Source organism: Merdimmobilis hominis (assembly GCF_900104615.1).
GTDB classification, from domain to species: domain Bacteria; phylum Bacillota; class Clostridia; order Oscillospirales; family Ruminococcaceae; genus Merdimmobilis; species Merdimmobilis hominis.
The window spans coordinates 2261791-2319461 of sequence record NZ_LT629939.1 but is presented as its reverse complement, the minus strand read 5'-3'; the positions used below and the strand labels follow the sequence as shown (position 1 = coordinate 2319461).

The 57671-nt window shown below is 54.2% G+C and carries 52 protein-coding genes, 1 tRNA gene, 1 pseudogene and 2 riboswitches (1 of these 56 running past the window's edge); of the genes and pseudogenes, 28 read left to right on the top strand and 26 right to left on the bottom strand.

The window, feature by feature from the left end:
• Window positions 1-136, top strand: partial view of a recombinase family protein gene (locus BQ5353_RS11110; protein WP_071428245.1) — the final stretch only. Its footprint begins 1901 nt before the window's first position; the window shows 136 of its 2037 coding nt (coding positions 1902-2037); the start codon falls outside the window, past its left edge; it ends in the stop codon at window positions 134-136.
• Window positions 137-180: 44 nt separating this feature from the next.
• Here BQ5353_RS11110 and BQ5353_RS11105 read toward each other — a convergent pair whose 3' ends face one another.
• The 8 genes from BQ5353_RS11105 to BQ5353_RS11070 all read right to left on the bottom strand — a co-directional run bounded on the left by BQ5353_RS11105 (window position 181) and on the right by BQ5353_RS11070 (window position 7423).
• Complete coding sequence (locus BQ5353_RS11105) at window positions 181-1449, bottom strand: hypothetical protein (RefSeq protein WP_071428244.1); 1269 nt, start codon at window positions 1447-1449, stop codon at window positions 181-183.
• A gap of 93 nt (window positions 1450-1542) precedes the next feature.
• A complete protein-coding gene (locus BQ5353_RS11100) occupies window positions 1543-3153 on the bottom strand; it encodes a recombinase family protein (RefSeq protein WP_054332544.1) in 1611 nt (536 codons plus the stop codon).
• Window positions 3154-3264: 111 nt separating this feature from the next.
• Window positions 3265-3453: a transposon-encoded TnpW family protein gene (locus BQ5353_RS11095; protein ID WP_002569233.1), complete on the bottom strand. Its 189-nt coding sequence runs from the start codon at window positions 3451-3453 to the stop codon at window positions 3265-3267.
• A complete protein-coding gene (locus tag BQ5353_RS11090) occupies window positions 3450-4304 on the bottom strand; it encodes an ATP-binding protein (RefSeq protein WP_071428243.1) in 855 nt (284 codons plus the stop codon). Before BQ5353_RS11090 ends, BQ5353_RS11095 begins: the two co-directional genes overlap by 4 nt.
• Window positions 4301-5044: a phage replisome organizer N-terminal domain-containing protein gene (locus tag BQ5353_RS11085; RefSeq protein WP_071428242.1), complete on the bottom strand. Its 744-nt coding sequence runs from the start codon at window positions 5042-5044 to the stop codon at window positions 4301-4303. Before BQ5353_RS11085 ends, BQ5353_RS11090 begins: the two co-directional genes overlap by 4 nt.
• Entirely contained in the window at window positions 5034-5246 is a 213-nt protein-coding gene (locus tag BQ5353_RS11080; RefSeq protein ID WP_005927784.1) for a hypothetical protein, read from the bottom strand. Before BQ5353_RS11080 ends, BQ5353_RS11085 begins: the two co-directional genes overlap by 11 nt.
• 184 nt (window positions 5247-5430) lie before the next feature.
• Window positions 5431-7053, bottom strand: coding sequence for a relaxase/mobilization nuclease domain-containing protein (locus BQ5353_RS11075; RefSeq protein ID WP_054332546.1), 1623 nt, complete (start codon window positions 7051-7053; stop codon window positions 5431-5433).
• Entirely contained in the window at window positions 7025-7423 is a 399-nt protein-coding gene (locus tag BQ5353_RS11070) for a plasmid mobilization protein (RefSeq protein ID WP_054332547.1), read from the bottom strand. Before BQ5353_RS11070 ends, BQ5353_RS11075 begins: the two co-directional genes overlap by 29 nt.
• A gap of 1039 nt (window positions 7424-8462) precedes the next feature.
• Between BQ5353_RS11070 and BQ5353_RS12820 the strand changes: the two genes are divergently transcribed.
• Window positions 8463-9338, top strand: a complete 876-nt coding sequence (locus tag BQ5353_RS12820; RefSeq protein WP_143117229.1) for a hypothetical protein — start codon at window positions 8463-8465, stop codon at window positions 9336-9338.
• Window positions 9339-9370: 32 nt separating this feature from the next.
• Here the strand turns inward: BQ5353_RS12820 and BQ5353_RS11060 are convergent, their stop codons facing one another.
• The 7 genes and pseudogenes from BQ5353_RS11060 to BQ5353_RS11035 all read right to left on the bottom strand — a co-directional run bounded on the left by BQ5353_RS11060 (window position 9371) and on the right by BQ5353_RS11035 (window position 20096).
• Window positions 9371-9853, bottom strand: coding sequence for a hypothetical protein (locus BQ5353_RS11060; protein ID WP_071428240.1), 483 nt, complete (start codon window positions 9851-9853; stop codon window positions 9371-9373).
• A 131-nt stretch (window positions 9854-9984) separates the two neighbouring features.
• Window positions 9985-13329, bottom strand: a complete 3345-nt coding sequence (locus BQ5353_RS12815; protein ID WP_204211312.1) for an LPD23 domain-containing protein — start codon at window positions 13327-13329, stop codon at window positions 9985-9987.
• A 1699-nt stretch (window positions 13330-15028) separates the two neighbouring features.
• Window positions 15029-15163: pseudogene (locus tag BQ5353_RS13525) on the bottom strand (LPD23 domain-containing protein); the annotation flags it as partial.
• Between the two features lie 1133 nt (window positions 15164-16296).
• Window positions 16297-17673, bottom strand: coding sequence for a vWA domain-containing protein (locus BQ5353_RS11050; protein ID WP_054332362.1), 1377 nt, complete (start codon window positions 17671-17673; stop codon window positions 16297-16299).
• 391 nt (window positions 17674-18064) lie between these two features.
• Entirely contained in the window at window positions 18065-18316 is a 252-nt protein-coding gene (locus BQ5353_RS11045) for a hypothetical protein (RefSeq protein WP_054332361.1), read from the bottom strand.
• Window positions 18316-19593 carry a DNA polymerase IV gene (gene dinB, locus BQ5353_RS11040; protein WP_407657177.1) on the bottom strand — a complete coding sequence of 426 codons (1278 nt, stop codon included), beginning with the start codon at window positions 19591-19593 and terminating at the stop codon, window positions 18316-18318. Before dinB ends, BQ5353_RS11045 begins: the two co-directional genes overlap by 1 nt.
• Window positions 19594-19730: 137 nt before the next feature.
• Window positions 19731-20096, bottom strand: a complete 366-nt coding sequence (locus BQ5353_RS11035; protein WP_054332360.1) for a winged helix-turn-helix transcriptional regulator — start codon at window positions 20094-20096, stop codon at window positions 19731-19733.
• 143 nt (window positions 20097-20239) lie between these two features.
• Here BQ5353_RS11035 and BQ5353_RS11030 point away from each other — a divergent pair, with 143 nt between their 5' ends.
• From BQ5353_RS11030 to BQ5353_RS11010, 5 genes are all read left to right on the top strand, one after another.
• Window positions 20240-20602 carry a hypothetical protein gene (locus BQ5353_RS11030; RefSeq protein WP_054332359.1) on the top strand — a complete coding sequence of 121 codons (363 nt, stop codon included), beginning with the start codon at window positions 20240-20242 and terminating at the stop codon, window positions 20600-20602.
• A 347-nt stretch (window positions 20603-20949) separates the two neighbouring features.
• Window positions 20950-22338 (top strand): amidohydrolase, encoded by a 1389-nt coding sequence (locus BQ5353_RS11025; RefSeq protein WP_071428238.1) that lies wholly within the window; start codon window positions 20950-20952, stop codon window positions 22336-22338.
• Between the two features lie 202 nt (window positions 22339-22540).
• The gene (locus BQ5353_RS11020; protein ID WP_083386481.1) at window positions 22541-23164 is read left to right on the top strand and encodes an undecaprenyl diphosphate synthase family protein; all 624 of its coding nucleotides are present in this window, start codon (window positions 22541-22543) and stop codon (window positions 23162-23164) included.
• 219 nt (window positions 23165-23383) lie between these two features.
• Window positions 23384-23725, top strand: a complete 342-nt coding sequence (locus BQ5353_RS11015) for a sporulation initiation factor Spo0A C-terminal domain-containing protein (RefSeq protein ID WP_054332351.1) — start codon at window positions 23384-23386, stop codon at window positions 23723-23725.
• Between the two features lie 156 nt (window positions 23726-23881).
• Window positions 23882-24382: a GNAT family N-acetyltransferase gene (locus tag BQ5353_RS11010; RefSeq protein WP_054332350.1), complete on the top strand. Its 501-nt coding sequence runs from the start codon at window positions 23882-23884 to the stop codon at window positions 24380-24382.
• Window positions 24383-24582: 200 nt separating this feature from the next.
• Here BQ5353_RS11010 and BQ5353_RS11005 read toward each other — a convergent pair whose 3' ends face one another.
• Window positions 24583-25350 (bottom strand): GH25 family lysozyme, encoded by a 768-nt coding sequence (locus BQ5353_RS11005; protein WP_054332349.1) that lies wholly within the window; start codon window positions 25348-25350, stop codon window positions 24583-24585.
• A gap of 77 nt (window positions 25351-25427) precedes the next feature.
• Between BQ5353_RS11005 and BQ5353_RS13100 the strand changes: the two genes are divergently transcribed.
• The 3 genes from BQ5353_RS13100 (at window position 25428) to BQ5353_RS10995 (ending at window position 28654) form a co-directional block, all read left to right on the top strand.
• A complete protein-coding gene (locus BQ5353_RS13100) occupies window positions 25428-25604 on the top strand; it encodes a YdeI/OmpD-associated family protein (protein WP_143117225.1) in 177 nt (58 codons plus the stop codon).
• 397 nt (window positions 25605-26001) lie between these two features.
• Window positions 26002-27036 (top strand): DUF4397 domain-containing protein, encoded by a 1035-nt coding sequence (locus BQ5353_RS11000; RefSeq protein WP_054332348.1) that lies wholly within the window; start codon window positions 26002-26004, stop codon window positions 27034-27036.
• 253 nt (window positions 27037-27289) lie between these two features.
• Window positions 27290-28654, top strand: a complete 1365-nt coding sequence (locus tag BQ5353_RS10995) for an amidohydrolase (protein WP_204211311.1) — start codon at window positions 27290-27292, stop codon at window positions 28652-28654.
• Window positions 28655-28667: 13 nt separating this feature from the next.
• Here the strand turns inward: BQ5353_RS10995 and BQ5353_RS12805 are convergent, their stop codons facing one another.
• Complete coding sequence (locus BQ5353_RS12805; protein ID WP_153801637.1) at window positions 28668-28838, bottom strand: hypothetical protein; 171 nt, start codon at window positions 28836-28838, stop codon at window positions 28668-28670.
• Between the two features lie 159 nt (window positions 28839-28997).
• Between BQ5353_RS12805 and BQ5353_RS10990 the strand changes: the two genes are divergently transcribed.
• From BQ5353_RS10990 to BQ5353_RS10960, 5 genes are all read left to right on the top strand, one after another.
• Complete coding sequence (locus tag BQ5353_RS10990; RefSeq protein WP_054332347.1) at window positions 28998-29915, top strand: magnesium transporter CorA family protein; 918 nt, start codon at window positions 28998-29000, stop codon at window positions 29913-29915.
• 122 nt (window positions 29916-30037) lie between these two features.
• A riboswitch (Lysine riboswitch) is annotated at window positions 30038-30207 on the top strand.
• 111 nt (window positions 30208-30318) lie between these two features.
• The gene (locus tag BQ5353_RS10985) at window positions 30319-31716 is read left to right on the top strand and encodes an APC family permease (RefSeq protein WP_082398698.1); all 1398 of its coding nucleotides are present in this window, start codon (window positions 30319-30321) and stop codon (window positions 31714-31716) included.
• A gap of 94 nt (window positions 31717-31810) precedes the next feature.
• A complete protein-coding gene (locus BQ5353_RS10980; protein ID WP_054332346.1) occupies window positions 31811-33415 on the top strand; it encodes an amidohydrolase in 1605 nt (534 codons plus the stop codon).
• A gap of 276 nt (window positions 33416-33691) precedes the next feature.
• Window positions 33692-33767: transfer RNA gene (locus BQ5353_RS10975), tRNA-Ala, on the top strand.
• A 1114-nt stretch (window positions 33768-34881) separates the two neighbouring features.
• A complete protein-coding gene (locus BQ5353_RS10960) occupies window positions 34882-35580 on the top strand; it encodes a flavodoxin (RefSeq protein ID WP_071428236.1) in 699 nt (232 codons plus the stop codon).
• Window positions 35581-35810: 230 nt separating this feature from the next.
• On the opposite strand, the gene BQ5353_RS13095 is transcribed toward BQ5353_RS10960, so the two are convergent.
• Window positions 35811-36044, bottom strand: a complete 234-nt coding sequence (locus BQ5353_RS13095) for a hypothetical protein (protein WP_162273136.1) — start codon at window positions 36042-36044, stop codon at window positions 35811-35813.
• Between the two features lie 83 nt (window positions 36045-36127).
• Here BQ5353_RS13095 and BQ5353_RS10955 point away from each other — a divergent pair, with 83 nt between their 5' ends.
• On the top strand, window positions 36128-36331 hold the full coding sequence (locus BQ5353_RS10955; RefSeq protein WP_054332343.1) for a hypothetical protein: 204 nt from the start codon (window positions 36128-36130) through the stop codon (window positions 36329-36331).
• A gap of 231 nt (window positions 36332-36562) precedes the next feature.
• On the opposite strand, the gene BQ5353_RS10950 is transcribed toward BQ5353_RS10955, so the two are convergent.
• From BQ5353_RS10950 to yedE, 7 genes are all read right to left on the bottom strand, one after another.
• Window positions 36563-37576, bottom strand: a complete 1014-nt coding sequence (locus tag BQ5353_RS10950; RefSeq protein ID WP_071428235.1) for a permease — start codon at window positions 37574-37576, stop codon at window positions 36563-36565.
• A 97-nt stretch (window positions 37577-37673) separates the two neighbouring features.
• Window positions 37674-37907, bottom strand: coding sequence for a thioredoxin family protein (locus BQ5353_RS10945; protein WP_054332342.1), 234 nt, complete (start codon window positions 37905-37907; stop codon window positions 37674-37676).
• 12 nt (window positions 37908-37919) lie between these two features.
• Window positions 37920-39176 carry a metalloregulator ArsR/SmtB family transcription factor gene (locus tag BQ5353_RS10940; RefSeq protein WP_437127361.1) on the bottom strand — a complete coding sequence of 419 codons (1257 nt, stop codon included), beginning with the start codon at window positions 39174-39176 and terminating at the stop codon, window positions 37920-37922.
• Window positions 39177-39763: 587 nt separating this feature from the next.
• Window positions 39764-40819, bottom strand: coding sequence for an NAD(P)H-dependent flavin oxidoreductase (locus tag BQ5353_RS10930; RefSeq protein WP_054332340.1), 1056 nt, complete (start codon window positions 40817-40819; stop codon window positions 39764-39766).
• A gap of 160 nt (window positions 40820-40979) precedes the next feature.
• Window positions 40980-41222 (bottom strand): putative Se/S carrier protein, encoded by a 243-nt coding sequence (locus tag BQ5353_RS10925; RefSeq protein WP_054332339.1) that lies wholly within the window; start codon window positions 41220-41222, stop codon window positions 40980-40982.
• A 10-nt stretch (window positions 41223-41232) separates the two neighbouring features.
• Window positions 41233-41442, bottom strand: a complete 210-nt coding sequence (locus tag BQ5353_RS10920) for a sulfurtransferase TusA family protein (protein ID WP_054332338.1) — start codon at window positions 41440-41442, stop codon at window positions 41233-41235.
• 6 nt (window positions 41443-41448) lie between these two features.
• Window positions 41449-42534, bottom strand: coding sequence for a YedE family putative selenium transporter (gene yedE, locus BQ5353_RS10915; RefSeq protein ID WP_071428233.1), 1086 nt, complete (start codon window positions 42532-42534; stop codon window positions 41449-41451).
• Window positions 42535-42769: 235 nt separating this feature from the next.
• Between yedE and BQ5353_RS10910 the strand changes: the two genes are divergently transcribed.
• From BQ5353_RS10910 to BQ5353_RS10855, 10 genes are all read left to right on the top strand, one after another.
• Window positions 42770-43924 carry an aminotransferase class V-fold PLP-dependent enzyme gene (locus BQ5353_RS10910; protein WP_054332337.1) on the top strand — a complete coding sequence of 385 codons (1155 nt, stop codon included), beginning with the start codon at window positions 42770-42772 and terminating at the stop codon, window positions 43922-43924.
• A 148-nt stretch (window positions 43925-44072) separates the two neighbouring features.
• Window positions 44073-44172, top strand: a riboswitch (glycine riboswitch).
• A 162-nt stretch (window positions 44173-44334) separates the two neighbouring features.
• Window positions 44335-44718: a GrdX family protein gene (locus tag BQ5353_RS10905; RefSeq protein WP_054332336.1), complete on the top strand. Its 384-nt coding sequence runs from the start codon at window positions 44335-44337 to the stop codon at window positions 44716-44718.
• A gap of 48 nt (window positions 44719-44766) precedes the next feature.
• Window positions 44767-46050, top strand: coding sequence for a glycine/sarcosine/betaine reductase component B subunit (locus BQ5353_RS10900; protein WP_054332335.1), 1284 nt, complete (start codon window positions 44767-44769; stop codon window positions 46048-46050).
• 22 nt (window positions 46051-46072) lie between these two features.
• On the top strand, window positions 46073-47383 hold the full coding sequence (grdB, locus tag BQ5353_RS10895; RefSeq protein ID WP_082398697.1) for a glycine reductase complex selenoprotein B: 1311 nt from the start codon (window positions 46073-46075) through the stop codon (window positions 47381-47383).
• 11 nt (window positions 47384-47394) lie between these two features.
• The gene (gene trxB, locus BQ5353_RS10885) at window positions 47395-48327 is read left to right on the top strand and encodes a thioredoxin-disulfide reductase (protein WP_054332332.1); all 933 of its coding nucleotides are present in this window, start codon (window positions 47395-47397) and stop codon (window positions 48325-48327) included.
• Between the two features lie 36 nt (window positions 48328-48363).
• Window positions 48364-48684 (top strand): thioredoxin TrxA, encoded by a 321-nt coding sequence (gene trxA / locus BQ5353_RS10880; protein WP_054332331.1) that lies wholly within the window; start codon window positions 48364-48366, stop codon window positions 48682-48684.
• An 84-nt stretch (window positions 48685-48768) separates the two neighbouring features.
• Window positions 48769-49239 carry a glycine/sarcosine/betaine reductase complex selenoprotein A gene (gene grdA, locus BQ5353_RS10870; protein ID WP_082398696.1) on the top strand — a complete coding sequence of 157 codons (471 nt, stop codon included), beginning with the start codon at window positions 48769-48771 and terminating at the stop codon, window positions 49237-49239.
• A gap of 184 nt (window positions 49240-49423) precedes the next feature.
• Window positions 49424-50962, top strand: coding sequence for a glycine/sarcosine/betaine reductase complex component C subunit beta (gene grdC / locus BQ5353_RS10865; protein ID WP_054332329.1), 1539 nt, complete (start codon window positions 49424-49426; stop codon window positions 50960-50962).
• A 12-nt stretch (window positions 50963-50974) separates the two neighbouring features.
• On the top strand, window positions 50975-52126 hold the full coding sequence (gene grdD, locus BQ5353_RS10860) for a glycine/sarcosine/betaine reductase complex component C subunit alpha (RefSeq protein ID WP_054332328.1): 1152 nt from the start codon (window positions 50975-50977) through the stop codon (window positions 52124-52126).
• Window positions 52127-52230: 104 nt separating this feature from the next.
• Entirely contained in the window at window positions 52231-52677 is a 447-nt protein-coding gene (locus tag BQ5353_RS10855) for a GNAT family N-acetyltransferase (RefSeq protein WP_071428231.1), read from the top strand.
• 61 nt (window positions 52678-52738) lie between these two features.
• On the opposite strand, the gene BQ5353_RS10850 is transcribed toward BQ5353_RS10855, so the two are convergent.
• On the bottom strand, window positions 52739-53959 hold the full coding sequence (locus BQ5353_RS10850; protein ID WP_054332327.1) for a DUF401 family protein: 1221 nt from the start codon (window positions 53957-53959) through the stop codon (window positions 52739-52741).
• Window positions 53960-54248: 289 nt separating this feature from the next.
• Between BQ5353_RS10850 and selA the strand changes: the two genes are divergently transcribed.
• Together selA and selB are read left to right on the top strand one after the other, a co-directional pair.
• Window positions 54249-55640 (top strand): L-seryl-tRNA(Sec) selenium transferase, encoded by a 1392-nt coding sequence (gene selA, locus BQ5353_RS10845; protein WP_071428230.1) that lies wholly within the window; start codon window positions 54249-54251, stop codon window positions 55638-55640.
• Between the two features lie 23 nt (window positions 55641-55663).
• Window positions 55664-57571, top strand: a complete 1908-nt coding sequence (gene selB / locus BQ5353_RS10840; protein WP_071428229.1) for a selenocysteine-specific translation elongation factor — start codon at window positions 55664-55666, stop codon at window positions 57569-57571.
• Window positions 57572-57671: the final 100 nt, after the last annotated feature.

Genomic DNA, 57671 nt, shown 5'->3' with positions numbered 1-57671 from the left:
CTTACAGGAAAGTCCTTGCTATCACGCCCCTATCTGTGACCGGCTCGAGGGATTCCGAACGGTAAGCACATGTTCGCTGGATGAGGCCAAAAGGCTTGGCCTGTCCCCCTGCCTTTTCTGTATTGAAACCGAATAAACAATACCCCGCCCTTCCGATTGTGGAGAGGCGGGGCTTTTTTGTTATTGATAGGGGTTTTGCTTGGCGGTGGAAAAGGCGCTGAACAGGCTCGCTTTCTGGGATTTTCGCAGGTCGCTTCGGGAATCCAGGTAAGCCTTGGCCTCGTCCTTGGTGACGCTGCCGTTGCCGTTTTGGTCGGCTGCCTGTTTGGCCAGCAGATATTCCCCATAGGCGATGCCCGCCTGTTTGCAGGTCTCCACCGCTTTGGCCGTGGCTCTGTCGTACTGGTAACTGCGTACCGCCTTTTTCCGGCCCAGCTCGTCGGCCAGGCCATAGGCTTTCTCCACCATGGCCGCCTTCTCCCGGTCGGAGAGCTTCTTCCATTCCCGGCTGCCCAGGAAATCCTCCAGGATCTGGTGGGACTGCTGCCCCCGCTCCCGGGTGTAAGCGGTGTACTCCTTGGCGGAGAAGTCGTGGCGCTTGCCATCCCTCTGGATATACTTCTGAGGGGAGGCGTTGGGGATTACCCCGTTGTCCCCCAGCTTGTGGTAGAGGCGAAGCACCTCTTTGTCCACCTTGTCCTGTTTGGACTTGGAATAATAGCCGGGAGAAACCAGGTTCTCAATGACCCGCTCCCCCAAGGGGGCCTTCTGCTCCCGGCCCCAGACGTCCAGCTTGGGCTCGATGTACTTGCTCCCCCCGGGGATTCCCTTTTGTAAAACAGTCGACCGGAAGGCCGCCTGCAAATCGCCGGGAACCAGGCTGTTTTTGTCTTTGTAATAGGTGTTGCGCTGGGTGCCGTCCAGGATGCGGTTGACCCGCCCAAAGGCGGTGGGGAACGCCTGGCCGAAGTAGCTCTCCGCCGCCGAGACGGCGAAGGCCTGGATGGCATTGCCCCCGTTGTTCTGGGCGTAACTGGCCGACTGGATGGCCCGGTCCAGGCCGGAGAGCATGGACATCTCCACCATGGGGTTGGTCAGGGACAGAACTGCCTCCCAGGCTGCTTCCGGGCCCAGGGAACCCTGTTCCAGCTCCTGCTGCAAAGCGACGCCGGTGAAAAACGGCAAGCTGGTGGGGGCCAGCCAGTCCAATGTATAGGTGGCATCCCCCAGCCTGAGGGCGTAAGGCTGCCAGCCGGAGACCTGCCGGTCGTAGGCCTCCTTCTTTTTGTCCTCCTCCGCCCCGCCGGTAAAGAGCCCCAGCTTGGAGAGGAAGAACCCCAAAGCCATAATGCCGGAACCGGTGAGGCCGCTGGCCAGCTGGTCCAGGGCGTGGGCGGCATCCACCTTGCCGGTGCGGACCGCCTGATTTAGGTTATAGACCCCGGCCAAGATTACTTATGTGCGATAAAGAAGTAATAGAAGTGTAAAAAATTTTGCCGTTCCTATCCGGCACTTGCGCATTGTGTCGGATAGGGCGGGCGGTTATTCGGGCAAGTCCACCTTGCCAACAAAAGAATAATAAATCTCAATGTCCTGTCTGCGGGTCTTGTTCTCGTCATAGCTACACTCATGCACAACGATTTTCTCTACAAACTCCCGCAGCAGAGTAGGGGTAAGTTCTTCAAAGCTGGTATGCCGCCGGACAACATTCATAAACTTTTCTGCGTTCACGGTGGCTTCCTGTGCTTTGGAAAGCTCCGCTTGGATAGCAGCGGCTCTTTCTTTCAGTTCCCGTTGTTCTGCTTCATAGTCTGCCGACAGTTCTGTAAAACGCTCGTCTGATATGCGCCCGGTCACGCTGTCCTCATACAGCCGCTTGAAGATAGCGGATAGCTCGGCTATGCGTTTCTCGGCGGCTTCCAGTTCCTTTTTCTTGGCGGCGTTCTTGCGTTTGCCCCCGTCCTCGTTCTGCTCAATCAAGAGCTTCATAAACCGGGCTTCATGCTTTGCCGCATAGCTTGTCACTTTCCGCAGATTGGAGAGTACACCAGCGGTCAAGAGGTCGGTGCGGATAAAGTGCGCCGTACAGTCATGGGTGCGTTTCTTGTAGTTGCCGCAGATATAACAGTCCTGCTTGCGCTTGTCCGTCTGGTATCGCTGCTGATACATGACACTGCCGCAGTCCGCACAGAACAGTATGCCGGAGAACAAGCCCACTTCATCATAGCGGTTGGGGCGTTTACGCTGCTTGCGTAGCTCCTGCACCCGTTCCCATGTTTGGGTGTCTACGATAGGCTCGTGGTGGTTCTCGAAAATCACTTGCTTTTCCGGGGGATTTTCTACGCTGTGCTTGACTTTGTAAGAGAGCTTTTCTGTCTTGAAATTTACCAGACAGCCTGTGTATTCCCGGTTTTCAAGGATATGCACTACGGTATTGGTCGCCCACTTGCACTCATAGCCGGGGTGGTAGCGGCGGGTGCTGCCCGTCCTGCGGTATTCCAGCGTCCCCGGCGTGGGGATTTGCTGCTCTGTGAGCATACGGGCTATCTTGGTCGGACCGTTCCCGGCAAGGCAGAGGTTGTATATCTGCTTGACTACGGGTGCGGCTTCCTCGTCAATAATAAAATTTTCGTCCTCGTCCATGAGGTAGCCATACACAGGCTTGCTTGTGATGGGCTTGCCACTCATGCCTTTTGAGCGTTTTACTGCTTTGATTTTCTTGCTCGTATCTCTCACCAGCCATTCGTTAAAGATATTCCGCAGCGGGGCAAAATCATTGTCGCCCTGTGCGCTGTCCACTCCGTCATTGATAGCGATGAAGCGGATACCTTTCTGTGGGAAAATCATTTCCGTGTACATTCCCACTTGCAGGTAGTTTCGCCCTAACCTCGACATATCCTTTACGATAACTGTCCCGACTTTTCCGGCTTCAATGTCCGCAAGCATGGCTTGAAAACCGGGTCTTTGAAAGTTCGCACCAGAATAACCGTCGTCCGTGTACCAGCGCAGATTGGAAAAGCCGTTCTGCTTTGCATAGGTTTCAAGGATACGCTTCTGGTTGGAAATGGAATTGCTCTCGCCTTGCAGCTCGTCCTCATGGGAAAGTCTTGGGTAAAGGGCGGTAATTGGTTGTTGGTTGGTCTGTCTTAACATAAAATCCTCCGTTTCCGACAGCCAGCCCCACTATTCCGTACCTTGATTGTACCACATGGGGCGGCTGTCTGTATAGCGGCAAAAGCGTCAAATCTGCTTCTTTATGGTCGGTCAAATCGCCGTTTTTTGTGTAGCAGCTTCCGCTTCCAGCACTTTCATCATCTTGTCGGCTGCGGTGTCGGTTGCGCCCTGCTTGAAGAAGCCGGAAACGGTAAGGACGGAGTTGCCCATGCGGATTTCCGTTACACAGTCCGGGCGGCGGTCTGTTTTGGTGGTGCTTGTCTGTTTCGTTTCTGTCATAGGCTCTCCTTTCGCTGCTTCATCAGTTGCTTTAATCGTTCCAGCTTTTCCTGTGCGGTTTCCTTTCGGAAGTTGCTGCCCGTGAAGCGGACGGGGGCGCACATGGAAGTCAGCCTGTCATAGATACGGGCGTTGGGCGTGTCCTGCGGGTGCTGCAATTCCTCCAGCGTGAGGTTGGTCGTGGCGATCAGCGGCTTGCCGCTTCGGTAACGGCTGTCAATCACGCTATAAACCTGTTCCAGCCCGTATTCTGTCCCTCGCTCCATACCGAAATCATCAAGTATCAGCAGAGGGTAGCTGCAAAGGCGGGAAATATATTCGTTCCTGCCCTCAAAGCTGGCGGCAAGGTCATTGAGTATTGTTGCAAAGTTTGTCATGCAGACGGCAACCTCTTTTTCCATAAGAGCGTTGGCGATACAAGCGGCAAGGTAGCTTTTTCCTGTCCCCACGCCGCCCCAGAACAGGTAGCCGATATTTTCAGCCTGCATGGTTTCCCAGCTCTCCACATAAAAGCGGGCGGTTTCGGTCTGCGGGTTTCTGCCGTTGTCATGCTCAAATGTCCACTTCCGCATAGCGGGGTCGGTAAAGCCCCGGCGTTTCAAGTCCTCTACTGTTTCAAGGTGCTTCTGTCGGCTTTCAGCGGCTTCCCGTTTTTCACGGGCTGCCCGCTGGCAGTCGCAGTCTGTTGGGTGGCGGTCACGCCCGAAACAAGTCTTTCCCTCTGCAAAGTAGGCTTCTTTGGGCGTATGGCACTTGCCGCAGTATAACAGCCCGTCCTCGCCTGTGTAGTCCTCCGCTTCGGCGGTAGTGGTTGTAATGTCCGTAATCATAGCTTCAATCTCGTTTTTCATAAGCTCTCGCCCTCCTTGCATGAATAATCGGGTATGCCCTGTTTCGGGGCAGCCTTGCCTTTGGCAGCGTCCTCCTGCGCCCACTTGTAAATGGTGGCTGCATGGCTCTGGTACTGCTTCCCGGTGGAAGCGATATGGCAGGAAAGCCGGTCAAGGTAATACTCCCACTTGTCGGGCAGCTCTGTTTTCAGCCCGGAAAGCTCTGTATCGGTCAGTATCACATTGTTGTATCTGCCATAAGCAGCGGGGGCGGGGTGTCCCGTTTCTCCCTCTCTCTCTTTTTCTATCTCTATCTCTTTCTCTAACTCTATCTCTGGTGGACGAATGTCGGACAAATGTCCGCCTTTTGTCCGGGGCGGTAAAAGTGCCTTGTTTTCCAGCCTTGCAGCCCGTTTCCTCTCGGCTTCGGTAGAGGACTGTCCTATCATCAGCTCAATATCGGTCATATAGAAAGCCCCGCTGTCAAGCTGCTCCACAAGCCCCAACTGCCGGAAAATCTCTAAAGCCCTCTCAACCGTCCCTATCTGGTGGCGGGTCAGTGTTGCTATCATCTGCGCTGTGTAGGGGATATGCTCGTCAAGCTGCAACTTCCCGCCGTTTTTCAGCGATTTTAAGTACAGCTTCAAGAGGATATTGGAGTATAAAATCCCGTCTTTCATATCTTCCAGCAGCACAATGGAGTCGCTGTCAAAAAAGTTCTCTTTCAGCTTGAGGTAGTAATATTTGCGGTTATCTGCCATTGTCCCTGTCCTCCTTTTTCCGGCGTTTGGAGTAGTAGCGGGGGCAGAGTATGATAACCGCCCGGAAGCTCTGCTTGCAGCTATGGGTACAGCCCCGACAGAGGTCGTTGTATGTGATACGGTCGCAGGTGGTATTCCCGACTTTCACTTGCCGCAGGAAAAAAGACCATTCCAGCCGCCGTTTCTTGCTCATTCTTGGCATGGGTGCGCTCCTTTCTGCCGTTTCCGCTGGTGTGACGGTATCGGCGGTAATTCTGTATCATCTCGGTATCATTTTCGGGGTTTTTCTGCCCTGTAAGTCCCTTAAAAAATCCTTTGGTATCGCGGGTAGGGTACGGGGCAGCCCCCTTGTTCTGTATGGGTTCGGGTACATTTTGGGGTGGTTTTTATCGCTCCTGTTCCTGCCTTTTCACAGGCTTGCGCTCCCGGCGTAAAATCTGGTCGATATTGCCCTTGACGGTCTGTAAGCGGCGGTATTCCTCCCGTTTTGCCCGGTAATCGTTGTAGCCGCTGTTTTTCTCTTTGATAAGGCTTTCAATCTCTGCTTGCAGGGCTTTATAGCTTGGCAGCTTGGAAATACCGTTCTCTTTGAAATAACGGGCGGCTGCGTCTGCTATGATAAAGTCGCTTTCGTGCTTCTGTCGGTAGGCTGCTTTTGCTTTGGCGTTTTTCTGCTGTTTCAGCCCGTCCCGGACAGGGCGGGTCTTGGAATAGGCAAGTACCTGCCGTTGCAGCTCCTTTTTCTCGTTCAGCGTCTTTTCCACCTGCTTCAGCTCTGTAAGGCTTTCCTGCATGGCGGCATAGGCGGCAGAACAGGCTTCGTCCAGTTCCTCCGGGGAAGAAAAGCCGTACTGCTGGTAGGCGGTAACAGTAGCCGCCATCTGCTTTAGATTGTGCTTTGCCGCCCAGCGGTCATAGCCCACGCCCTTGCCCTCGGCTCGCTTGGCTTCCCGGTCAACCATGCGCTGCAAGGTGTTGTCTGCCGGGGTGGTTTTTGCGGCTTTTTCCTCCCGCAAGCGTCCCTTTTGGGTGTGGGGGTATTCGGGTATGGCTGTGGTCTGTTCGACGGCCCTGTGGGCGTTCTGCGTGAGCAGGGCAAGGACAGCAGCCTTGTCAAAATCGTCCCCCAGCTTCCGGGCTGTGATAGGCTTTGTCCTGTCCGGCGTGAGGTAGGAAAGCCGCCCCCGGCTCTCCTTGACGGTCACGCCCTCCCGCAGCAAAAGGGAAGAAAACTCGTCAAAGCTGCCAGCTTGGGAAAGTGCTTGCCGTATCGTCCGGCGCAGCTTCGCCTTGTCCGTTTCAAACTTGGTGGGCTTGGTCGGCTGTCCTGCGGCTTCTCTGGCAGCGTTCTCTTTATCAAGGGCAAGCTGCCCTTTCTTTGCCGCCCAGTATTCCCGTTCGGTTATCCGTTCCTTGCTGCCGTTCAAGAGGTCGATTTGGTAAAGCCCCTCCCGGTGGCACATCTCCATGACTTCACTCTTTAAATATTCCATAGCGGCGTTGGTGCAGCGGTGCTTGCAGCCCTCCCGTGTGTCGGCGGGTCTGTCCATGTAGGGCAGAAGCGGGACTTCATAAATCCGCAGGGAGTTGATGACGATATGCACATGGATATTGCCGCTGTGGTTATGCCCGTCCGGGTGGGTGCAGATTAGGGCTTGGTGTCCGGGAAAATGCTCCTTGCAGAACTGCTCGCCCAGCTCCTGCGCCCGGTCTACGGTCAAGCCGTTGTCTGTCCCGTCCCGTGGGTCAAAGCTGATGATATAGTGGTGGTTTTTCACATCTTCCCGTTTTTGGTTTTTCTCATAGCGGAGATTGGCTCGCATACAGGCAACAGCGAAATCCTCGCCCCCGCAGTTAAGGGAAGAAATGCGGTAATCCTCCCTCGGTATCAGCCGCCCGTTTTCATCAAGGGTGGGCTTCATGGTAAACTCGTCATGCTCAAATGTGAGGTAGGCTTCCGCTGCGCCATAGTCGGCATTTTTAGAGCTGATATGTTTGAATGTTGCCAACAGCGTCACCCACTTTCTGCAAGACTTCAAACTTTAGGGCAGCAAGGTCGGAAATCGCCGCCCGTACCTCCCCGGCAAGCTGCGGGTAGGGGCTGTGCCACTCGTTCAGCGTTCGGGCTATCTGGTTTAAGTTGCCGCCGATCCTGCCGTATTCGGCGGTCAGCTTCCCGACAGCGGCAAGCAGCTCGTCGTTGACGGGGGAAACGGTTATGATGGGGCGTATGGCTGCCCCGGTTATGGCTTGCCGGATAAATTCGGCTTGGCTCATGTTGTAAGCAGAAAGCCTTTCCGCAAACTCGGCGTATTCTTCCTCGGTCATGCGTGTCTTGACTACCCGGCTGCGGTGCGGCGTGTTATATCGTTTTCGCATGGTAAAAACCTCCTTTCTGTGCGTGGTGTCCTCTCACTAATAGGAGAAAAACGGGGTGTAAAGTGGAACTGTTTTTGAAAAATCCGAAAAATTATTTTGAGGGATTTTTAAGCGGCGTAAGCCGCATTAGCAGGGTTTGGGGAAGGCACTCCCCAACAAGATTCCCGCAGGGGCAAAATGAGTGAAAAGCGAATTTTGGTACTGCGGTAGAACCTTGCTCTAAGAAACTGCCGGACTGCCGTTCACTTGCTACTGCCACTTTTTCGGGAAATCTATAACCAGTTTTTTTATAAAAGGCAGCGGGCTGGCATTCTCCCCCTTACTCCCTACAACACCGCAAAAAGCAAAAATGACGGACTTTCCGGCAAGAACTTTTCCGGCAGCTCGGTCTTTCCCGACAATAAGGCGTTTTGGAAACGGTGTTTTGCCCGCTGTCTGAAAAAAACGGCAACCTTTTTTGGCTTCACTGTCTAATACGGAACTTTTGGAAATTTGCCAAAAATGGGCGCAAAAAAAGCAGCAAATCTTTTTCGGATTTACTGCTTCGTGTACCGCTACGGGGCGGCGGTTATTCAGTTGTAAATAGTAAAAGAGGGCGGTAGCACTTTTGGGCTATCGTCCTCTTGGTTGCCTATCAGCAAAGACGAGCGAGGCTGTCCACGGTGGGCGAATGCCCATTTACTTGCCGTTGACTGGCTCAGCTAGATTTGCTATATGTAACTTTACTCGCAATCACATTATTTGTATTTTTCCTTTCGCTCTTCTCGTTTTGCCGCTTTGAAGAACTCTACATGAGCTACACTGGATAGAACGATTGTACGGATAATACTGACCGACTCCCTATGTGATTTTAAGGCTTGGTGTTATTAGTTAGAATGAACAAAAAATATTTTTTTGCAGGAATTTTATATTGCAATTTTCGCCAATTTTGACTATAATAAAAATGAATCTTTTTACTGTGATAAAACAGAAGAGGTGATTCCAATGAATTAAAAACTATCACTGTTAAAATTCAGAAAATAACAAAGGAGGTCTACCTATGAAAAAGCTAATTTCCATAATTCTTTCTGCTGTTATGATTTTATCTATGTCTATTCCTGTATTTGCAGCAGAAACCCCAAATACTCATTTTGAGATTTCTTCCCCTGCTTTTCCCGATGCCTATATCATCACAGAAACTACACCTTCAACTGTAGCGTTTGACGGAAGTTCTGGCTCACTCGGTTCTATCTCTGCTACGGTATTTGTAGAAGAAACTTATGATATGGTAAATAATGAACTTATTATCACAGACAGTCGGCTTCTTTCTAAAGATGAGGTAATGGCTATTGGAGTTGATAATTTCGCTCCTCTCAGTGAAGTCCCTATGCCGAGGGCTGCTACTAATACTCGTGGCAGATTGACAATCACATTTTCTGGTGTTTACAACACCTCGAATGGTGTTTCTTGCAATCTGACTGGTACTGCTCATTGGGATGATTCAGGCTTGCATACTGAGGGCGAAAACTACTGTGCTACTGGTGAGGATTTTATTGGTGTAACATGGTCTGGTAGCTTTACAGCTAAAAGTCACAGCATTTCTGGAAAAGACCAACTTGGCGGTGCTCTTACCATCTATAACTCCGATTCTACTCCAAATGCTGGGCGTGTATGGTCTTTCAAGGACTCTAACCCTACTTCAAAATACACTTTGTATGCCAAAGACATCAATCTGAACGTGAATATTAGTAAAAATACCTTGACTGGTAATGGCAATACTGCCGAGGCTGTTTTGAAATATATTCATACCTATTCAAAGGTTAAAGGTTCGATTTCGATTACCCCTGGTTCTGAAACTGTTGCTGGTAGCTTCTCCCTTTCTAATACCGATAAACAGTGGTCACTCGTTTGCACTGTTACTAATATCCCGTACTAAGAAATAAAAACAGAGGATTTATCCTCTGTTTTTTATTTCTTTTCTACATGATTTTGAGGTTCTTCTCCACTGCCTGTCAACCAACATATTCTATAACTGTAAGGCGTGTCTACTATTTTCATCTCCTCAGATTCCGTCCATACACTTTGTATACTATTGTCTGTTATAATACCCCAATCAATCCATAAACTCTCATTATCATCATAAAAAAAACTGCACAAATATCCAGGATTATATAAATTTAACTTCCCGCTCGTTCTCAATATTTGATATCCTATCCATTTATTCTTTAACAAAGCACAAGAAATATATCCATTATCTTCAAGAAAAAAAACAACCTCATAATTTTCTGAAAAATTATCGTGATACAAAATCTCTGTCGCACTTTCATAATTGCTTAAAAAGTAATCTTCTATCGTTTTGCTTTTCGTAAGGCTAACAATAGCCAATATAACAATAATAATCGCTATAACCCATATCTTATATCTTTTCAAAGTATATCCTATATTTTTCATTGCAACCACCTCTTTCTTTTACTTCATATTATCTCATTGAGCTACATTATAATCAAGTGCTTTTGAAAAGATTTCACCGAAAAAAAATACGGAATAGTGGGCGGCTATCTATCAAATTCTTGTATGTTACTTTACCGCACATGAGCATTCCCCGCCGGGCTGTAGTTGACCCCTCGCTTTAGGATGTTCACCGGGGTTTTCTTAAAGGGGGCGACCCCCTCGATGAGCAGGTTGGTCACCGGGTTGGTGCGGCTGAACTGGCTGAGGGCGTCAGCGAATTTGCTGGCGTCCCGGTAGGTGGCCCGCCACGCTTCCTCGCTGGCCCACTGCTGGGCGTTTTTGAGGATCTCCTTCTGCCGGGCGGGGTTTTGGCTCTGGTAGTCGTTGGCTTTGAGCACCTGGGCAAAGGCTGTCTCATAGTTGGACCGCAGGAACCACAGGTCCTCCGCCTCCAAAGCACCGCCGTTGGCCTTGCGGATGGCCTCCATAGTTTTCCCCATCGCCTGGGTGAATGCGTTGTTGGTGAAGGGGGTGTCCAAGCCCAAGAGTTTGCCGTCAAACACCGTCTGGTGCTGGCGGATCAGGTCGCTGGGGTTGTACTTCCCCCCGGCCTTCAGCACCTTCTGGTTCTCCTGGAAGCTCTCCGCCGCCATCTGCAAATAACCCCGGTCGGTCTTGTTCCCCCGGTTGAGCACCGCCGCCGTCGGGTCCCCCGCATACTTGGGCATCAGCTTTTGGGCGGACTGTTCCAGGGGGATCTTCACCAGGTTTTTCAGCTGCACCACCGGGTAGAAGGCGGCGTTGCCCAAGATGTTGCGGATATGGGTAGTTGGGTTGGTGAGCATGGACATATACCGCAGGGCGTTCCACTTGGTGAGCCAATCGGCGGGGACCTGCTTGGCCACCTGGATATAGGCCCGCTCCACCGCCTCTTCCAGCCCCTTGGGGGAGGTTTGGGACAGGATGTCCGCCGCCGCTTCCTGGGGCAGGGTGATCTCCCCGGACAGCTTTGCGATCTCCCGGTTAAGCTGGTCGATCTGCAATTGGTTGAGGGCGGTCCCCTTCTGGGCTTCCAGCTGGGCGATCTGCTCCCCGTTTTTCTGCCGCTGCTGGGCCTGTTTCTTGCCGAGTTCGTTGTTGAGCCGGTTAACCGCCGCTTGGAGGGTCAGCAGCTCCCCTTGGGGGCCCATCCGCTTGAGCATGGAAATGGCCTGGACGTTCTGGCCGGAAACGGTGGCCTCCACCGCCAGCTGGGAGAGGATGTCCATGGCCGCTTTGGTGTCCCCACGGTTCTGGGCCTCCGCCAAAAGCCGCTCCCCCAAGGCGATGGTGTATTTGTCGGTGCGGCCGGTGGGCGCTCCCCCCGCGGTCTCTCCCCCGATGGCCCCAGAAAACCGGCCCAGGGCACGGTCATACCCCTCGGTTTCCAGGGTCTGGTTGGCCTTTTGCAGCGCCTCCGCGTTGCTGATGGGTTTATAGGAGAGGAGGCCCTGGCGCAGCTTCTGCTCCGTCTGCTCCATGAGCCGGGCGTCGGCATGGGGGCTTTCCAGCGCCGTGCGGACGGTCTGCCGGGTGCGCTGCCCTTCCCCGGTGGCCGCCGGCACCTGCACGTCGTTGGCAGGGTGTTCCCCTTTGGGGATGGCCCGGTACTTCTCGATCAGCTCCGGCGCGATTTGGCGGGAGGGGGAGGCTATTTTTCGTGCCTGCGAGATAGAAGAAGAGCCCGTTCCCAATCTAGTTTTCGAACTTCCTCCTCGGTCAACCCTGGAAAGCTGTTGTAAAATATCTTCATTTCCCTGTCCAATCCCTCCTCCTCGTTGTCGTAGAAGGGGTACTCTTCCATCGCTGCCTCTTCCTTCTCTTTGAACAAGCTGTCCAGATACTCTAACCGTTTTTTCTCCTCTGGTGTCAACGCCATCTGTATCCACTCCTCCTCGATTGATACCTTCATCATAGAGGAAGTCAGCATCGTCGTCAAGGACAAGCGTTCCATCCTGGAGTACCACTAAAGGGTCACTATACTGGTGGGGTGCTTTCTGTCGCCGTTCTTGGGGGGAGTAATCTTTGCGGAGCATCACTTCGCTGGCTTCTTGCTCCCCCATTAACTCACCATATGCTCTCTGTTGTGCCGCTTTTTCTGTCCTTATCGGTGTAGTATTTAAAAAAAGATCATACAAGAAGGCATCCTTAGCATCTATGGACGGAAGTTCTTGATACTCTGGCATATGCTCAGCTAGATTACGCAATTGTTCAATTTTATAGTTCCTAGCACTCCGCAAATCTCCACCCCTTGCAAACCCTTCCTCCGCCTGGATGGCGTGCTGGACCTCGTGAAGGGTGACTTCCAACGGGGTGTGGCTGGGGTTTGCCTTGGGCTGGGTGTTAAAGGTGATGGTGTTGTTCCGGCTGTTGTAACGGGCCAGCGTGTTCGAATCGGGCAGTGGCTGAAACTTCACCGCCACCTCCCCAAGCTGTGGGTATTGGCGGAACAGCTCCGGGTGGTAGAGCACATCTTTGAGGGTGGCGCCGGGCCCGGCTTTGGTCAGGTCCAGCTGCGCGCCGCTGTCATCGATCTCAAACCGCCAGCGCCCATCTTTGCCTTGCAGCCAGCCCGTTTGGTTCCACACCTCCTGCTGGGTCTGCCCTTGCAGCTCTTTGGCCTGGTACATCCCATCTATCGGGGCTTCCGCTGCCATCTCGCCTCCAAACAGCTTCCGCACCACGTCCCGCCCCGGGGCGTTGGGGTCGGCCCCACGCAGGCAGGCCGCCCATTTCTCCCGCACTTCCTCCAGGTCGTGGTAGGTGTAGCTGCTCCACACCCCGGCGGTCCTGTCTTCCCCATCGTTCCAGTGGATGGCATTGCGCCGCAGGAAGTTGTCCAGGGCGTCCAGCAGCCGTTGGGCCACATTGCGGTTGACCCCGATCAGCCGCTCAAACTGGCCGATGTCCTCCATGGTGTTCTGCATAAAGTGGGCGACCAGCTCTTCGTTGAGCTCGTCCTGGGTCATCTCCCCATAGCTCTCCCCCAGCATGGCGCTGACCCGCTCCAAGTCCCCGGTCTCCTGCATCATCTGAAACGCGGCGGATTGCAGTTCCCGGTATCCCGCCGGGTTGGAGGTTTTCATGGCGTGGGTGATCTCGTGGGTGAGCACCACCCTCACCGGGTTCTGGGCCTTGGCGGAGATGTGCAGGGTGTTGGTCCGGCCATCGTAGAGGCCGTCCAGATCCCCCATATCCTCCTCCACCACCACGCTGACATTCGCCAGCTTTGCCGCAGCATCGACATCCCGGCGCATCCGGGTATCCCACCGGCGGGAGAGGGCATCCCTCACCAGGCCCGGCCTTCCGTCGGTCTCCCGCAGCTTGAGGGGGGCACGCTGTCCCTCCCCATTGACCTTCTCCCCCAGTTGTGGTACTCTTGGGGTGGAGAGATTCTCGGATATGGGTGTGACAGTCGCCACAGGGGTGGACGGCATCCCATAGGANGGTGAGCCAATCGGCGGGGACCTGCTTGGCCACCTGGATATAGGCCCGCTCCACCGCCTCTTCCAGCCCCTTGGGGGAGGTTTGGGACAGGATGTCCGCCGCCGCTTCCTGGGGCAGGGTGATCTCCCCGGACAGCTTTGCGATCTCCCGGTTAAGCTGGTCGATCTGCAATTGGTTGAGGGCGGTCCCCTTCTGGGCTTCCAGCTGGGCGATCTGCTCCCCGTTTTTCTGCCGCTGCTGGGCCTGTTTCTTGCCGAGTTCGTTGTTGAGCCGGTTAACCGCCGCTTGGAGGGTCAGCAGCTCCCCTTGGGGGCCCATCCGCTTGAGCATGGAAATGGCCTGGACGTTCTGGCCGGAAACGGTGGCCTCCACCGCCAGCTGGGAGAGGATGTCCATGGCCGCTTTGGTGTCCCCACGGTTCTGGGCCTCCGCCAAAAGCCGCTCCCCCAAGGCGATGGTGTATTTGTCGGTGCGGCCGGTGGGCGCTCCCCCCGCGGTCTCTCCCCCGATGGCCCCAGAAAACCGGCCCAGGGCACGGTCATACCCCTCGGTTTCCAGGGTCTGGTTGGCCTTTTGCAGCGCCTCCGCGTTGCTGATGGGTTTATAGGAGAGGAGGCCCTGGCGCAGCTTCTGCTCCGTCTGCTCCATGAGCCGGGCGTCGGCATGGGGGCTTTCCAGCGCCGTGCGGACGGTCTGCCGGGTGCGCTGCCCTTCCCCGGTGGCCGCCGGCACCTGCACGTCGTTGGCAGGGTGTTCCCCTTTGGGGATGGCCCGGTACTTCTCGATCAGCTCCGGCGCGATTTGGCGGGAGGGGGAGGCTATTTTTCGTGCCTGCGAGATAGAAGAAGAGCCCGTTCCCAATCTAGTTTTCGAACTTCCTCCTCGGTCAACCCTGGAAAGCTGTTGTAAAATATCTTCATTTCCCTGTCCAATCCCTCCTCCTCGTTGTCGTAGAAGGGGTACTCTTCCATCGCTGCCTCTTCCTTCTCTTTGAACAAGCTGTCCAGATACTCTAACCGTTTTTTCTCCTCTGGTGTCAACGCCATCTGTATCCACTCCTCCTCGATTGATACCTTCATCATAGAGGAAGTCAGCATCGTCGTCAAGGACAAGCGTTCCATCCTGGAGTACCACTAAAGGGTCACTATACTGGTGGGGTGCTTTCTGTCGCCGTTCTTGGGGGGAGTAATCTTTGCGGAGCATCACTTCGCTGGCTTCTTGCTCCCCCATTAACTCACCATATGCTCTCTGTTGTGCCGCTTTTTCTGTCCTTATCGGTGTAGTATTTAAAAAAAGATCATACAAGAAGGCATCCTTAGCATCTATGGACGGAAGTTCTTGATACTCTGGCATATGCTCAGCTAGATTACGCAATTGTTCAATTTTATAGTTCCTAGCACTCCGCAAATCTCCACCCCTTGCAAACCCTTCCTCCGCCTGGATGGCGTGCTGGACCTCGTGAAGGGTGACTTCCAACGGGGTGTGGCTGGGGTTTGCCTTGGGCTGGGTGTTAAAGGTGATGGTGTTGTTCCGGCTGTTGTAACGGGCCAGCGTGTTCGAATCGGGCAGTGGCTGAAACTTCACCGCCACCTCCCCAAGCTGTGGGTATTGGCGGAACAGCTCCGGGTGGTAGAGCACATCTTTGAGGGTGGCGCCGGGCCCGGCTTTGGTCAGGTCCAGCTGCGCGCCGCTGTCATCGATCTCAAACCGCCAGCGCCCATCTTTGCCTTGCAGCCAGCCCGTTTGGTTCCACACCTCCTGCTGGGTCTGCCCTTGCAGCTCTTTGGCCTGGTACATCCCATCTATCGGGGCTTCCGCTGCCATCTCGCCTCCAAACAGCTTCCGCACCACGTCCCGCCCCGGGGCGTTGGGGTCGGCCCCACGCAGGCAGGCCGCCCATTTCTCCCGCACTTCCTCCAGGTCGTGGTAGGTGTAGCTGCTCCACACCCCGGCGGTCCTGTCTTCCCCATCGTTCCAGTGGATGGCATTGCGCCGCAGGAAGTTGTCCAGGGCGTCCAGCAGCCGTTGGGCCACATTGCGGTTGACCCCGATCAGCCGCTCAAACTGGCCGATGTCCTCCATGGTGTTCTGCATAAAGTGGGCGACCAGCTCTTCGTTGAGCTCGTCCTGGGTCATCTCCCCATAGCTCTCCCCCAGCATGGCGCTGACCCGCTCCAAGTCCCCGGTCTCCTGCATCATCTGAAACGCGGCGGATTGCAGTTCCCGGTATCCCGCCGGGTTGGAGGTTTTCATGGCGTGGGTGATCTCGTGGGTGAGCACCACCCTCACCGGGTTCTGGGCCTTGGCGGAGATGTGCAGGGTGTTGGTCCGGCCATCGTAGAGGCCGTCCAGATCCCCCATATCCTCCTCCACCACCACGCTGACATTCGCCAGCTTTGCCGCAGCATCGACATCCCGGCGCATCCGGGTATCCCACCGGCGGGAGAGGGCATCCCTCACCAGGCCCGGCCTTCCGTCGGTCTCCCGCAGCTTGAGGGGGGCACGCTGTCCCTCCCCATTGACCTTCTCCCCCAGTTGTGGTACTCTTGGGGTGGAGAGATTCTCGGATATGGGTGTGACAGTCGCCACAGGGGTGGACGGCATCCCATAGGAGCCGGGAATCTCTCTTATTTTTGTGATGTCATAAAACACTCTGCCATTGGGTGAGTTGGCTATATTGATGGTTCCCTCGAAGGTTTTGCCCCCCAATTGAAACCGGGTGGTATAATAATCCCAGCCTAAGCTCCCTTCTTTGTGGGGATGTGCTTTTACATCTAACATAGCAAGGGAAAGCCCCCAGTCAGGTAACAGAGCCTGACAGGGGGCCTTCTCTTCTTCATTCAGCAACAGGTTATCTATGGGATTCCCGTCCCGCAGCATCCTTACTCTCTACAAACCTAGTAGCCTTCTTTTTAGAGAGAACATCTCGGGCTCTTTGACATAGCCTTCTGTTCTTCTTACAGTACCAATTCACAGCACTGGAAATCCGAATCGATGTTGTGGGCGATAAAACGCACTTTTAAATTGCGGGGATTGCACATCGCCAGGGGAGTGCCTCCAGAGACATCCAAATCCTCAGGCAAAACAAATTTGATGCAGCGCACCAAAACATCGCGGCAAGTGGGCGCTGTGTGTGCAGGAATGGTGAAGGTTTTCATGCCCCGGGAGTGTTCATCGCCGTTGGCATCCACTTCGGTGAGCAGTACTGCCAACGCCACCCTCTTGTTGGGGCAAACATTCTTTAAATTGACATCCAGCTGTAAGATCCTACCTTGGGATTCCAAATAAGAATCCCCTGCATCAATGACAACGGAATCTTCACAGCCCCCGATGGTGACGTCCACTGGGATCGGGCATGCCTCCGGGATGACCACCCTCCCACACTCCACTTCAATTGTGGGGGAAGGGAAGGTTACAACATTGCCCTCCGTATCTGTATACTCAATAGAGGCGTTGACGGTCTTAATTCCGGAATCCTGGCCAACATGCTGTACCGTGAACTCCAAAGTCGCACCTTCGCTGGCGGATACCCCCAGTTCGTCGATTGTCCAACGGATGGTGGTAGGCCCTGTCAAATTAGCAGAGCCTTTTGTTGGGGCCATAAGGCTGAGAATGCGGAAATCGGAGGACACCGTTTCATTGATAACAATGTTGGTGGCACCGGGTTTGGTGATATTGGCCGCAAGATCTTCAAACAGGTCTTCCAGCTCTGCATCGTCGGGGGTCACCGCCACATGGGAGGCGTCTGGATCGGTCGCCCAATCGTTTAAGACTGAGACGTCAATCCCATCGGACCCGATCAAACCGATGCAGTAAATGATTATGCCTTGTGCCCGGGCAGCAGCCGCTACGGGGCTGGGGTCACCGCCGGTCGTGGTTTGGCCGTCGGTGAACATCACCATGACCTTGGCATTGCCCGATGCAGGGTCGAACATCTCCGTAGCCTTGGTAAATGCATCTGCATGGTTGGTGTTCCCGCCGGCGGACAAACTGTCTATCGCATTTTTCAAATCCGCTACCGAGGTGATAAGCTGGGTGTTCTGAGTTGCCGTAGAGGCAAAACTGACTATACCAATTCGGCTGCCAGAACCAATCATGCCGTCTGGGGTGCCGTCCGTAGCTTCTTCGATGATGTCAATAAACTTTTTCGCCCCACTTTTTAAGTTGGCCAAAGGGCTTCCCGCCATGCTGCCGGAGCGGTCGAGGATCAGCACAATATCTGTTGGATGAGATACAATATCGGGTGCTGCTGTCAAAGCAAGAAGGACTTCAAAAGTGCCGTCGCACTCAATATATTGGGTGCTAATCTGCTTATTGGAATTTGTAACGCCCATGATTCATGGACTCCTTTCCGAACCGGATTCGGTTCACTGTATACTATGCTATTGGGGAAATTTGGCGAAAAATTGAGGATTGTCTCCCACCAGTTTATTGGTAGGGTTATTTCAATCTCCATGACTTTTGCACCTCAATGGCATCTTTTTCTATCGCTCATCCACAAAACGATAGAAAGAAAAAATTGCAAAATCCCCCATCTCGCCCAAGTCCGGTTTCACCCTTGGGGGCCTTTGGCTCACGGCGTCTACGGTTGGCCCCTTCCTCCGCGGCAAACCAACTGGAGAAGTTTAGAAACCGTCTTGTATTTTTGCTGTTGTGCGCCACACCCATTTTGACGGTGAAAAGGCCCGTCTAGGTGATATCGCCTAGACGGGCCTTTCTTTTCTATCATTCCCTCTCCGGGGCATCCTTCCCCTCTACAAACCAGCGGCCCTCCTCTTCAAAGAGGACAGTCTCATGGCGGCCGATCCGCACCAAATACCGGATTCCCGCCCCGCCCACTTTTCGGCTGGCAGCTGGACGGATATCCAGCACCCGGTCGATCTCAAATTTCCGGCCATCTTCCCACACCACCAGCAAGGGAGTTGTCTGCCCCTGGGCATCGTGGCGGGCTAACACATCCACAAACACTTTTCGCATTAAAAGCCACCTCCCACCTTACCCCCCGCCGGGATAAATCCCACCGGGTGGATAACGTGCTCCCTTTTGGGGTCCATCCCGGCAAACTGAGCGTCGGATAGGGTCACGCCCCGCCGGACACATTGGTTCCCATATCGCCGGCGCAGGTGATCCATGGCATCCTCCAAGGCTTCCCGCTCCTCCCGGCGGAGTTGTTTCCCCAACAAATCCAGCTGGAGGGGCTCACTGCGGCTGCTCAGATCCGACACGGATACCCCAATAGAACGGATTCCCCGCTCCCACCGGTAGTTCTTCTGAAAGAGGGCAAAAGCTTCCCCGGCAATTTCCTCCGTGAGGCAGGTGGGATCTGGCAACTTTTTTTGCCGGGTGAAGGAGGCCAGCATGTTGTCCCGAATGGACAGGCTGACTGTCCGGCCCCGCAGCCCCTGTTCCCGCAGCCTGGCGGCCACGCTGTCCGAGAGGATGTACAAGGTCATCCGCACATCCTCGTCGCTCTCCAAATCCCGGGGCGTGGTGCAGGAGTTTCCCACCGACTGGATGGCCGCTTCCTCCCCCATCCGGGTTACCGGGGAATGATCTAACCCACCCGCAAACACCCACAGCATCCGGCCCCATTTGCCCAGCCAGCTGCTCAACCGCTCCGGCGGGGTCTGAGCCAACGCCCCGATGGTGTAAATCCCCTTGCCCTCCAATTTGGCCCGGGTGGCCGGCCCCACATACAAGAGGTCCCCCACTGGCAGGGGCCAGACGATCTCCCGGTAATTCTCCCGGGTGATGAGGGTGGTGGCATCCGGCTTTTTGTAATCGCTGCCAATCTTGGCAAACACCTTGTTGAAGGACACCCCAATGCTTACGGTGATCCCCAATTCCCGCCAAATCCTCCCCCGGATTTCATCCGCAAGAGCTTTCCCGTCCCCCACCCCAGGAGTGGCGGTGACGTCCAGCCAAGCTTCATCGATGCCAAAGGGTTCGATCTGGTCGGTGTAATCCCCATAGATTTTCCGGGCCATCTGGGAAAACCGCAGGTACCGGCTGTAATCCGGCGGCACCGTCACCAGGCTTGGGCATTTCTGCCGGGCCTGCCAGATGGCCTCCCCGGTGCGTACCCCTCGGGCCTTGGCCAGGTAATTGGCGGTCAGGATGATGCCATGGCGCTGATCCGGGTCCCCCGACACCGCCATGGGTTTATCCCGGTACTCTGGATGGTATAACATCTCCACCGATGCGTAAAAACAATTGAGGTCGCTGTGCAAAATGATCCGTTCCAAACCTCTCACCTCAAACAAATGTTTTCTACTCCTATTATACGAACATTTGATCGAGATAGCAATGGAAAGTTTTGTCGGTTTTCCTCGATTTTTTCGGATTCCCTGCCGGGGCACCGGAACCTTTTCCGGCTATAACACGCTAAATTTTAAAAGATGTATTTCAGCCCCCATTTGGCGATGGCGTAAAAGATGGGGAGCAGATCCCTGCCCTTTTCCGTCAGGGAGTATTCCACATGGGGCGGAATTTCATTGAACTGTTCCCGATGGACTAACCCGTCCTCTTCCAGCTCCCGCAGCGCATTGGAAAGGGTCGTGTTTGTGATTCCATCCAACCTTTTCTTCAGCTCGCCGAACCGCAGGGGCTCTTTGATACAAAGGTCATAGATAATCTGTAGCTTCCACTTTCCTTGCAGCATCTGCACCACCGGGGTTACCGGGCAGTTCCCGCCGGGAGTGAGAATGATACTGCTCACCTTTTCCCGGAACTCGTCGTATGTCAAAGTTTCGTCCATGGTTCCATCCCTCCCAAAACTGCTGGTATAGAAAAAGATACTAGGTATTAAATATTTGCGTACTTGATTCCTTATACAGATCAAGTATAATAAAGATACTATAAGAAATCAACCCGAACCAAAGATGGAAAGGAATGACAACGATGAGCAGAGAGACTGTCAACTATGTTGTAGAAAAAACCCGTGAACTGATGGCCGCGCCCACTTGCAGCGCTGAGACCAAAGCGTCGGCCCAAGCTTGGCTGGATTCCATCGGAACTGACCGGGAGGCTGCCCAAACCCAAAAATACATCGCTGAATTGGAAGCGGATATCATGCCCATTGACAACCTGATCGGCTTTGCAGAATCGGAAGCCGGCGCCAAGGTATTCGGGGGAGCGGAAGCTGCCGGCCAGGTGGCGGCTCACGCCAAGGAGATCAAAGCCGCAGGGGCGAAGTACTGCGACTGCCCGGCCTGTGTGGCAGTGGCAGAAATCCTGGAAAAGAAAGGCGACCTGCTCCAGTAAAACAATCTGTGCCTGAAGACACCGGGGCATCCATCCAATGGGATGGATGCCCTTTTTTGTCCCCTTTTTAGAATCCTGGGCAGCTGGCCACCAAACTGTGCTGCCACTCCACCAGATGGAATAACCGAGGGAATGCGTTCTTTTCCTTCCGTTTACAATGCCGCCTTTCCAGGGACGGCCAAATCTGTTTTTCTCCAACCGTTATTTAATCTAAAACATTTCTAATTATGTTGAAAATATTTGTTGTTTTTTCGAGAAATCCCCGATATAATAGAATTATGGCAACGAAATGATCCCACACAGCTGTGGGCAGACATAGAACATCACAAATCAGGGAGGAAAACAACATGCTTGGTCAAACTGCATACAAAGCCATTGATGACAACCGCGCCCTCATCAAAAAAGTCGCCCTGGATATCTGGGCAAACCCGGAGGGCCCATACCGCGAATTCAAGGCCTGCGAGTGGATGGCCGACGCGCTGACAAACGCCGGCTTTTCCGTTGAAGTCGGCACCGCTGGCGTCCCCACTGCTATCAAAGCCACCTATGGTTCCGGCCACCCCACCATCGGCTTTCTGGCGGAATACGACGCGCTGCCCGGCTTGAGCCAGGAACTGGCAGCAGAGAAAAAGCCCATTGAAGGGCAACCCTATGGCCACGGTTGCGGCCATAACCTGCTGGGCGCTGCCACATTGGGCGGCGTCCTCGGCCTGAAAGCGGAGATGGAGGAGAAAAAGCTGCCCGGCACGATCATCTATTTTGGCTGTCCTGCGGAAGAGGTCCTCACCGGCAAATGCTTCATGGCCCGGGGCGGTGCTTTTGACGACTTGGATATCGCCATCGGCTTCCATCCTGGAAAGACAAATGTGGCACCTATGAATGGCGGCGTCTCCAATGCCTTGGACTCTGTCAAGTTCCACTTCAAAGGCAGGACTGCCCACGCCGGCGGCGACCCCCACAACGGCCGCTCCGCCTTGGATGCGGTTGAACTGATGAACGTGGGCACCCAGTATCTGCGGGAACATGTGACCAGCGATGTGCGCATCCACTATATCATCACCGAAGGGGGAACTGCACCCAATATCGTCCCCGACAGAGCTTCCTCCTACTACTTTATCCGCGCCCTCTCCCGCGAGGCGGTGGAAGATACTTATGAGCGCCTTTGCAAGATCGCCAAAGGCGCGGCCATGATGACTGAAACTGAGGTAGAAATCGAATACCTGGGCGGTTGTTATAACTTTTTGAACAACTCCACTTTGGCCAAATTAGCTCTGGACTGCCTGCGGGAAGCTCCTCGGGAGCCTTGGAGTGAAGAAGATCTTAAATTCGGCGATGCCATCAATCGCGCGATGCCTGCAACGTATGAAAAAGCTTTGACAAGTTTCGGTTTGCCGGATGGAACCGTCTTTTTAGACGAAGTCCAGGAGCCTAAACCCACATCTGGTGGTGGCGGTTCCAGCGATGTGGGCGACGTCCAACATATCTGTCCTTGTACAACCTTTACCACCACTTGTATGGCCATTGGCTGCACAGGTCACAGTTGGCAGACCGCCGCCTGCGCCGGCGCAGAGATCGGTGTGAAGGGCACCATTTACGCTGCCAAGACCATGGCTCTCATCGGCCTGAAAGTCTTGACAGACCCCAAAATCCGGGAAGATGCCAAAGCGGAGTTTGACAAGGCGATGGCGGGCAAAAAATATAAATGCCCCATCACCTCCGACATGTTGGTCCCGTAAACTGCATACATACCATCCAAAAGGGGCCGGGTATTCCGGCCCCTTTTCCTCCGCCCCAAAGCTTTATATCAGCCTGTGGAGGCAGGCATGCCACAAGCCTGGTATCTCGCCTAAGTTTTAGATCCTGTTGGGAAGCATTCTTGGCGTCACTCCTGTGTTTCTCCCCCTTTTTTTGGGCAGACTACTGGGGAGGTGATGCGGAATTAGCAAGCATATAGTAAAACATATCGGGATCATACCCGACGGGAACCGCCGTTGGGCTGCCGCCCATGGGATGAACAAAAAAGATGGATACGAATATGGCCTGGGCCCTGGGAAGCGCCTATTGCAACTGGCCAAGGAGAACGGCATCCAGGAGATTACCTATTACGGGTTCACCAAAGACAACTGCCAACGCCCACCGGAACAGTTCCAAGCGTTTCAGCGGGCCTGTGTGGAAGCGGTGGACCTTTTGTCCCAGGAGGGAGCTGACCTCTTGGTTATGGGGGACAGCCGTTCCCGGTTTTTCCCCCAGGAGCTTCTCCCTTACACCAGGCGCACCCCGATCCACGGCGGCGGCATCCGGGTGAACTTTTTGGTCAACTACGGTTGGCAGTGGGATTTATCCCACATCCAACAGGACGGATATCCCTATTCCCGGGATATCTCCCGGATCGACCTGATCATCCGGTGGGGCGGCATGCGGCGGCTCTCCGGGTTTCTGCCAATCCAGTCAGTCTATGCAGATTTCTATGTGGAAGACCACCTGTGGCCTGAGTACACCGACAGCGATTTTCTAAACGCTTTGGAGTGGTATGCCCATCAGGACGTCACCCGCGGAGGATGATATCTTCCCCAATGCCCTAGCAGGAGATAAAGCCTGCTGGGGCAATTTTTTTCTTTCGGCTCTATTTTATCGTTCGCTGGACTCGTTTCGATGGGTGGGATATTGTTTCTTTCCCTAACCACCTCAATCTAATGTGGACTGGTTTTGACCATATCCCCCCAAGTTCCCCGGCCATAAGGTATTCTGAAACTACTACAATAAGCAAGGAGAGGAATCCTCATGACCCAATCGGAACGACTGCTGCACCGCATTGCAGGCCATATTACCAACAGCGGCTACCGGTATCTGGCCCATGCTGTAGACCTGGCAAGGGAACTGTCCCCCTACCCCTTCCGCCGGCTTACCACCACCTTATACCCCCTGGTGGCAGACCGATTTGCCGTCAGCCACGAAACGGTGACCCGATCCATCGCCCGGGCGGTGCAGGATATTTGGCTCAACGGCGACCGTGATGTGCTGGAAGAAATCGCCGGGCGGCAGTTGGCCGGCAAACCCTCTCCCGGGGAGGTCATTTACTTTTTGGCCACTTATCTGAACGATAGGAATGGAATCACCTCCTGACGAGGGACGCCCAGGTTAGCCCCCAACCATCGGGGGCTGGCTGCACCATGGGGAATCCCGCTTTACAATCCCCCTAAGATATACTATGATGGGAGTATCTTCCCTCTTTTCCGAGGGGAAAACCGGATCCCAGCGACAAAAAGGAGGATTTTTTCCATGTTGTTTCGCCCTACCCAGCAAGAGGATATCCCAGCGGTGATGGGGATTGTCCGCCAAGCCCAGGCCTATTTAAAATCCCAGGGGATTGACCAGTGGCAGAACGGCTATCCCAACGGAGAGGTCATAGCACAGGACATTGCCGCAGGGGAGAGCTATGTGCTGCTGAAGGATGGACAGGTGGTGGGCACCACTGTAATCTCCTTCCGCCCGGAGAAGAACTATGAGGTCATCTATGAGGGGAACTGGCTCAGCGACGCCCCCTGCGCCGTCATCCACCGCATCTGCGTAGACGATGCCCTGAAGGGCCAGGGCCTCTCCGGCCGGATGATTGCCGAAGCAGAAGCCCAGTGCCAGGAGCGAGGGGTAACCTCCATCAAGGTGGACACCCACCGCAAAAACCTCTCCATGCAGCGTCTGCTGGAAAAACACGGCTTTGCCCGCTGCGGCATCATCTACAGCGATGATGGAGAGCGCATCGCCTTTGAAAAAATTCTGTGATCCCCCCTTCCGCAAAAAGGGCATCCGGGCCGCTTTGCCCGGATGCCCTTTTATTTACTGCAAGAATGATCTTGACAGTCCCGTTTCCCGGTTTTTTCTCTCTGGCTATTTATCACGGCGGATTCTCCTCAATTAGGGAAAGCGGGAAATCCCAAGCCCACTTCCCCTGCACTGCGGGATCCATCCTTTTTAGAGACCCGCTACGCCTCATTTAAAGAGGATACAAACTGGTCCACCTTCTGTTTGAGGCCGTCATATTCCGCCTCAACTTCCTTCAGTTTCTGCTGAGACTCCAGATACAGCGCTTTGTAATCCACGTTTTCCTCCTCTAGGTGATTGAGCCCCGCAGATTTGAGGATGGCTGGGTAATCCTTATACGCCCGATCCAGGTCGCAGGGCCCCTGGACACCGGGGCACTGGCCGCCGCCCTTATATTGCAGCATCCCGTGAGGGGTATTCCACGGGGTGGCACGGTAATCCGCCAGCCACAGGTCGTAGGGGCGCAGGCGGTCCCGCTCCAAGTGCTGTTGGATAAACGCCGTATAGCTGTACCACATGGCATAATATTTCGCCCGCTGGAGCTCGTCACAGAAGGCGATAACGCCATTGGTCAAGCCAGTTTTTCCCTGATCGGTCAGCACCGGGAGAGAAGTCTCCTCCACATCCAGGGCCAGGGGCATGGTCAATTTGCCCTGGAACCGCCCGGCGATCTCCACCAGATTTTTGGCGGCGGTGCGGTGGGCTGCATCATCTGCGCAGTAATCATAGAGGTAGAGGCCCACCTGCAGCCCCGCTTGGGACGCGCCCTCCACCGATTCCTGCAAGGTGGAATCCTCATAAATCTGGCCGGCGTAGTTGGCCCACCCAGCCCGGATCATCACAAATTCTTTTCCCGCTTGGCGCACCTCCTGCCAGTCGATGGCCCCTTGGCGGGCATTGTAAATGGAAATGTCAATTCCTTCGGTCATAGTCGTTTGCTCCTTGTAAATTTTTTACAGGGAAAGATGGTCCATTTTAGTCAACACTATTTTTGAGGTGATCAAAAATGATGGATGAACTCCCATTGGGCTTCGCCATGGCGCTGGCCCAGCACCCCAAGGCAATGGAGGCTTTTTCCAACCTGCCCCAAGGGGAGCAGCAGCAACTCCTCCGAGAGGCCCACCAGGTTCAATCCCGCCAGGAGATGCGTTCCCTGGTCAAGCGCTTGGAGCCCGGGTGCTGAATCTGCCCCTTGGTGCACCATCCCCCGAGGCAGTTTATGTCAAGTCCAGGGAAAAGGTTCCTTCTCCCTGGCAAGCCGCCAAGCCGTCCCAACGGGGCGGCTTTTTTCATGGATTTTGAAGATATGTGATCTCCTGGTCTTGGGTTTCAAAAGATTCAGCGGGTTTCCCCTGCCCGGCCAAAACCGGGGAAGCCCTTGTCCCCCTGGGGGACTTCCCTCTTCTGGAGGTTTTTCCGCCAATGTTCGAGGGCTTTCGGGATGGAATTTGACTGTAATATCAGAATTCGGAGGGTAAAATCGACACCATTTGCCCGTTTTTCAATCCACCAGATTCACTCTTTCCCCCTCCACACAATATACTGGCAGTGACGTTACTTAAGAAAGGAACATCCTGCTTATGAACAATGAAAACATTCAGCAGACCAACAGCTCCATGTCCAACGGGATGAGCGGCCGCACCGGCACCCCAGTAGTCCCCCTGCCGGACTTTCAGGAAGGCGGCCCTGTCGCCTCTGAAAATGGGAACAACGATGGTTCCGCCGGTATCCCGGTGATCCCCCTGCCCGACTTTGAAGAGGGGGGCCCGGTTTTCCCCGGCAATGAGGATGGCTCCGCTGGTATCCCAGTGATCCCTCTTCCCGACCCCGGCGAAGGCGGTCCGGTGTACCCCGGCCCCAGCCAGCCCAGCCGCCCTAACCGGCCCAACCGGCCCAACTGGCCCATCTTCCCGGTGTACCCACTGCCCAATGTGCCCTGCTTCTTCTGCCAAGAGGGCAACACCAACGGGTACAGCAAAGTCCGGTTCCTCAACGCAGTCAATAGTTATCGTTCCCTGGTGGTCATCGTCAGCGGCCTGCAGGTGGCTTCCGGCCTCTCCTTTGGCTCTCTGACCAATTATGGCAATGTGTCCGACGGCTTCCGAACTGTGACCATCGCCCAACCCAACGGCTATGTCCTGTTACGCAAAACCGTTCCGTTCCACGCGGGTGACACCATCACCATGGCCATCATCCCCTCCGCAGGCGGCATTGATTTGATGCAGATCAGCGATACCCCCTGCAACAACCGGCCCTATGGTTACTCCTGCTTCCGGGTTGCCAACCTGGCGTATTACAGCAACCCGTTGGATGTCATCCTCTACGACGGCCGGGTAGTCTACAGTGACGTGCGGTTCAAAGAGGTCACCTCCTTCAAGCGCATCCGCCCTGGCGAGTATGACTTCTATCTGGCCGAGACCAGCCTGCGCCCCACCCCCCGCATGGAGGACATCGAGACCTTGAACACCGACACCAGCTCAGTAATGATGCGGGCCGAGCCGCTTCTCTCTTTCTACGTCAATGTCCGAGCCAACGCCATGTATACCGTATACATTCTGGGGTATGGCACCTCTCCCAACGAACTACAGACCATCATCGTGGAGGACCGGCAGTAACCCTTTCCCCAACCGAGGGCCCAGCACATGCTGGGTCCTCTTTTTTGTCAAAATACCGGGATTTCCCCTATTGACTTTTTCAAAACTAGTAATATTTTATATGTTCTTCGGAAATTTCCACGCAAAAGCCCCTTGGATGCTAAAGTTTTCGAGCAATTTTTATTTAAAATATCGCTATTTATTTTTGGCCAAAAAAGATATACTGAAACCATCCAAGAACCGTGCAATCAACCAAACCAAGGAGGGGATCCACATGGAAATGAACAAAAATATCGAAAAATGGTATGAGCTCCACACCGATGAAGTCAACGCTTTATCCGACGATATCTGGGCTCATCCCGAAGTGGGTATGCAGGAGCATTACGCCGCCAAAGCCACCGCTGCGTTTATGCGCAAATACGGGTTTGAGGTCCAGGAGCTGGATGCCGCAATGAAGGGTGATGAACCCAACTGTGTCATCGCCAAATGGGGAAGTGGCAAACCGGTCATCGGCATCATCGGTGAATTGGACGCCCTGCCCGGCCTGGGGCAGGAAGCTGTTCCCTATCCTTCCCCCAAGCCTGGCCCCGGCCATGGCTGCGGCCACAACCTGATGGCTGCCGGCTGCGGAGCCGCCGCTTGCGCTCTGAAGGAAACTATGGAGGCAGAGGGCCTCAAAGGCACCATTGTTTACCTGGGTTGCCCTGCTGAGGAGACCTTTGAAGGCAAGGTCCACATGATTCACAACCATCTGTTCGACGGCATTGACGTCTGCCTGGCCTGGCACCCCATGGGCGGCGCTCCCAAAGCCGTTGAAATCCGCATGAACGCCTGCACCAATATGATCATCAGCTTTAAGGGCCGCACTGCCCATGCCGGCGGCGATCCCCACAACGGCCGCTCTGCCCTGGACGCTGCCGAATTGATGAATGTGGGTGTACAGTACCTGCGGGAGCATGTGACCAGCGACGTCCGGATGCACTACATCTACCTGGCCTCCGGCACCGCTCCCAATATTGTTCCGGATTTTGCTTCTCTGAACTACTTTGTCCGCGCCCAGTCCGCTGAGACCTGCCGCGACGTGGTAGCACGGGTGCGCAAGATCGCCGAAGGCGCCGCTATGATGACCGAAACCGAGGTCATTTTTGAGCAGAAAGCCGCAGCTTATGACACTATGCCCAACTTCACCCTCAACCAGGCTATGTACGACTCCGCGATCAAGATTCCGGAAATCACCTACACCGAAGATGAGATAAACTTCGCCAAAGAGGTCTACCGCAATGCCACCGGCAAGGAGGCCGATCACGACCTGCTTCCCACCACCATTGCTCCTCCCACCGGAACCATCACCAGCGGCGGCGGTTCCACCGACGTGGGGGATGTCAGCTACATCATCCCCACCGTCCAGTTTTTTGGCCATTGCCGCTTGACCGGCTGCCCCTCTCACCACTGGAGCACAACCGCCTGCACCGGCATGTCCATCGGCCACAAAGCACAAATTTACAGCGGCAAAGTCCTGGCTCAGAACGCCTACGACCTGTTGCACCACCCCGAAATCATCGAAAAAGCTTGGGAAGAGCACCGCAAGAACCTGGAAGGCAGAGCTCCCTACCACTGCTGGCTGGATGACATCGATTAACTTTGTCTCTCTTTCATTTGTCTTTCTTTAAAAATGAGCTGCGCCTTGACGCAGCTCTTTTTCCTTTATAAAAATTATATCCCATCGGAGGGATTTTTTGTGGTACAATGATCCCAAAGCGATCATTGGGGAAGAAATCCATTGTTATAAGCAAAGCTTGTAACATACTAAGAATTGCTGTCATGCCTTCTTTCTCCAGATCTGGCACTGCAATTCTTTAAGGCTGCGTCAGGATTTTTTCCAGTCTATAGAGATTCTATGCTCCAGTAGCCCCAGGGCAATTTGTCAAGGGCGAAGCCCCTACCGGTTTCATCCCGTAAAAAACAATCAATGAGGTGAATATATGTTATACCGTTTGGAAGAGGACCGCCTGGTTCGGGTGGAGGGCTCTCCCGTCTTAGAAGAGGGCAATTTTTATTTCTGCACCATGGGCTTTGGGGAGCTTCCCTCCATGAGTGCAGCCCTGGACATCAACGAAAAAATCGCCGAGGAATGCATGCGCCTTGGCATATCCAAATTGGACAACCACAACGGCTACGACTATATGGCCCTCAATGTCCCCCACGAAAACAACCTGTTAAAACCCAGCCAGCGGGTGTGCATCTACTTCCGGCCCAACCTGCTGGTGATGATCTACAACCACTCCAAGGTCATCCACAATATCATCGATGCCTTGGAAAAGGAGGGAATGCCCGGCATCACCCTGCCCCGCATCCTTTACACCTTCTTTGACCAGCTCACTTATGACGACACCATCCTGCTGGGGCATTTGGAACAGGAGGTCTCCAGCCTGGAGGAAGGGCTCATCACCTCCCGTAAAGTGGACTGCATTAAGGAGATTGTCCATCTTCGCAAACAGCTCCTCACCCTCAAGCGGTATTACGAACAGCTCTACGACATCACCTCTCTCATCGAGGAGGACCCCAACAACCTGCTGGACCCCCACACCCTCAAACACTTTCATCGGGTGTCCATCCGGGTGGACCGGCTGTTCCACAGCGTCCTCAACCTGCGGGATTACGTCACCGAAGTCCGGGAAGCCTACCAAGCCCAGGTGGACATCAACCTGAACCAACTGATGAAGCTGTTCACCGTCATCACCACCATCTGCCTTCCGCTGACGCTGATCGCCGGCTGGTATGGGATGAACTTCCCCATGCCGGAGTACACCTCTTCCATCGGTTACCCCATGGTCATCGCTTTGAGTGTGGTGATTCTAGTTTGGGTGATCGCCTACTTCCGCAAGAACAACTGGTTTTAAGCGCCCTTCCCCTGGGGGATGAGCTGCATTTTGCGAAGGGCGCGCATCTTGAAAAGAAAAAATTTGAAATTTTTTTACATTTCCTCTTGTATCCTGGCAAAGGCTATGCTATACTGGCAAAAAAGGTTGATAGAGGCGCGGTTGACAAGAGTACCCCGTGGAGAAGGCATTCGCTGAAACTGGGGAAAGGGGATACCGCCGAAGCAGTTTTCCAGGCGTGGAGAATTGACTGGGCTTGCCAAATAAGAGTGGCAAGACTCCCGCTCATACGAGTGGAGGCGCTATCGATGATAACTGCTGGATACCAAATTTCCAAAGGTTGCATCGATATGATGCAACCTTTTTTGTTATCCCTGTGGTGTCGTCCATACGCAATTCCACTTTGGAAAGGAGTCAATCCATCATGGCAGAAAATCAAAACATCAATCAAAAGCTGGAACAGCTCACCTCTGAAAACACCGAATTTAAAAGGGAAGTAAGCCTGTTCAGCGGTGTCAACGTCCTGGCGGGCATCATGGTGGGGTCCGGTATCTTTTACCTGGGTTCCTATGTGCTCATCCGCAGCGGCATGAGCATGGGCCTGGCCCTCATCGTCTGGGTCATCGCCGGCCTCATCTCCCTGCTCAGTGGCCTGTGCTACGCGGAACTGGGCACTATGATGCCCAAATCTGGCGGCGCATACATTTACCTGCGGGAGGCTTACGGCGAGCGGGTCGCCTTTATGAACGGCTTTGCTGGCTTCTTCATCTCCTCCTCCGGTTCCATCGCCGGCCTGGCTGTGGCGTTTCCCAATGCCCTCAACGCCTTCTTCCCCATGACCGAGTGGCAGCAGAAAGCCCTTGGCGTTTCCCTCATCGTCCTCTTGACCCTGTTTAACATCCGGGGCGTCAAATTGGGCGCTATCATTCAGGATATTTTCACTGTGGCCAAGATCGTCCCCATCGCAGTGATCATCGTCTTCGGCCTGTTTATGGGACAGCAGACCCCTGATTTGAGCGTCATCCCCGCTTCCAATCCTTCGATCCCCTCCCTGATCGGAATGGTGGCCTTTGCAGTGGTCTCCAGCTTGTGGGCTTACACCGGCTGGACCAACATCAACGTCATCAGCGAAGAGATCAAAAACCCTAAAAAGAATATTCCCTTGGCCATCATCATCTCCATTGTGGCAGTCATGTCCCTCTATGTGGTGTTTAACTTCGCCATCTTCCGCACGGTCCCCGTGGATGTGATGCAGAGCATGTTCGCCGAAGGCGACTACTTTGTAGGCACCAAGGCGGCCACCATCCTCTTTGGCAACTTCGGCAAGACTTTGGTTGGCGTGGGCATGGCAGTCTCCATTTTCGGCGCCCTCAACGGCTGCGTCATGGTCTTCCCCCGCTCCTACTACGCCATGGCAAAAGACGGCTTGTTCCTCCCTTCCTTCCGCAAGCTGCACCCCACCTACAAGACCCCTGTAAGCGCTCTCATCGCCTCGATGATCGTCTCCAGCGCCCTGGTCTGCACCCGGAACCTGAACCAAATCACCTCCCTTGTGGTGTTCAGCGGCTTCATCTTCAACTCCCTGACCTTCTATGCGGTTGTGGTGCTGCGCAAAAAGTATCCCGACCTGAACCGTCCCTATAAAGTCTGGGCTTACCCCTTCACCGTCATCTTGATCATCCTGGTCAACATCGGCCTGATGGCCAACACCTTCATCGAAGACCCGGTCACCTCCATCATCGGACTGGTGGTACCCGCAGCGGCGTTTGTCCTCTATCCAGTGGTCAAAAAAGCCAACCAGAAGATGATGAAAGCGGAATAACCCCCATAGGAAATACAAAAGGGGCTGAGGGTCCCTTCCCTGCCCCATACACCACGGCAGAATATTGATTTTAAAACAAAGAAAGGCGGTCACCATGAAAACTGTAATCCATCACGCGAAGGTATATGTGGAAAAAGGCCATTTTGAAGAGGCTCTGCTGATTGAAGACGGCATCATCCGGATGGTCGGCTCCAACGACGATGTTTTAGCGGCCGCTTCCGGCGCGGAGATGATTGACGCCCAAGGCCATACTGTGGTCCCCGGCTTCATTGACTCCCACATGCATATGTACAATGTGGGCTTAAACCTGCGCTCCATCAATTTGATGGGCGCCTCCTCCATTGAAGAGTGCATCCAGCGCAGCCGGGATTTTCTTGCAAAAAACCACCCCGCCCCTGGTTCGGTCATCTCCGGCCGCGGGTGGAACCATGATTACTTCACCGACGAGCACCGGATGCTCAACCGCCACGATCTGGATAAAATCTCCACCGAGCACGCCCTTGTCTTTGCCCGCGCCTGCGGCCATGTGACAGTGGTTAACTCCAAAGCTCTGGAGATAGCCGGCATCACCCGGGATACCCCCCAAGTCCCCGGCGGCGAGTTTGAACTGGATGAAAACGGCGAGCCCAACGGCATCTTCAAAGAGCTGGCCGCCTCCCTGGTGCAGAAGCTGATCGCCCAGCCCGAGGGCCGGGAGCTGGAAGACCTGCTGCGGGCCGGCATGGAGCACGCTGCCGAATGGGGCATCACCTCCATCCAGTCCAACGACATCAAAAACGATAACTACGAGCGGATTTATGGCGCTTACCAGTCGATGGTGGACAAAGGCACCGCCCTGGTCCGTACCTATCACCAATGCAATTTTACCACCCTGGCCCAATATGAGGACTTCCTTGCACACGGCTACAAAACCGGCTACGGCTGCGCCATGAACAAAATCGGTCCTCTGAAGCTGTTTATCGACGGCTCCCTGGGCGCACGCACCGCTCTGATGCGCCAGGATTACAGCGACGCCCCCGGCACCCGCGGCATCGAGGTCATGACCCAGGAACAGCTCAACGCCCTGGTGCAGACCGCCGACGCCCACGGCATGCAGGTTGCGGTTCATGCCATCGGCGACCGCGGCATCGAGATGGTGCTGAACGCCTACGACACGGTGGTCCATAAAGGGAAAAACAACCTGCGCCACGGCATCGTCCACTGCCAGATCACCGACCTGCCTTTGTTGGAACGGTTCCAGAAAAATGACATCATTGCCTATATTCAGCCCATCTTCCTCCACTACGACCTGCATATCGTCGAAGACCGAGTGGGCAAAGAGCTTGCCTCCACTTCCTACGCGTTCCGCACTATGGAAAAGCTGGGGATTCACACCTGCTTTGGCACCGATTCCCCGGTGGAGGACCTCTGCACTATGGACAACATCCACTGCGCGGTCAACCGTCAGGATTTGAAAGGTTTCCCCGAGGGCGGCTTCTATCCTGCTGAGAAGATTGACGTTTTCGATGCTGTAGATGAATACACCATCGGATGCGCCTACACCAGCTTCGAAGAAGGCATCAAAGGCCGCCTGAAACCCGGTTACTATGCGGACCTGGCCATTTTGAGCGACGATATCTTTACTGTCCCCACTGAAACCATCCGGGACATCCGCGTATTGACCACCATGGTCGGCGGCAAAGTCACCTTCCAGAGATAATACCCCTTCCCCCGCTGGGCAGTTGTCCAGCGGGGGAGTTTTTTCTTTCCCAGGGCTTGAGCGGATAAAAGAAACGATGCAATCGGGGATGATCTCTACTATAGGGCGTACTGGTGGAAAAGAGGGCACTTGCCCTTCCTTTCTCCCTGCACCTGGTTTCCATATATTCCCTTTGCGATGGCCATTCCCTCCATGCAAATACAAATTTTTCAAAAAGGGGCTGTACAAACCGCTGGCGATGTGCTATACTATTTTCTTGTAAAAGCCCCAGAATTTGGGCCCGTAGCGCAGCTGGGAGCGCGTTGCGTTCGCATCGCAAAGGTCGGGAGTTCGATCCTCCTCGGGTCCACCAAAAAAAGAAACCCGCTAAATGGCTTTGGAATCAGCCTTTAGCGGGTTTTTCTTATCTTCTAAAACGGCTCATACCCTTGCCAAAACAGGGCAAAAATAGGGTGTTTTTTGTAAAGATGCAGGTCAAAATTTATTAAGGCTTCTCCTCTCATAATCTCCTTTCATCTCTCAAAATTATAAATATCCTTGCAATTTGACTGTCATCTGATATAATCTAAATGGACACTATCTAATCTCAAGGGAAAGCCCCCGGCCAGGTTCCATCGCCTGACTGGGGGCTTTCTCTATTCTCGCGGCTGGGAGAAGCTATTCGTTATAAACGAAGACTTGAAATTCGTTGCAATCTGCCATGTGCCATCCCAAAGGGCACACCACCAATAGACAGCCGGCAGGGCTGCTGACATCGACGCGGCGCGAAACGCCCTAGCCGCCGCTTGGGATTGGGTATTCATCGCCTCAGCCCTCACCTCTGCCGCCTGCTTTTCCCGGATGGCTTTTACACTGTCCTTCCTCCATGTCACGCTCATTACTGGAACGCACCTCCGATTTTGGAAATATGGCCTCCCTGGCCGCTGGGGCCCCGGCTCACGGTGACCTTGAAGTTAAAGGCAAAGCCGTTGGCAGCGGCCTGGTTGGCAAAGACTCGGGGGCAAAGGCTTTTGCTTCCCGAAGCTCCTCTTGTAGGGCGTCGTCCTCATCCACCGCCCGGGAGAGGGCCACCTCCATGTCATCCACACCTTTACCGAAGCCTACACAGCGGCGGGGCTTACCAGCACTGTAATCCATCTGCCGGACGAGGGGATCACCGGCAACTCCTACTTTATGTTTCAAGAGTTGAACAACGACGAGATCGCTGACCATGTGGAGAACTGGATTCAATCCTATGTGAAGTAGATCCTCAGCGCTTACGAATTGTCTTGTACATCCAGGGGACCAGGTTACCTACAGACCTGCATCATGGTGTACCTCCAATTTCAGCCCTTAATTTTAAATTTCTTTGGAAAAAGTTCACAGTTCGTTTTTTAATCCCTCTTGACCGATTGTAACAACCGGTTGTTATACTCTTAATTACAAGGAGATCTCAAGTAAAATCAACAGAAAGGAATGGTTCTAAAATGAAAAAAGTATATTGTACGCTGATAGCCGCCGTTCTGTCTTTATCACTGGCAGCTTGCGGACAGTTGGCCTCCTCCAACCAGGGGCAAGAATCCAGTTCCACCGGCAGCTCCACTTCCTCTTCCTCTGCGTCATCTGCCCCTGAACAGGGGGAACAGCCTGGCGAGCTGGAGACAGCAGGCGGTACACTGGTAGTCTATTTCTCGGCCAGCGGCAACACCGAAGCGGTGGCTGAGACCCTCGCCGACACCTTGGGGGCGGATATTTTCGAACTGGTGCCGGAGCAGCCTTATACCGATGACGACCTCAACTGGAACAACCCCGACAGCCGGGTAAATGCCGAACATGAGGATCCCAGCCACCGCACCACCATCGCCGGAGGGATTCCCGACCTAAGCGGCTATGACACCGTTTTGCTGGGATACCCCCTCTGGTGGCGTGAGGCCCCTAGTATCGTCTGGAATTTTGTGGAAAACAGCGATTTGGCCGGCAAGACGGTCATCCCATTCTGTACCTCTATGTCCGATGGGATTGGTTCCAGCGGCGATACCCTCGTGGAAATGGCGCCCGGCGCCAATTGGTTGAAGGGCCAGCGGTTTGGTGAAAATCTGGACTCCGCCGCAGTAACCCAGTGGGCGGAGAGCCTTGGGCTGGATACCTCTGCTGCCAATGCCGCTGCACAACAACCGGTAACATAATCATCCTTAGTCGTTTACCTTTCGATGCTCAAAACTACCGCCCCCAACAACAAGACCTAGAATCAGGAGCAGAGCACCGTTTCCATCTACGGTCAGGTGCTGGGCTACACCTGAGATATGGCCTATGTCATCTAGGAAACACCGGCGCGGACTCCTTCTGCATTGAGCCGATTCCCCCCCTAACCCACCAGCCATGATGCGCTGGTGGGTTAGGCTTCCCAGGAACAAGATCAAAATGCCCGGCCGGCTGCCGCAGGAAAGGATGGTGGAATTGCGAAAAAACTTCTATGGATGCTGCTGATTGCTATGCTGTCCGGCTGTACCGCATCAAAAGACCTGCCTTCAACTGAACAAAATTCAGCGGCATCCTCGATCCCTGAAAATTCCATATCTTCCGGCACATAAGTATATGATTCCACCTCCGACGCGGCAAAAAATCCGCTTCCAGAAGCGCCAAACAACAAAATGGGGATCCATCCCTATCTGGCAGAGCTAGTTTCCAATATTGTGACGGATTTGGCCTGGAGTCGTACTGGCCGTCCTACCCTTGGCACTGGTCAAAGTGGGGGAAGTCTGGGGGCTGCTCTCCATCTTCCGGTTGCTGGGTATCAGCTATATGACCTTCCGGGCGGTGGAGGTTCTCATCAATTTGCTGGATGGGACAATCAAAAATCTCTTCCTGTTCCAGTGGAGTTCTTCCCTGCTGTTTTCCCTAGATTCAAAGATCGCCTTTGTTTACAATGCATTTTAGGTAAGGGAGCTGGCAAATGGGCATTTGATGCATGATTGGCGAAAACATCGCTGCTTGACACAAGGGTAGCTTGTGGATCTGCTGGGTTTTACACAGTCAACCATCCGTGAATATGAAGCCCGAAAACCGACAGTGCGGATAACAGCGGATCTTCCCGCATATGGGTACCACAATTTATCTCCATTCATTTTTCTATGCACTTTTCAAAATTCTAGTCTTTATTTTGATTTCTTAAACAAATAGAAATGCTGCCGCATTAAATAAGTAGCCAATCAATATGATCCCAACGGCTACAATTCCAATAAAGATGGCCAACAATTTTGGTTTTACAGCCTTTCGCAGCATGATCATTGAGGGCAGCGACAGCGCTGTCACCCCCATCATAAAGGCGAGGATCGTCCCCAGGCCAGCGCCTTTTGCAAACAGGCTCTCCGCTACTGGGATGGTCCCAAAGATATCCGCATACATGGGGACACCGATGAACGTCGCCAAGGGGACAGAATACCATTTATCCCCACCCAAAACCTCTTGGACAAAACTTTCCGGGATAAAGTTGTGGATCAGTGCCCCGATTCCCACCCCGACAACAATATAGGGGGCGACCTTTTTAACCGTCTCCAAGACCTGCTCTTTGGCGAAGGCAAGGCGGTCTTGTGTTGTGAGTTCTGGCGCCTCCAAATCCACTGGTCCGGCGCTGCGGATAAACTCCTCCACATACTCCTCCAAATGGAGCTTTTCTATAAGGCTTCCCCCCGCTACTGCCAGTACAAGGCCGACGACTACATAAGCAATGGCGATCTTTCCGCCGAAGATGCTAGTTAGCAGCACCAGTGAGCCCAAATCCACTAGCGGAGAAGAGATGAGGAAGGAGAAAGTGACCCCCAAAGGGAGACCTGCGCCGGTGAACCCAATAAACAAGGGAATCGACGAGCAGGAACAAAATGGGGTCACCGTCCCCAACAGGGCGGACAAAGTGTTGGCCCCCAAGCCATGAAAGCGCCCCAAAATCTTCTTCGTCCGTTCTGGGGGAAAATAGCTCTGAATGTAGGAGATGCCAAAAATCAGCACCGAGAGCAGCACAAAAATTTTAACGGTGTCGTAAATGAAAAACTGGAGCCCCGCCCCCAGCTGAGATTCCAAATCCACCCCTAAGCTGGTCAATAGGTTGCCCACAACACGGTTGAGCCATTTCATCCCCAAGATTTGATCTTGCACAAAAAACCAGATTCCTTTGATGATTTCCATCGGGTTGTGACCCTCCAATTATATTTATAAATTTAGTTTTATCGATTTATTTGTCCCAAAATTGGCCGCCTTTCGGCAGCCAGCAGGGCGAGGCTTGTTACGGCCTCAACAACTTTTTTATTTTGTCCTTTGACACGACCTGGCCGCTGACTACCAGCTTCCCGTCAATCATCAGGGAGGGGGACGTCATCACCCCTAATTTGACAATTTCCAAAAGGTCCTCCACCTTTTCCAGCTGGGCCTCTATCCCCAGTTCTGTCAAAGCCTCTTGGGTATTCCCATACAGTTTATCGCATTTGTCGCATCCGGTACCGATCACTTTGATCTGCAAGCCCCATCCCTCCTAATTTTTCAGCTGCATGGGCAGGCCCACTTGGCTTTCCCAAGCGCTGAATATTTTTTTGATCACCGCAGGCCCGATCTTGGAAATCAAAACCATTTGGGAGATTTCCTTTTCCTCACAGGGTGTGCAGTCAACCTGCTGCCCAACCAAATCCACCTGGTTCCACCCCTGCCCTTTCAGATGGAAAAAGCCTTTGGCCCGGTACAGGTCAGCTTCTATCTCGGCTAAAAAGCGCTCTAGTTTCTCCCGCTCCACTTCCCCCTCAAATTGGAGGACCAAAGTCTTGGGTTTGGCTTCTTCGCTGTTGGTGGTCTCTTCCCCTTCAGCCCACTGGTACTGCATCAGGTTCTCTTCCAAAAACCCTAAATTCAGATTCCCATGGGAACTGACGTCAATCCGGCATTTTGGATTGATCTCCCGGATTTTTGCTTTCAGTGCGCAAATCCGTTCCCCATCCACCAGGTCCACCTTGGTGAGGACAGCTAGATGGCAATGTTTCAGCTGACGGTACACTGTTTCCAAATCCTCCAGCTGATCCAGGAAGTTGACTGAATCTACCAGACAGATGGCGCCTTGGAAAGAATACCGATCTCCAGCAAGGGCTTTTGCCGCTTCTAGAATCTCCTCTACATTGGAGGGATCTCCCAGGCCGGAGCTCTCCACAAACAGGTAATCAAAGTCCTGTTGGGCCATCTCCGCCAAAGCCTGCACAAAAGACAATTTCAGGCAGGAGCAGAAGATGGAGCCGCGGTTGATCTCCACCATTTGGATATCATCGTTGCGCAGGATGGTGCCGTCGATCCCCAATTTTCCAAATTCATTTTGAATGACGCCGACCCGTTTCCCCTTCAGCGCTTCCAGCAGCCGGAGCAAAACAGTCGTCTTGCCAGACCCTAAAAAACCAGTCAGGACATAGAGTTTGGTCTTTTCGGTCAATCTATCCCTCTCAATCCCTTTTACAGCAGTAGAGGGGCGTATGCTCTGTTCTAGCAGCTGGTCAATCCGGCGCTTGGCCTTTTCCATCCCCGATTCGCTGATGGAGTAGTGAATCCACTTTCCCTCTTTGCGGCCCACGACCACCCCGGAATCGCAGAGAATCCGCATATGATGGGATAATGTGGACTGGCTGATCTCCAACTCATTCAGCAGGACGCAGGCGCACCGCTCCCCTTCTTGGAGGATCTCTAGGATTCTCCAGCGGTTTTCATCGCAGAACGCTTTGAACAGCTGGACATTTTCTGTGTAATCCTTTCCCACACAATCACCTCAAATCTATATTTATCGATTTATATTATATTCTATAAATCGATAAATGTCAATGCATAGATGTAAAATTTTAAGAAAATCCCCATTTGCGTCGGGAAAAGCAGGCAGTCACCCCCCGCTGCCGGATGATATCCCCCTCCAGTTGCCCAATTACAGGGGGATGATAATCCACTGATCCCGATAGCACCGCTCCTGAGTTCTGGCTCAAAATGGGCTTATCTTGCCGTTTCTCCGTCTGAAATCAAATTTTATGAAAGCCAATTTCCCTCCGCAGGCTTATACTATGGCAACAGGAAAGCCAGCCGCTGCAATACTGTGCAGCGGCTGGCTCCCAGAGGTGATTTCTATCCGGATAGAGGGAAGATCGGTCGTGAAAATATCTCGGCCCGAGAGGCGGGAACTCATCTGCTCCATTTCGGTGTCGTACCTGTTGGCAGGGCAGTGATAAATAAGAATAAAAGGAAGGTACACTTCTCCCAAGCAGGCAATCCCTACGAGGAGCGGTCCCTCCTCACAAGGAAAACTCCCCAGCGGCAGGATCTCACCGGGGAGTGCGAGGTACACCTTATTATAATAGATTATCGGGCCAGCTCTTCCATCAGGTCGTGGACGGTGGTCATCTCCTGGAGCCGCCAGGCATTTTCCCCGCAAAAAACAAGGGCGTTGTCCACATCCCCAGTCACCGCACGCACCAATGCGCCAGTGATACAATAGGGGGTGGTGGCGATGTCGCACCGGTTCATGCACTGGTAACAGTGGGAAACCTGCTCTCTCTCCTGCATCCTGGCTTGAATGAAGGGGGTGCGGATGGCACGTCCAGGCATCCCCACCGGGCTTTTGACAATCATGATGTCCTCTTGTTTAGCGTCCAAGTATGCCTGCTTGAAGGCTGGGGAGGCGTCGCACTCTTCGGTGACTACAAAACGGGTAGCCATCTGCACCCCGGCGCAGCCCAAGGCGAGATAATGGTCGATGTCCGCCCGGTCATAGACCCCTCCGGCAAACACCACCGGGATCTTCTTGTTGTACTTCTCCTCATAGCCCGCTACGATGGCAAGAATCTCCTGGATTTCCTTATCATAGTCGGTCCCGGCATACTTGTCCAAATCCTCTTGGCTGTAGCCCAGGTGGCCTCCGGCTTTTGGTCCTTCGATCACCACTAAGTCGGCAGTGGTGCCGTGGTGGCGGTCCCACATTTTCAGCAGCACCTTGGCGGATTTGGGCGGCGAGACGATAGGGGCGATTTTAATGCCCGAGCCCTTTACCAGCTCCGGCAGATTGGTGGGCAGCCCCGCTCCAGAGATAATCAGGTCGGCGCCGCTGTCGATGCAGCACTTTACATACTGTTCATAATTTTTCATGGCGCACATGATGTTGACCCCGATGATCCCTCCGCCGGAAATCTCTTTGGCCCTGTGGATCTCCCGGCTCAGCGCCCGGAGGTTCGCTTCATGTGGATGGTCGGCAAAATCTGGCTCCCGGTACCCGGGCTGGGCAGCAGAGAGGACGCCGATCCCCCCTTCCCGAGCCACGGCACCCGCCAATGAGGAAAGGCTTACACCAATTCCCATTCCTCCTTGGATGATTGGCACACGGGCAGTCAATTCCTGTATCTTTAAAGGCGGTAATCTCATAACAAACCTCCATATAAAAAACATAGTATAATATAGTTTTAATTACTATATTATACTAGTATAATCATACTATTATAATATGTCAATCATTTTTGTAGAGACAATAAGAAAAGCCGGGGTTTCCCCCGGCTTTTCTTGCGCCAGCTGCGGCAGCCAGTGCCTATTCTTCGCATTCATATACCACAGCGTATGTATGAGCCTCTTGCACCTCCACAATCTTCTCCACCCCATCATCCACGAACCGCAGAGGATCACCCTCGGTGGAGAAGCGCACACAACTGCCACAGGAAGAGCTCAGCTTGCGCGGGACAGGCATCACATCATGCTCTATCCCCGCCTCCCGCAGCTCCCTGGAGAACTTCACTGCGTTGTAATGGTTGAAAAAAGTTGCAATATACATCATATGCGGCTGCCTATTTGGTCAAAGAGAGGCGGTAAACATCCTCTTCCTGGCTCACCGACACCGTATAGCCTGCATTTTTGGCAAACCGGGTCACATTTTCTTTGGCGGTGACATTGTCTACCAGCACCTCATAATGATCCCCTTTGCTGGCCAGTGCTTTTTTTGTCAGAAGAACCGGCTCCGGGCAGGAGCGTCCGCACGCATCCACAATAACAGCCATTGTTTTCTATCCCCTTTCTGCTGCGTTCTGCTTATTGGAAGCAGACGCTGTTTCCACTTTGGTATTGAGCACAGCGATGGCAGCGATGACTGCCATGGCGATGACAACCGCAACCTTGCCGTTTGCAGTGGGACCTGCTCCAGACGAAGCCAAACCGAAGTTGTGGCAGAAGGCTGCTCCCACAATCATGCCCAAAACCGCAACGACAGAGTCTGAGTTTCCCTCACCTGCCAGGATAAGCTGACGCAGAGGACAGCCGCCCAAAAGAACAGAACCCCAACCGACAACAGCCATACCAAGGAAATTCCACAGGCCATCGGTATGGGCAACTGCCTGTCCGGCAAAGCCCAGATGGAAGTTGCCAAGGGCGATGTTGCACACCGCAGTTGCCGCGATGATAGCCACAAAGCCGGACAGCAGCGTCCAATCCCGGAAAAGCATCATATCCCGGATGCCGCCAACCATGCAAAGACGGGTGCGCTGGGCGATAGCACCTACCACAAGGCCGGCTCCCAGAGCAGCCCAGAGGGGGGCACGCATTGAGCCAGGACCCTCTGTACTGAAGAAGATAAAGGAAGGAGCAGCCACCAAAAGCAACAGCAGACCTACATTCACCGCAGGGAATACATAACCCTCTCCCCGGCTTAGGGAGTAGGTGCGCTTCAGGCTGAAGCCGCGGTTGAGGAACAGCACTCCAACGGCGATACCTGCAATAAACCCAACAAGCCCGACCACTGCATTTAGGTCGCCACCACCGATGCGAAGCACCATGCGAAGGGGGCAACCCAAAAACATCAGTGCGCCAACCATGACAAAAAAGCCCAAAACAAAACGGGTTGCCGGAGCAGAACCGCCTTTGGCCTTAAATTCCTTGTTGGCCAAGGCCATGCCAAACGCCCCCAGAACCAAGCCCATAATCTCCGGGCGCAGATACTGCACCACAGCGGCACGGTGCAGTCCAACACCGCCGGCAATATCCCTCAAAAAGCAAGCGATGCAGAAACCCATGTTTGCCGGATTCCCCAGCTTGACAAGGGCAACCGAGACCAAGCCGATCAACAGACCGGCCCCTATCAGTTTTTTCTTTTCCATCTCTCTACCAACCACCTTTCTATGATACAGAGCCTCTTTCCCCAGCGGGCTATGAGAGCCGCAAAGCTGGCCTACTGGCGTATCGACCCTGTATATAGTATAGTTTGTTTTTTAACAATCGTAAAATAGTAATTTGCAATAGAGACAAGAAAGCTATTTTATTTTCCAATAGCAGTGGCGAATATAGGGTAAATAGAGTAAAATAATAAAAAAGGATTTATTATAGGAGGACGTTATGGAGCGAATTTATCTGGACAACGCGAGCACCTCTTACCCCAAAGCCCCTGGGGTAGTGGAAAACATGCGTCTTTTTATGGAGGAAATCGGCTGCAATGTGGGCCGCGGCGGATATGCCGGCGCCTACAGCGCAGGGGAGGTCGTCTATGACACCCGGGAACGGCTGTGCCGTCTCTTCCATGCCCCCAAACCTCAAAATGTGATTTTTACCTCCAACATCACCGCTTCCCTCAACTTTATTATAAAAGGATTGCTGCACCCCGGAGACCATGTTTTGGTCAGCGCCATGGAACACAACGCCATGATGCGCCCCTTGGTGCAGATGGAAAAATTGGGCGTCTCCTTTGACCGCATCCCCTGCGATGGCCAGGGGCAGCTGCTTCTGGACCAGGTGGAAGGGCTGATCCGGCCCAACACCAGGGCCATTTTGATGCTGCACGCCTCCAATGTGTGCGGCACGGTAATGCCCATCCGGGAAGTGGGGGCTATCTGTCACAAACATGGGCTTCGCTTTGTGGTGGATGCCGCCCAGACTGCAGGGGTTTTCCCCATTGACATTGTTGATATGCACATCGACGCCTTGGCCTTTACCGGGCACAAAAGCCTGTTGGGGCCCCAGGGCATCGGTGGGTTTATCATAGAAGATTCCCTGGCTGCGGAACTGGACCCTCTGATCTCAGGCGGCACGGGCAGCCGCTCTGATTCGGAGGAGGTTCCCGATTTCCTGCCTGACCGCTTTGAAGGTGGCACCATGAACCTGCCGGGAATCTTCGGCTTAAACGCGTCGCTTCAATATCTGGAAAAGGAGGGGATTGGCAACATCTTACAGCACGAACAAACTTTGTCCAAGCGCTTTAGCGAGGGCCTAGCCGCCTTCGACTGCGCCCGGATCGCCGGCACTGAGGACCCGATGAAACGCGCCCCCGTCGTCTCGGTGGATTTCACCGGCCACGACAACGCGGAAATCGCGTTTTTGTTGGACAGCCAGTACGGGATTATGACCCGGTGCGGCCTGCACTGCGCTCCATCGGCCCATAAGACCTTGGGAACTTTCCCTCAGGGCACTGTTCGATTCTCAATCGGCCCATTCAACACCCCCAAGGAAATTGACTTTGCTGTTGACGCTATCAAAGCCATTCTATCCACCTACTAGGGAATGTTCTATAAAAGATTGACAATTTTTTTGCAATAATTTTTGCCATTTTCCCTGGAAAAAATACTTGTATTATAGAAAAAAGTAGTGTATCATTATGGTGTGATAGAAAAACATTATATAGTCATTTTTACAGATTGATATTTGGATGACGATTGCGGGAGAGTCTGGCAACAGCGCCGAAGGAATAAGTAAGCGGATTTGCAGTCCCTTATGAAGATCTCAGGTCCCAACACCGCAATCCGACAAACCTCTGGAGAGCGTAAGCACCGACGGAGCAATCCCCCTCAAGGGAGAATCTCTCAGGTTAGATACAGAGCGGGATGCACCATTTTATTTTTATTTCTATAAAAGGGTGCGTTTTGCTCTGTTTTTGTATGGAATGACAATCACGCTCCGGGAGGTTCTTCATGAAGCCAACGTTTAAGATCGTAACCAACAATCCCCTGGTTGTCCGCGAACTTACAGGGCAATATACCGTTGAGTTCGTCGACGGCACCTATCACGATGTGTTGGTTGCCCTCCGCGACCAGATTCATAAGGGACACAGGCTTTACTCCCATCCCCTTTCGGGCAGCGTCAAGCCCAATGAAACCCCTTATAAATCGGTCCTGATCTCCATCAAACCCCAGTCTTTGGACATGGATTCGGTGGAGATGATCGAAAACAGCATTGTGACTTGCGATAAATTCCCGGTAAAATTCCCCCATATGCCCGATTCTATGCGGGAAGATTTCCAGGTGATCGACGCCACGCTGCTAAAAGGAGCTTTATCGCAGATCCTATTTGAATAGGGTTTGTTGATAAATACGCAAAGCCAAAATTTTAAGGAGGTGTTAAATTTGAGAAAATTGGAAGTCGGATACATCGATATCCATGATATTCAGTTCTCAAATGAATCCAAAGTCGAGAACGGCGTTCTGTTCGTAGACAAAGAGGCCATTAAGAAGATCGTCCTGGAGGACGAAAACATCAAGTCCTGCGAAGTTGAGATCGCTCGCCCCGGCGAGAGCGTTCGCATTACCCCTGTTAAGGACGTAATCGAGCCCCGCTGCAAGGTCGAGGGTCAAGGCGGGATTTTCCCCGGCGTGATCTCGAAGGTCACCACCGTTGGCACCGGCAGAACCCATGCTCTGAGAGGTTCCGCTGTTGTCACCACCGGTAAGATCGTTGGTTTCCAGGAAGGCATCATCGATATGACCGGCGAAGGCGCCAAATACACTCCTTTCTCCAAAACCGTCAACCTGGTTCTTGTCATGAACCCCATCGACGGCCTGAAACAGCACGAGCATGAGTACGCCAACCGTATGGCTGGTCTGCGTGTCGCTGCTTACCTGGGTGAGCTGGGTAAATCTGTTGAGCCCAACGAGGTTGTCTCCTACGAGACTTACGGCGTGAAAGAGGGCATGGAGAAATACCCCAACCTGCCCCGCGTTGGCTACGTCCAGATGCTGCAGAGCCAGGGCCTGATGCACGACACCTATGTGTACGGCGTCGATGCCAAGAAGATCGTCCCCACCATCATCAACCCCACCGAGGTTATGGACGGCGCGATCCTGTCTGGTAACTGCGTATCCTCCTGCGACAAGAACCCCACTTATATCCACATGAACAACCCCGTTGTCCATGACCTGTTCGCTCAGCATGGCAAGACCATCAACTTTGTGGGCATGATCATCACCAACGAGAACGTTTACCTGGCTGATAAAGAGCGCTCCTCCAACTGGACCGCAGAGCTCTGCGAGTACCTGGATCTGGATGGCGCAATCGTTTCCCAGGAAGGCTTCGGCAACCCCGATACCGACCTGATCATGAACTGCAAGAAGATTTCCGCCAAAGGCATCAAGACCGTAATCATCACCGATGAGTACGCTGGCCGCGACGGTACTTCCCAGTCCCTGGCTGACGCTGACCCCAGCGCTGACGCTGTTGTCACCGGCGGTAACGCCAACGAGCTGATCACCCTGCCCAAGCTGGACAAGGTTATCGGCGACCTGAGCCCCATCGACAAGATTGCTGGCGGCTTTGAGAACAACGTTCTGGAAGACGGCACCATTTTGGTTGAGCTGCAGGCTATCACCGGCGCTACCAGCGAAGTTGGTTTCAACTGCTTGAGCGCAAGATAGTAGAAAGGAGGAAGTACAACTAATGGCTAAAATTAGAGTAGTACACTACATCAACCAGTTCTTCGCCAACATCGGCGGTGAGGAAAAGGCTGATATCAAACCTGAGCTGAGAGAGGGCGTTGTAGGCCCTGGCGCAGCTTTCAATCAGGCTTTCGGCGATGAGGCTGAGATCGTTGCCACTGTTATCTGCGGTGACTCCTACTTCAACGAGAACCTGGAAGAAGCCAAAAAGACCGTTATCGACATGGTTAAATCCCAGAACGCTGACATGTTCCTGGCTGGTCCTGCTTTCAACGCTGGCCGTTATGGCGTCGCTTGCGGCACCATCGCTGACGCTGTCAAAAAAGAGCTGGGCATCCCTGTCCTGACCGGTATGTACGTTGAGAACCCCGGCGCAGACATGTTCAAAAACTCCGTTTACATCGTCGCCACCAAAAACAGCGCTGCTGGCATGAGAGATGCTGTCAAGAAGATGGCTCCCCTCGCCCTGAAGCTGGCTAAAGGTGAGAAGATCGGTGCTTCCGCTGAGGAAGGTTATATGCCCAACGGCGTCCGGAAGAACTTCTTCGACACCAAGAGAGGTTCCGCCCGCGCTATCGACATGCTGCTGAAGAAACTGGCTGGCAAAGAGTTCGTCACCGAGTTCCCCATGCCTGACTTCGACCGTGTTGCTCCCAACCCCGCTGTCAAGGACATCGCCCATGCTACCATCGCTCTGGTAACCTCTGGCGGTATCGTCCCCAAAGGCAACCCCGATCACATCGAGTCCTCCTCTGCTTCCAAATACGGCAAGTATGACATTGAGGGCGTTATGGATCTGACTGCCGACACTTACGAGACCGCTCACGGCGGCTACGACCCTGTCTACGCCAACGAGGATGCTGACCGCGTCCTGCCTGTTGACATTCTCAGAGAGTATGAGAAAGAGGGCAAGATCGGCAAGCTGCACAGATACTTCTACACCACCGTTGGTAACGGTACCGCTGTTAAGAGCGCCAAGGGCTTTGCAGATGAGTTCTCCAAAGAGCTGAAGGATGCCAATGTTGACGCGGTTATCCTCACATCGACCTGAGGCACCTGTACTCGTTGCGGTGCAACGATGGTTAAAGAGATTGAGCGCGCTGGTATCCCGGTCGTTCATATCTGCACAGTTACCCCCATCTCCATGACTGTTGGCGCTAACAGAATTGTTCCCGCCATTGCTATCCCCCATCCTCTGGGCAACCCTGCTCTGACTCTTGAGGAGGAGAAAGCTATCCGCAGAAGAATTCTTGACACTGCATTGAAAGCCCTTTCCACCGAGGTTACTGAGCAGACTATTTTTGAAAACTAGTAGGTGTGAATATGGAAAAAATTTATGATGTCATTATTATCGGCGCGGGTCCTGCTGGACTCGCCGCCGGTAGCTACGCTGGCCGCGCCAGAATGGATACCCTGATTATCGAGAAGGATAAAGACGGCGGCCAAATCGTCATCACTGCTGAGATTGAGAACTATCCCGGCGGCGTAGACGAGGAATCCGGCCCCTCCCTGATCGGCAGAATGGCTAAACAGGCTGAGCATTTCGGCGCCCAGAAGGTGAAAGACACCATCGTGGACGTTGAGCTGGAGGGTGATGTCAAACACCTGAAGGGCCTGAAGGGCGATTACTACGGCAAGACCGTCATCATCGCCACCGGCGCTCATCCCAAGCCCATTGGCTGCCCCGGTGAAAAAGAGTTCACCGGTAAAGGCGTATCTTACTGCGCTACCTGCGATGGCTCGTTCTTTGAGGACTTTGACATCTACGTGGTCGGCGGCGGTGACTCCGCTGTGGAAGAGGCTATGTACCTGACCAAGTTTGGCCGTCAGGTGACTCTGATCCACAGACGTGACCAGCTGCGCGCTGCAAAATCCATCCAGGAGAAAGCATTTGCCAATCCTAAGATGAAGTTTATGTGGAACACTACTGTTGAAGAGCTCAAAGGCGATGGCATCCTGACCTCCATGGTCGTGAAGGATACTGTCACCGGCGAGACCCGCGAGATCGTTGCCAACGAAGAGGACGGCACCTTTGGCGTGTTCGTGTTCATCGGCTTCGAGCCTCACGGCGAACTGTTCGAGGGCAAGGTTGAAATGAAGAACGGTTATATTGTGACCGATGACAACATGAAGACCAACATCCCCGGCGTATTCGCCGCTGGCGATATCCGTGTGAAGAGCCTGAGACAGGTCGTCACCGCTGCTGCGGACGGTGCTATTGCTGCCACCCAGGCGGAGAAATACATCGAGGGTTAATCACCGATTCCACTGAAATGAAAAGGAGTGTTTCCCATGCTCGATCTGACCAAAGATAATTTTAACGCTGAAGTTCTGGAGTACAAAGACGGCTACGTATTTGTTGACTTCTATGGCGATGGCTGCGTTCCCTGCGCTGCTCTGATGCCTTTTGTCCATGCTTGCGCTGATAAATACGGCGACAAGATCAAATTCTGCTCCTTGAACACCACCAAGGCCCGCAGACTGGCCATTGGCCAGAAGATCCTGGGTCTGCCTGTTATGGCGATCTACAAGGATGGCGAGAAGATCGACGAGGTCGTCAAAGAGGAGGCCACTGAGGCTTCCATCGAGGCCATGATTCAGAAATATCTGTAATCGTCCCCTCTCCCCTATTTCTATTCTGTATTAAGCGGTTTCATCCGTTTAATAAATAAAAATTCTAAAAAGGAGGTAGCTTTCATGAGCATTTTGAATGGCAAAAAAGTCATCATCATTGGCGACCGTGACGGCGTTCCCGGACCCGCTATTGAAGAATGCGTGAAAACTGCCGGCGCAGACGTCGTCTACTCTGCCACTGAGTGCTTCGTCTGAACCGCCGCAGGTGCAATGGATCTTGAGAATCAGAAGAGAGTCAAAGACTTCGCTGATCAGTACGGCCCCGAGAACATCGTTGTGATGTTGGGTGCCGCTGAGAGCGAGGCTTCCGGTCTGGCAGCTGAAACTGTCACCGCCGGTGACCCCACTTTCGCAGGTCCGTTGACAAATGTCCAGTTGGGACTTAAGGTTTATCACATTTGCGAGCCCGAGATCAAAGCCGAAGTCAACGCGGATGTGTATGACGAGCAGGTTGGTATGATGGAGATGGTTATGGATATCGATTCTATCTGTGAAGAGATGAACAATATCCGTAGCGAATACTGCAAATACTAATAGCTGAATGACATGAGAATGGTGATGTGGTGAGAATATCACCGCATCACCATTTTTCATATCATGCGCTGCTGATCCTTTTTGGAAAAATGCGCGGCAAAAGCCCTTTACAAAAGTTTTTATTGCTTTTGCTGCCAACCTTTCGTATAATGAAGACAAATCAAAAAAGAGAGGTAATCAGCCAATGAACAGTGTTATTAAAGGCGCGGGTTATATCCTGGCATTCACCCCTGATATGGTGATGCAGAACGGCACCACCCAGACCACTGAAAAGATTGTCAACCCCGATTCCGAGTACCTGAAAAAGGTTCCCGAGCATCTGCGTTCCTACGAGGAAGTCCTCGCTTATATGCCCAACCAGACCTACATCGGCAACATGACCCCCGATGAGCTGGCTACCTATGAGCAGCCCTGGTACGACAAAAAGGCCCCTGTCTGCGACCGCTATGGCAAATACGGTGAAATCATGCCCCAGGATGAATTCCTGATGCTGATGCAGATCTGCGACGTGTTTGATCTGTGCCACCTGGAGAAATCCTTTGTCGCCGCTGTCAAACCCAAGGCTGAAGCCCATCCTCTGTACACCGAGGACATGATCGCCAAGATCAAAGACGGTGTTGAGCTGAGCGAGATTGAGCACTTTGTCAACGACGAGCACGCTGAGCCCCTGTATCATGAGGGCAAACTGGTGGGCTATGTGAAGAGAGCTCACGATGTGGACACCAACCTCTCCGCCCATGTCATCCATGAAAACCTGGTTTCCAAAGCTTCCTGCGTCCTCTCCCTGCTGCACCTGATCAAAGCTACCGGCATCAACAAAGATGAGGTGGACTATGTGATCGACTGCGCCGAGGAGGCCTGCGGTGATATGAACCAGCGCGGCGGCGGCAACTTCGCCAAAGCTGCTGCTGAGGTTGTTGGCCTGACCAGCGCTTCCGGTTCGGATGTCCGCGCTTTCTGCGCCGCCCCCACCCATGCCATGATCGAGGCTGCTGCCCTGGTTAAATCCGGTACCTACAAAAACGTTGTCGTCTGCGCCGGCGGCTGCACCGCTAAACTGGGCATGAACGGCAAAGACCATGTCAAAAAGGACATGCCTATCCTGGAGGATATGATCGGCGGCTTTGCTGTGCTGGTCAGCGAGAACGATGGCGTCAGCCCCGAAATCGCCTCCGATATGTGCGGCAGACACACTGTCGGCACCGGTTCTTCTCCCCAAGCGGTCATCACCTCCCTGGTTGCCACTCCCCTGGACAACCACGGCCTGAAGATTCCGGACATCGACAAGTACTCCCCCGAGATGCAGAACCCCGATATCACCAAACCCGCTGGTGCCGGCGACGTGCCTCTGGCCAACTACAAAATGATCGCTGCTCTGGCTGTCAAACGCGGCGAGCTGCAGAAAGCCGACATCGCCAATTTTGCCACTGAGCACGGTCTGGTCGGTTGGGCTCCCACCCAGGGCCATATCCCCTCCGGTGTTCCCGCTGTCGGACCTCTGTGCGACATGATCAAGGAAGGCAAGATCAACAACGCTATGATCATCGGTAAGGGCTCCCTGTTCCTGGGCCGTATGACCAACCTGTTTGACGGCGTTTCCTTCATCATCCAGAAGAACAGCGGCAAAGCTGAGGAATCCTCCGTTTCCGAGGAGCAGATCAAGAGCCTGATCGCCAAGGCGATGAAGGATTTCGCTTCCACCCTGATTGCTGACGCAGAATAGTGAGGTAGAGAGATGGCAAATGTAGAAAAGATCATCGCTCAGACCTTCATGGACATTGCGACTGGTCTGGAGACCGGCTCCTTCGGCAGCCGTCCCCGGATCGCCGTGACCGGCCTGGGCAGTGAGCATGGCGAAGCCAACGCTGTTGAGGCCTGCCTGTTGGCCGCAGACCGGGGTGTCGATGTCACCCTGATCGGCACTGCTGAGAGCGATAAGTTCAACACCTGCAAGGTCTCGGATGAAGACGAGATGTACAAAGAGATGGAGAAGCTGCTGGATAGCGGCGCCATCGATGGTTGTGTCACTATGCACTACCCCTTCCCCATCGGTGTTTCCACCGTCGGCCGTGTGGTCACCCCCGGTAAAGGCAAACAGATGTATATTGCCACCACCACCGGCACTTCCTCCGCAGAGCGGATTGAGGCCATGATCAAAAATGCGATCTACGGCATCATCACTGCTAAAGCCTGCGGCATCAAAGAGCCCACCGTGGGCATCCTCAATGTGGATGGCGCCAGACAGTGCGAGGGCGCTCTGAAAGAGCTCCAAGCCAATGGCTATGATATCCATTTTGCCGAGTCCTCCAGAGCGGACGGCGGCTGCGTCATGAGAGGCAACGACCTGCTGGTCGGCGCTTGCGACGTCATGGTCACCGATTCCCTGACCGGCAATATCCTGATGAAGATGATGTCCTCCTACACCACCGGCGGCAGCTACGAAGCCATGGGTTATGGCTACGGCCCCGGCATTGGTGAGGGGTACGAGAGACTGGTCCTCATCGTTTCCCGCGCTTCCGGCGCACCTGTCCTGGCCAACGCTATGGAGTATGCATCCCAGTTGGTCAAAGGCAATTACAAAGAGATCGCCAAGAAAGAGTTTGCCGCCGCCCACAAGGCTGGCCTGAACAAGGTCATCGAGGCCCGCAAACCCAAGAAAGCCGCCGCAGAGGATACCGCTGAGGTTGTCGCTCCTCCCAAAGAGGTCGTCACCTCCCAGCTGTCCGGCATCGAGATCATGGATCTTGAGGACGCCGTCAAGGCCCTGTGGAAGGTTGGCGTATACGCCGAGAGCGGCATGGGTTGCACTGGCCCAATCATCCTGGTCTCTGAAGCCAACCATGACAAAGCTGCAGAGGCTCTGAAAGCCGCTGGTTACATCCAGTAAGCAAACAATTTTTCACCCAAAAATCCCGCGTTCCGGGTGCAATAGAAAAGGGGTTGGAAGCCGCGGCTCCAGCCCCTTTCTTTTTTAGTTTGGGAGGAGGATCTATGGAATTTCACACCCTATCAATCGACCAGCTCTCCCCCAGTTTTTGGGAGCTCCTCCTGCTGGCCGACCCCTGCCGGGAGATGGTTCTGCGCTACCTGGAGGAAGGGGAGCTCCACAGCCTCACCCTCCACGGGGAACTGGCCGCCGAGGCGGTGGTCCTTCCCCTCTCCCCCACCCTATGCGAGCTGAAAAATCTGGCTGTACGGGAGGATTTGCAGGGCAAGGGGCTGGGCTCCGCCTTGGTAAATCACTTGGCGGCACTCTACCAGGGCAGGTTCCAGGAGATGCAGGTGGGGACCAGCGACAACGGGGTCCCCTTCTACCGGCGTCTTGGGTTCCTGCCCAGCCATGTGGTTGCCAACTTCTTCGTGGACAACTACCCCGAACCCATCTTCGACGGGGGCCAGCAGTGCGTGGACATGGTTTACCTCAAGCGGGCGCTGTAACACCCTATAAAAATCCCCCGGAGACTTATTAAGTCTCCGGGGGATTTTTTCAAATGGGCCGCTACATCATGACAAAGCCCATCACGGCAAACAGGAGGACAGTGCCCACTCCCAGCATAACGCCGTAGGTGCGGTACTCCTTGTAAATCTCGCCGGTGCTGACCTTCAAGTATTCGTTGGTGAAAACCTGGCACAGGTGCAAAGGAGAGAAGAAGTAGCCGAAGTAAGCGCCCACAAACACCACAAAGGTGAGGTACAACGAGGTGGCATGGGGAACAGAAAGCAGCGCAACCAAGGGGAGCACAATGCCCATGGCGGCGTTGGAAAGGCCGGTGATCGCACCGAAGAAAGCAGCGCCTAGGCCCAGGACAATGGCTGCCGTCCAGCCCCCGCTGCCAAGGCCGCCGGTGATAATCTCCATCAAGCCGTCCAGGGAGGAAATGCAGCTTTGCAAAACCAACACGCCTGCCACAGTGAAGACCACATTGAAGTTGATGGAATCCTTGAAGTTTTTCAGGAAGTCCTTCTTGTCGCAGATGAGGTATGTAATGCCGATACCCACCAGGATGCACAGGTACAGAGGGATACCGGTGACGATGTTGAGCAGGATGCTGACATAGATGGGCGACAGGTTGAGGAAGAAGCTTTTGACGCTCTCCCCCGCTGCAGCCTTTTTCACCCGCTTTTCGCATTTGACCGGCCGCAGGAAGCAGTAATACCCACATATAAAGTTGAGGATCATAAAGAAGAGGTTGAGGCCAATCAGCTCATAGAGCCCGATCTCCGGGTTCATGGAGATGGCCAGCAGTACCGAGGTGGAGAAGGGCATACACATCATGGCCACATGGCGGAATACCAGGTTGATGGCCGCTTTCCGGGGCTGGCTGATGCCGATTTGATCGCCTACGCTGTCCACAAAAGGTGCGGAGAGGATGGCGCCCCCTGGCATGACCAACAAGCCGATGATGGCGGGGATGAGCATGATCACCACTTTTGTGTTGGGGATAATATCCTGCATGCTGTCCACAACCTTGGTCAGGATGCCATACCGGCCACACAGCCCCCCCAGGATGCTGACGGTGAACACAACCAAAAGGGTGGTGATATTCTTTTCGCTGGTGAAGGTGGTTTTGATCACGTTGAACACGGTGAGAGGGGCGATGCCCGCCACCACGCACAACGTCGCTGAGGTGATCAGCATGGTCACGCCAAAATTGACATTTTTCCGCAGCAATATCAGCATCAAGCCGAAGGCCAGAGCCACTGCCAACAATTCTCTCATAGAAACTCCTTTCTGGGGCGGTGTGCCCCCCGACCGGTTAATAAAATGGCATAAAATTGTGACTGAATTGTTAATTTTATTATACCCGACCAGGAAAGAATTGACAAGCCCTCCCCCGTTGTTTTGAAAAAGGAGCTGCCAATCCAGCCCTCCTTTGCGCCCTTTGGCGATTTTTTGTGGGAATTGTGGACATCCCCCGCAGGATTTACTATAATAACTATGTATGCAAACCCCAATGATTTCAGCCCATGCGGCTTTGCAATTTCGACGACAAAAGGAGTTTTTTGCCATGGCAGCCAACACAGCTTTGCTACGCACTATCCCCAAAGTGGATGAGGTCCTCGCCAGCCCACTCTTCGACCCAGAGCAGCAGCTCTCCCATTCGGTGGCGGTGGAAGCCATCCGCGCCGTATTGGAGGAAACCCGGGAGGCCATCCTGGCCGGAAGCTTGACCGAAGCCCCTACGGTGGACGGGGTCGCCCTGGCCGCGGCGGAACGGGTCCGCTCCCATTCGGTGATGAGCCTGCGGCGGCTAATCAACGGCACCGGCATCGTGCTGCACACCAACCTGGGCCGGGCCCGCCTGGGGGAAAAGGTCACCCAGGCGGTCTGCGATGTGGCCATGGGCTACTCCACATTGGAATATGACGTGGCTGCCGGCCGCCGGGGCAGCCGGTACTCCCACATTGAGGAGCTGGTGACCCGGCTCACCGGGGCGGAGAGCGCCCTGGTGGTCAACAACAACGCCGCCGCCGTCATGCTGATCTTGGGGGCTATGACCAAGGGCAAGGAAGTGGTCATCTCCCGGGGGGAGCTGGTGGAAATCGGCGGTTCCTTCCGGGTGCCGGAGATTATGGAGCAGAGCGGCAGCATCCTGGTGGAGGTGGGCTCCACCAACAAGACCCATCTGTCCGACTATGAGAAGGCCATCACCGAAAACACCGGCGCCTTTCTCAAAGTCCACACCAGCAACTTCCGCATCTTGGGCTTTACCGAGAGCGTCCCCACCAAGGACATGGTGGAGGTTGCCCACGCCCATGGCCTGCCGGTCATCCACGACCTGGGCAGCGGGGTGTTCGTCAACCTGGAACAGTTCGGAATCCTGGACGAGCCCACGGTGCAACAGTGCTTGGACGCCGGGGTGGATGTCCTCTCCTTCAGCGGGGACAAGCTGCTAGGCGGCCCTCAGGCGGGCATCATCATCGGCAAAAAGAAGTACATCGACCAGATGAAAAAACATCCCCTCACCCGTGCCCTGCGGGTGGATAAAATGACCCTGGCCGCCCTGGAAGCCACCCTGCGGCTCTATTTGGATCCCCGGGACGCCATGGAGGAGATCCCCACCCTCAAGATGCTGGCAGTCACCCTGGAACAGCTGGAGGCCAAGGCCAACCGCCTGCGGGATGCCATCGCCGCCAAAACCAGCGGCTGTGCCCTCTCGGTGATCGAGGAGCTGGGCCAGGTGGGCGGCGGTTCGGTCCCCACCCAGATGCTCAAAAGCCGGGTTGTGGCCATCGTCCCCTCCGCCATCTCGGTGATGGAGCTGGAGAAACGGCTGCGGGCCTGCCCGGTGCCGGTCATCGGCCGGATCAACAAAGACCAATACCTCCTGGATGTGCGCACCATCGAGGAATCGGATTTTGACCTGGTGGCAGAGAATATCGCCGCCTGCGTCCAATAGGGATAGAGAAGCGAGGAGTTTCCATGAAAAACTATATCATCGGCACCGCCGGCCACGTGGACCACGGCAAGACCATGCTCATCAAGGCCTTGACCGGCATCGACACCGACCGGCTGAAGGAAGAAAAAAAGCGGGGCATCACCATAGAACTGGGATTCGCCCACATCACCCTGCCCCATGGGGAACAGGCGGGCATCATCGACGTGCCCGGCCATGAAAAATTTGTGAAAAACATGCTGGCCGGGGCCGGCGGCATCGACCTGGTGCTGCTGGTAGTGGCCGCCGACGAGGGCTTTATGCCCCAGACCCGGGAGCATTTGGGTATCCTCTCCCTGCTGGGCATCCAAAACGGCATCATCGTGCTGACCAAAACCGACATGGTGGACGAGGAGTGGCTGGAGGTGGTCAAGGAGGATGTCCGCAGCGAAGTCCAGGGCAGCTTTTTAGCCGACGCCCCCATTGTGCCGGTTTCCGCCTACACCGGCGAGGGCATCGAGGGGCTGCGGCTGCTCATCGAGGAAAAACTCCAGGCGGTGCAGCAGAAAAACACCTCCAAGCCCTTCCGCATCCCGGTGGACCGGGTCTTCTCGGTGGACGGTTTCGGCACCGTCATCACCGGCACCCTCATCGAAGGCACGGTGACCGAGGGGGACGAGGTCATGATCTACCCCGGGGAAAAGCTTACCAAGGTGCGCAACCTCCAGGTCCACAACCAAACCGTTTCTACCGCCTACGCGGGGCAGCGGGTGGCGGTCAACCTGGCCAACATCAAAAAATCCGAGGTCGAGCGGGGCGACACCTTGGCGGCGCCCGGTTCGATGCAGAATTCCCTGATGTTGGATGTCAAGCTCTCCATCCTCAAGGAATGCCAGCGGGAGATTGAAAGCGGCTCCCGCCTCCACCTGTACTTAGGCTCCCGGGATGTGCTCTGCAAACTGGTGCTGCTGGATGACCGGGAGCAGCTCACCGCAGAAGAAAGCGGCTACGCCCAGCTGCGGCTCACCGACCCCATCGCCGTGAAGCGGGGGGATCATTTTGTGGTGCGGTTCTACTCCCCCATTGAGACGGTGGGCGGCGGTGTGGTGCTGGATCCGGCCCCCGAGAGGCACAAACGCAGCGACCCCGCTGTGCTGGAAAGTCTGGCCATCAAGGAAAAGGGCTCCCTAGAGGACACCATCCGCCAGGCGGTGCTGGAGGGAAGCCCCAAATTCCGGCCTTTGGACGCGGTACGGGAGAGTTTGGACATCCCCCAAGAAGAATTCGCGGCCCAGGTCAAACTGCTGGAGGAGGCTGGGGAGCTCATCCCCATCACTGGCAAGCTGGACCTCCATCGGGACTATCTCGCCACCCTGCAAGGCCAGCTAACCCGCATTTTGGAGGAGTACCACAAGTCCAACCCCCTGCAAGCCGGCATGCGAAAAGACGAGCTGCGCAGCCGCTTCCTCCCCGGCCGGGAGATCGCCCTGTGCGACAAAATCCTGGATTGGATGGAGGGCCAGGGCCACATCCGGTACGCAGGCCAAAAGGTCGCCCTCTCCACCTTCACCGTCAGCTACAGCGAAAGCCACAAGCGGCTTTCCGACAAAATTGAGAAAATCTATCTGGACAGCGGCCTTGCCTCCCCTGCCACCGACGAGGTAGCCAAGCAATTCGCCAAGGAAAAGGAGACCTTCAAACAGGTGATGGAGGCCCTTCAGGACGATGGCACAGTGATTGCCCTCAGCCCCCAGATCGCTATCCACCGCAACTATTATGATCAGGCCTTTGCTGCCTTCCAGAAGCTTCTGGAGGCGAACGGACAGGTCTCCTTGGGCGAGTTCCGTGACGCCATTGAAACCAGCCGCAAATATGCGGTGGCCCTCCTGGAATACTGGGACCGCAAAGGCATCACCAAAAAGGTGGGCGACGCCCGGGTGCTGATTCAAAAATAACCGATTTCCATTTGGGAGGGGGCTTCCCCTCCCATTTTTACAGTGTTTCTTTGCAGGAATCCGCCTTCCTGCTGCCATCATCTCAACGAGGAGGTCCTTT

Coding starts and splice junctions, on each gene's coding strand:
- BQ5353_RS11100 (WP_054332544.1), bottom strand. CDS start 3,153: ATGTTAAGACAGACCAACCAACAACCAATTACCGCCCTTTACCCAAGA.
- BQ5353_RS11095 (WP_002569233.1), bottom strand. CDS start 3,453: ATGACAGAAACGAAACAGACAAGCACCACCAAAACAGACCGCCGCCCG.
- BQ5353_RS11090 (WP_071428243.1), bottom strand. CDS start 4,304: ATGAAAAACGAGATTGAAGCTATGATTACGGACATTACAACCACTACC.
- BQ5353_RS11085 (WP_071428242.1), bottom strand. CDS start 5,044: ATGGCAGATAACCGCAAATATTACTACCTCAAGCTGAAAGAGAACTTT.
- BQ5353_RS11080 (WP_005927784.1), bottom strand. CDS start 5,246: ATGCCAAGAATGAGCAAGAAACGGCGGCTGGAATGGTCTTTTTTCCTG.
- BQ5353_RS11070 (WP_054332547.1), bottom strand. CDS start 7,423: ATGCGAAAACGATATAACACGCCGCACCGCAGCCGGGTAGTCAAGACA.
- BQ5353_RS12820 (WP_143117229.1), top strand. CDS start 8,463: ATGAAAAAGCTAATTTCCATAATTCTTTCTGCTGTTATGATTTTATCT.
- BQ5353_RS11060 (WP_071428240.1), bottom strand. CDS start 9,853: ATGAAAAATATAGGATATACTTTGAAAAGATATAAGATATGGGTTATA.
- BQ5353_RS12815 (WP_204211312.1), bottom strand. CDS start 13,329: ATGCCGTCCACCCCTGTGGCGACTGTCACACCCATATCCGAGAATCTC.
- BQ5353_RS11050 (WP_054332362.1), bottom strand. CDS start 17,673: ATGGGCGTTACAAATTCCAATAAGCAGATTAGCACCCAATATATTGAG.
- BQ5353_RS11045 (WP_054332361.1), bottom strand. CDS start 18,316: ATGCGAAAAGTGTTTGTGGATGTGTTAGCCCGCCACGATGCCCAGGGG.
- BQ5353_RS11035 (WP_054332360.1), bottom strand. CDS start 20,096: ATGGACGAAACTTTGACATACGACGAGTTCCGGGAAAAGGTGAGCAGT.
- BQ5353_RS11030 (WP_054332359.1), top strand. CDS start 20,240: ATGAGCAGAGAGACTGTCAACTATGTTGTAGAAAAAACCCGTGAACTG.
- BQ5353_RS11025 (WP_071428238.1), top strand. CDS start 20,950: ATGCTTGGTCAAACTGCATACAAAGCCATTGATGACAACCGCGCCCTC.
- BQ5353_RS11015 (WP_054332351.1), top strand. CDS start 23,384: ATGACCCAATCGGAACGACTGCTGCACCGCATTGCAGGCCATATTACC.
- BQ5353_RS11010 (WP_054332350.1), top strand. CDS start 23,882: ATGTTGTTTCGCCCTACCCAGCAAGAGGATATCCCAGCGGTGATGGGG.
- BQ5353_RS11005 (WP_054332349.1), bottom strand. CDS start 25,350: ATGACCGAAGGAATTGACATTTCCATTTACAATGCCCGCCAAGGGGCC.
- BQ5353_RS13100 (WP_143117225.1), top strand. CDS start 25,428: ATGATGGATGAACTCCCATTGGGCTTCGCCATGGCGCTGGCCCAGCAC.
- BQ5353_RS11000 (WP_054332348.1), top strand. CDS start 26,002: ATGAACAATGAAAACATTCAGCAGACCAACAGCTCCATGTCCAACGGG.
- BQ5353_RS10995 (WP_204211311.1), top strand. CDS start 27,290: ATGGAAATGAACAAAAATATCGAAAAATGGTATGAGCTCCACACCGAT.
- BQ5353_RS12805 (WP_153801637.1), bottom strand. CDS start 28,838: ATGACAGCAATTCTTAGTATGTTACAAGCTTTGCTTATAACAATGGAT.
- BQ5353_RS10990 (WP_054332347.1), top strand. CDS start 28,998: ATGTTATACCGTTTGGAAGAGGACCGCCTGGTTCGGGTGGAGGGCTCT.
- BQ5353_RS10985 (WP_082398698.1), top strand. CDS start 30,319: ATGGCAGAAAATCAAAACATCAATCAAAAGCTGGAACAGCTCACCTCT.
- BQ5353_RS10980 (WP_054332346.1), top strand. CDS start 31,811: ATGAAAACTGTAATCCATCACGCGAAGGTATATGTGGAAAAAGGCCAT.
- BQ5353_RS10960 (WP_071428236.1), top strand. CDS start 34,882: ATGAAAAAAGTATATTGTACGCTGATAGCCGCCGTTCTGTCTTTATCA.
- BQ5353_RS10950 (WP_071428235.1), bottom strand. CDS start 37,576: ATGGAAATCATCAAAGGAATCTGGTTTTTTGTGCAAGATCAAATCTTG.
- BQ5353_RS10930 (WP_054332340.1), bottom strand. CDS start 40,819: ATGAGATTACCGCCTTTAAAGATACAGGAATTGACTGCCCGTGTGCCA.
- BQ5353_RS10925 (WP_054332339.1), bottom strand. CDS start 41,222: ATGATGTATATTGCAACTTTTTTCAACCATTACAACGCAGTGAAGTTC.
- BQ5353_RS10920 (WP_054332338.1), bottom strand. CDS start 41,442: ATGGCTGTTATTGTGGATGCGTGCGGACGCTCCTGCCCGGAGCCGGTT.
- yedE (WP_071428233.1), bottom strand. CDS start 42,534: ATGGAAAAGAAAAAACTGATAGGGGCCGGTCTGTTGATCGGCTTGGTC.
- BQ5353_RS10910 (WP_054332337.1), top strand. CDS start 42,770: ATGGAGCGAATTTATCTGGACAACGCGAGCACCTCTTACCCCAAAGCC.
- BQ5353_RS10905 (WP_054332336.1), top strand. CDS start 44,335: ATGAAGCCAACGTTTAAGATCGTAACCAACAATCCCCTGGTTGTCCGC.
- trxB (WP_054332332.1), top strand. CDS start 47,395: ATGGAAAAAATTTATGATGTCATTATTATCGGCGCGGGTCCTGCTGGA.
- trxA (WP_054332331.1), top strand. CDS start 48,364: ATGCTCGATCTGACCAAAGATAATTTTAACGCTGAAGTTCTGGAGTAC.
- grdC (WP_054332329.1), top strand. CDS start 49,424: ATGAACAGTGTTATTAAAGGCGCGGGTTATATCCTGGCATTCACCCCT.
- grdD (WP_054332328.1), top strand. CDS start 50,975: ATGGCAAATGTAGAAAAGATCATCGCTCAGACCTTCATGGACATTGCG.
- BQ5353_RS10855 (WP_071428231.1), top strand. CDS start 52,231: ATGGAATTTCACACCCTATCAATCGACCAGCTCTCCCCCAGTTTTTGG.
- BQ5353_RS10850 (WP_054332327.1), bottom strand. CDS start 53,959: ATGAGAGAATTGTTGGCAGTGGCTCTGGCCTTCGGCTTGATGCTGATA.
- selA (WP_071428230.1), top strand. CDS start 54,249: ATGGCAGCCAACACAGCTTTGCTACGCACTATCCCCAAAGTGGATGAG.
- selB (WP_071428229.1), top strand. CDS start 55,664: ATGAAAAACTATATCATCGGCACCGCCGGCCACGTGGACCACGGCAAG.